This is a genomic window from Knoellia sinensis KCTC 19936 (assembly GCF_000768705.1).
Taxonomy (GTDB): domain Bacteria; phylum Actinomycetota; class Actinomycetes; order Actinomycetales; family Dermatophilaceae; genus Knoellia; species Knoellia sinensis.
In genome coordinates this window covers 1-57,671 of the sequence record NZ_AVPJ01000015.1, presented here as the reverse complement: position 1 = coordinate 57,671, position 57,671 = coordinate 1, and the positions used below count along the sequence as shown (strand labels likewise).

Genomic DNA, 57,671 nt, shown 5'->3' with positions numbered 1-57,671 from the left:
CGCGGACCTCGCCGACAGACTGGGCGATGAGCTGGGGGTCAGCCTCTGAGTCCAGGCGCGCGGCGGCCTTGAGGACGGCGAGGCGGAGTCCATCGAGCTCGATGGCGATGTCGGAGATCATGAAGGCGACTGCCTGGCGCTGGCCGATCGGCTCACCGAAGGCCTTGCGCTCCTGGGCGTAGGTGATGACCTGGTCAAGCACGGCCTGGCCGGTGCCGACGGCCGCTGCGGCCCACGCGAGGCGGCCGCGGCGGACGGCGTCACGGTGGTCGTCGGCGGTGCCGAGGAGGTTCGCCCTGGGGACGGCGACGTCGGTGAGGATGACGCGGCCGGTGTGGGCAGCGCGCACCCCCATGGCGGGGTCGTCCTCGAGGGTCACACCCTCGGTCGAGGCCTCGACGACGACGAGACGGGCCACACCCTCATGCATCGCGGACACGATGAAGATCTCGGCCCTGTCGGCGTTCGCGACGATGGCCTTGGTGCCGTTGAGGACGAGCGAATCGCCCTGTGCCACAGCGGTGGTCGTCAGTGCGAACGGGTCGAAGAGCGGCTGCGGCTCCTGGAGGGCGAGCGCTGCTGCGGCCACCGGCTCGTCGCCGGTGAAGTGCGGGAGATAGGTCGCCTGCTGGCCGGCATCGCCATAGAGCGCAAGTGCCGTCGCCACCGCTGCCGTGCCCATCTGCGAGACGGTGATACCCATGTCGCCGCGGGCGAGCTGCTCGAGGACGAGGACACCGGCGACGGCAGAGCGCTCCTCGGCGATGCCGCCGAGCTCCTCGGGAACCCCGACGAGCCCGAGGCCCATCTCCTGCATGGCGTCGCTGACGTCTGCGGGGACGGCGCGGTCGGCGTCGGCCTTGGCACCTGCTGGACGGATGACATCGTCGGCGAGCTCACGAGCGGCCGACTGCAGCATCTGCTGGTCCTCGGTCGGGGTCAGGTCGAAGATGCCGCGGCGCTTGGCGGGACCAGGGCGTGCGGCGGAACCGTTGCCTTTGGACTGCTTGAACGCCCGGCCGACGGCCACCTGCGCCTTGAAGCCGGAGTGCGCGCCGCGGCTGAGGATCTTCTCGACCCGGCCGCGGACCTTGGGGTCGGCCATGACGGGGAGCCCGCCGGCCTTGGAGATGAGTCGCAGACCGAGGCGCTGGCCGCGGTCGGCGAGGGTGGGCGTCGTCGCCATGGTGGAGCTTCCCTTCGGGAAAGGTCGTCGGTGGTTCGCAGGGCAAGAGGCCCCGAGGCATTATCCGATACTGCTAGTGCCTGATACTGAGGGTACCGCACACTTGTCGATGAGTAACCAGATGTGACGCACGTCAGGTCGCGGGCCGGACCTCGATCTCGGTGCCCAGGGCCCAGCCCGGCACGAGGGGGAGGTCGTCTCCGCTCCAGAAGCGCCCGGGGTCGTACCAGTTCATCGGCGCATCGGGCGTGAGCAGCCCCATCTCCTCGTACGTGAGCGCCACGACCTCGGCGCAATAGGCGACCTCCGGACGCACCGCCTTGAGGTCGAGGTCCTTGCGTGACGCATGGGCATCACGACCCGTGAGCCACCGCCAGGCCAGGCGGCCCGTGGACGGGAAGGAGACCCCGTCGAGCCGGGCGATGCAGCGCAGCACCGCATCCTCGTGCTCGTCGCCGACCTCGGGCGAGAGCTGACGCAGCCAGGCCCGCTGGTCGTACTCCTCCTGCCACCGCGACACCGCGGCACGGAGGTCGTGCAGCTGGACGCCGCGCTGGAACTCGCCGGTCCACATGTCCTGCAGCGACTTCCCGAGTTCGGCGTGCCACATGAGGGGCGGGAGGTCCTCGAGCACGACGGCCATGCCGACGTGGTTCACGGGCGCATTCGTCGCCGTCTGGATCGCACGGTCAGCGACCGACCGTCCGCGGAAGATCCACACGTCGCCAGTGCGGGTGAGTTCGACCGCCTCGTCCAGGCTCAGCCCATCGACCCCACGCTCAGAACCCATGACCGCAGCGTATGCCGGGTGCCCACCACCGCACCCAGCTCCCGTCCCGCTCTTGCGTCCGCGGATCTGGCTCCCCCGACGACCAGATCCCCGGACGCACGGGAGGTGAGGTGACGCTGCGGTCGGCCGGGACGCGGTCATGGGCGGACGGCATACGCTGCAGGAATGGAGTCGAACTGGTGGAAGGTGCTCGGTCTCGCCGGCGTCGCGTCGGTCGTCGCGACCGGCGCCGTCATCGCGCGCAACGAGCGCCAGCGCCGGGCCTATACGCCCGAAGAGATTCGCGAGCGCCTCCACGAACGCCACGCCCGAGCCCAGCAGAACCGTCCCTAACTCACCGAATTGGACGGCTGCGTACCGAACTCACCCAATTGGACGGTTCGGCACGCAACGCCTGCGTACCCAACCGTCCAATTGGGTGAGTTCGGTACGGGGAGGTGTGGGCGGAGAGCCGCTCAGATCCAGAGGCTGGTGCAGCGGATGTAGCCGCCACCCTTGGCGAGTTCGTCGACGTGCGGCCTGATGGTCTCCAGGCCCGCGCTCTCGATGTCAGCGCGCAACTGCGGGGCCGTGTCGCTCATGACAACGGTCGTGCCGGTCGACACGAGGTTGCAGGCGAAGGAGTTGCGCGCCTCCGACTCGGCGATCTCGATCTTGTCGACCGTGTCGAGCTTGGCGAGGAACTCGCGCGACTCGGGAGTGAACGCCTCGGGGCAGTAGGCGATGAGGCCCTTGCCGTTCGAGTCGGGCTCGCGCAGCACGGCGAGGGTGAGGTCGATGTCGTACCAGTAGCTGTCGGGCCACCCGCTCACGACGTTGACGTGCGGGGTCCCGTCCTCGTTGAGGAGCGGCAGGGTCTGGAGCTGGATGCGCGTCAGACCGAAGCGATCCGCGGCATAGGCGAGCGCCTCCTCGTCCGAGCGGTAGCCCGCGCCGCAGAACACGAGGTCGCCGCAGATGAGCGCGTCGCCCTGACCACTGAAGCGCCACGGCTGCGGAAGGTCCTCGACCGTGTAGCCGAGCTGGCTGAGCTGGGTGCGCGCCCACGCCTCCTCGGACTTCCGGCTGGGCGGGAGCACTGCCATGAGGGCGACGCGGTCGCGGACGAGGGCCCAGTTGGCGGTGTAGACGCCGTCCTGGCTCGTCGGGGGCGCGTCGACCGTGACGATCTCGGCGCCGGCGCGGTGGAGCGCGTCCTTGATGCCGTTGTGCTCGATCTCGGCCTTGGCCGTGTCGACGGTCTCGCCGTCCTCGTAGTAGGGGTTGAGCTTGTGGTCGTTGCCGAAGAAGTGGGCGGACGACATGAGTAGCGTCGAGTTCAACACCGTCGGACTCCCGTGCGGGTCAAAGGGCGCGCCTCACGGAAACGGAGACTCGAGGGAACGCTACTCCTTGCGCCGGCTCAGGATGTCACTGGTGCGGCGATCTGGGCCGCCATGTGACCGGCGCCGTAGCCGTTGTCGATGTTGACGACCGCGACCCCGGGAGCGCAGCTGTTGAGCATCGTGAGGAGAGGTGCGAGCCCTTGGAAGGCCGCGCCATAGCCGACCGACGTCGGCACCGCGATCACGGGCGCCGACACGAGACCCGCGACGACACCGGGCAAGGCGCCGTCCATTCCGGCCACCACGACGATGGCCCGAGCCGACCGCAACTCGTCGAGCCGCGACAGGATCCGGTGCAACCCGGCGACGCCGACGTCGACGATCAGGTCGGCGGACCGGCCCAAGTGCTGCGCGACGAGCAACGCCTCCCTCGCGACAGGCAGATCCGACGTCCCCGCCGCAACGACGAGCACCTGGCCCCCGCTCGGCTCCGGAGGCGACGGGGGCCAGGCCACCAGGCGCGCCGTCTGGTCGTGAGCGGCATCGGGCAAGGCGGCGAGGATGGCCTCGACGTGTGCCTTGTCGACCCGGGTGAACAGGGTCCGCGCCCCGCGCTCCCCCACCGCCGCGGCGATGACGCCGACCTGCTCGGCGGTCTTGCCCTCGCAGTAGACCGCTTCGGGGTAGCCGCGCCGGGCCGCGCGGTCGAGGTCGAGGTCGGCGATGTCGCGCAACGCCTCGCCCGGCTCCCACTCGTCAGCCATGACTTGCTGCAACCCCGGCAGACCCGGCAACCAAGGGCAGTGTGAACGCACCTGACTGGATCCCCGCCAGATCGATCGTCACAAAGCGGAAGCCGGCCGACCGCAGCGCCGCGTTGATGTCCTCGCGCAGACCCGGCGCAACCGCACGCGGAATGTCCTCCACGAGCAACTCCACGCGTGCCATCTCACCATGGTGCCGAACCCGGCAGTCGACGAATCCCAGTGCCCTCAGGGCCGATTCAGCTGCCTCGACCTGGGCAAGTTTCTCCGGGGACACCTCCTCGAAGTGCGGGATCCGCGAGGCCAAGCAGGGCGCGGCCGGCTTGTCGGCGCACGGCAACTCGAGCACGCGGGCGATCCGACGCACGGCCGCCTTGTCGAGTCCGGCATCGGCGAGCGGACGCAGCACGGCATGCTCCGAGGCCGCCCGCGAACCCGGCCGGTCGGGCCGCCGCGCGTCATCGGCGTTCTCGCCGTAGGCGATGACGTCGAGCCGGTGCACAGTCGCCACCGAGCCGTCGATGCGGGTGAACAGCTCGTCCTTGCAGTGGAAGCAGCGGTCCGGACCATTGCGTTGGTATGCCGGGTTGTCACCTTCGTGGGTCCGCACCTCGACGACCGGGACACCGATGAAGGCGGCGACGTCGTGGGCTCCGGCCCGTTCGGCAGCAGCGAGGCTGGGCGAGACGCCGAGAACGGCGACGACCCGATCCGGCCCGAGCGCTCGGGCGGCCAGCGCCAGCAGCGTCGCCGAGTCGACGCCCCCGGAATAGGCCACCCCGACCCGTTCGAACGGGCCGAACGCGCCAAGGACGTCCTCGACTCTCGTCTGGTCCTGGCCGAACGTCACGTCCTCCATGCCTTCCACCTTCTCACTGAACACTGAACGCCGGACACGAACCCGGGGCAGGCTCAGGCCCAGGGCGGTCGGGTCCTCGACGTGGGTTCCGAGTCGGTGGACTCCTTCGTCGGCCAGTCCTGGTCGACGTTCGTCGCGGTCACTTCTCCTCCTTCGTGGCGCCTGGTGCCTCAAGGTCGGTGACCTGCTGGACGACGACATCGCGCAACTGCCCGTCCTTGAGTCCGAGCCACTCGAGGACTCGATCGACGCCGTTGTCGACCGAGCCGGTCACGAGCCCCTGGAGCAGATCTGCCTGTGGGTCGGTCACCGGAGCCCCCGAGCCGCGCAGGTGCGCGATCCATGCCGACACCAGTCGTAACGCCCCTTCACTGACCCGCCCCGCGCCCAGCTCGGCCTTGATGACCGGCACCGCTCGAATCGGGATCTTCTGCGATCCGTCAGCCGCGATCTGGGCGAGGAGGTGGCGGATGTTGCCGTTGGAGTACCTCTCGATCAAGGCCTTCCTGTATGCCGTGACGTCCGTTTCCGGGAGCGGCACGTGTGGTGCGGCGGCGTCCCACCATTCCTCCACCCACTCGCGTACCTGCGAGTCGGCGATGGCGTCAGCGACGGTCTCGTGGCCCCGGATCGACGCTGCGTAGGCCATGAGCGAGTGCGATCCGTTGAGGAGCCACAGCTTGCGCTGCTCGAACGGGGCGACGTCGTCGACGACGGTGGCCCCGGCGTCATCCCACGCGGGCCGCCCACCGGGGAACTCGCCGGCGAGGACCCACTCGCTGAAGGGTTCGGTCGGCACGACCTCGGGGTCGTCCACCCCGCGGAGCGTCTTCACCTCGGAGCGGTCGGCGTCGGTGGTGCGAGGCGTGATCCGGTCGACCATCGTCGTGACGAAGGAGACGTAGGCGTCGACCCACTCCTGGAGACTGGGGTCCACCTCGGCGATGAGGTCGCCGACGACCCGCGCGACCATGGCCCCGTTGTCGGGGACGTTGTCGTTGGGAACGATCGCGATCCCGCCGGTATCCGCGTCCCGACGGGCCAGCAGCCCCGCCACCAGCCGACCCGGTGTCGTCGAGACGTCGTCACCCGCGGGGTCATCCCTGAGTGCCGCGATGTCAGCGGCGACCGCCTCGTCGTCGAGGTCGAGGGAACCGTCTGACGCTCGCCGGTAGCCCGCCTCGGTCACGGTGATCGTGACGACAGCGACCTCCGGCCGGGCGAAGTAGTCCCGCAGCGCGGCGAGATCGGCCCCGGGATGCACCGCCGAGAGGCTGGAGATGACCTCCGGCTCCGGACCATCCGCCGCCCGGACCAGCAGGGTGTAGAGACCGTCCTGGGCGCCCAGCGACTCAGCGGCGTCCGGCGACCGCCCCGTGAACGCGGCGATACCCCACTCGGCTGCGTCGGGCGCGTGCTCGGTGTACCAGGCGGCGTGGGCGCGGAAGAAGTTGCCGAGGCCGAGGTGGACGACGCGAACCGGTGAAGCAGCCCGCCCGTGCTCGGCCCGCGAGAGTCGCGGCACGTTCCCGGTCTCGGCACTCACAACTTGAACGCCTTGCTCGGGACCGTTGTCACGAGATCGATGGCCGTCTCGTGGGCCTCGTCCTCGTCGAGCCGGTGCTCGGCGACCAACTGCGCGAGGTATGCCGCGTCGAGACGACGCGACATGTCGTGCCGTGCCGGGATGGAGAGGAACGCTCGGGTGTCGTCGATGAAGCCCGAGGTGCGATGGAAACCAGCGGTCTCGGTCACGGCACCACGGTAGCGGCGGACCGCCTCGGGTGCGTCGAGGAACCACCAGGGCGCACCGGCATACACGCTGGGGTAGAAGCCGGCGAGCGGCGCGATCTCGCGCGAGAAGACCGTCTCGTCCAGCGTGAAGAGGATGAGCTGGAAGCCGTCGGAGGTCCCGAAGCGGCTGAGGAGGTGCTGCAACCCCCGCGTGAATTCGACGCCGACGGGGATGTCGTGGCCCGTGTCGGCTCCGAAGCGCTCGAACGTCGGGATGTGGTGGTTCCGGAGCGCGCCCGGATGGAGCGTCATGACGAGCCCGTCCTCGGTGGCCATGCGGGCCATCTCGACGAGCATGTGCCTGCGGAACGCCGTGGCCTCGTCCTCGCTGGCCTCACCGGCCAGGGCCGCGGCATAGATCCTGGATGCTTCGGCGGGCTCGAGGGTGAGCGTCACGACGTCCAGATGGCTGTGGTCGGTGGAGACGCCGCCGTTGTCCTTGAAGAAACGGCGCCGGTTCTCGAGGGCGGCGATGTAGCCGGCGTAGGTCGTGGTGTCGATGTCCGCGGCCGCACCCAGCGACTTGGCGAGTTCGGCGAAGTCCGGACGCACGGGCTCGAGGTAGCGGTCCGGGCGGAACGTCGGTGCCACTCGCGTCGCGAACGACGAGTCCGCGGCCAGGGTGCGGTGGTGCTCAAGGCTGTCCACCGGGTCGTCCGTCGTCGCGAGCACCGAGATGTTGAAGCGCTCCGCCAGGGCCCGGGGCCGGAATTCGGGTGTCGTCAGCGCCGCGGCGATGTGGTCGTAGATCGTGTCGGCCGTCTCTGCCGACGGCGACTCCGCAAGACCGAAGACGTCGGCGAGGACGCTCTCCATCCAGAACCTGCTCGCCGTCCCGCGGAAGGCCGACCAGTTCTCGCAGAACAACGTCCAGGCGCGTCGCGACCCGGCCTCGTCGAGTTGCGCGCCCCCGACGCCGAGGTCGGCGAGGTCCACGCCCTGCGCGTGGAGGAGCCGGAAGACGTAGTGATCGGGCGACAGCAGCAACGACGTCGGGTCAGTGAAGGGAGTGTCCTCGGCCAGCCACTCCGGAGGTACGTGACCGTGCGGCGAGATGATCGGCAGGTCTGCCATCGCGGCATACAGGCGGCGGGCGACGTCGCGGGTGCCGGGATCGGCTGGCAGGAGCCGGTCCGGGTGGAGTGAGGTCATGTTCACGATCGTGGCCTTGCGCAACCGCGTGGTCCATCAGTTGCCACGAGTTGCACCGCACCCTTGCCAGCCGTGGAGCCCGGGACGAGAGTGAGGTCATGACCAGCGATGCGACACTGACCGAGGAGTCCCCCGCCGAGGCCGCGAAGCGGGCCGCCCGCATCGGCGACGAGCACGGCGTCCTCACGAGTGAACAGGTCACGGAGTTCATCGTCGACCGGCTCGGGAGCGTCGACGTCGACGGCAAGAGCGTCTGCATCGTCGTGCCCGACGGCACCCGCACCTGCCCGATGCCGCTGCTGTTGCGGGCCGTCCACCGCGCCCTTCACGGGCGAGTCAGCCGCATGACGACCCTCATCGCGCTCGGGACACACCAGGCGATGAGCGAGGAAGCGCTGGCCGCGCACCTCGGCTACGAGGTCGGTGCGCTCGAGGACACCTATCCGGGGATGACCGTCGCCAACCACGAGTGGTGGGACCCGTCCACGTTCGCCGACCTCGGCACGATCCCTGCCTCGCGCCTCGCCGAACTGTCCGAGGGCCGGCTCACGATGGATGTCCCGGTCCACCTCAACAAGGCCGTCGTCGAGCACGACATCGCCCTGGTCGTCGGCCCGGTCCTCCCCCATGAGGTCGTCGGCATGTCCGGTGGCAACAAGTACTTCTTCCCAGGCGTCGCGGGCCAGGACATCATCGACGTCTCCCACTGGATCGGGGCGCTCATCACCTCGGTCGAGATCATCGGCACCACGGCCGTCACCCCCGTGCGCGCCCTCATCAACGAGGGCGCCGCGCTGGTGCCCGCCGAGAAGCTCGCGTTCTGCGTCGTCGGCGAGGCCGGAACCCTCGACCTGCACTCGATCTCGTTCGGCGACACGGTCGCCTCCTGGGCGAGCGCCTCCGAGGTGAGCGCCGCGACCCACGTCCACCACCTCGACGAGCCGGTCTCACGCGTCATCTCGGTCATCCCGGAGATGTACGACGACATCTGGACCGGGGCCAAGGGCTTCTACAAGCTCGAGCCGGTCGTGGCCGACGGGGGCGAAGTCATCCTCTATGCCCCGCACATCACCGAGATCTCGACGAGCCACCCGGAGATCCTCGAGATCGGATACCACTGCCGTGACTACTTCGTGAAGCAGTGGGACAAGTTCAAGCACATCCACTGGGGCACGCTCGCGCACTCGACGCACCTGCGGGGCGCCGGAACCTATGACGCCGAGACGGGCGAAGAGCGGTTGCGAGTCAAGGTGACCCTCGCGACCCGGATCCCCGAGGAGAAGTGCCACCAGGCGAATCTCGGCTACGTCGACCCCGATTCCATCGACCTCGCCGCCGAGGAGGCGGATGACGAGTCATTCGTGGTGCCCAACGCCGGCGAGGTCCTCTTCCGGCTGCGCTGAGCGGTCGAGCGCCGCACGACGAGGTGCACCGGCATGACGAGCGGCTCACGTGACGTCGTGTGGGCACCCTGGGTGAGCGCCACGAGGTTGCGAACGGCGGTCTCACCCTGTTGCCGCAGCGGCGCTGCCACTGTCGTGAGTTCGGGCTCGATCACCTCGGCGAGCAGGACGTTGTCGAAGCCGATGACGCTGATGTCGTCGGGCACCTTGACGCCCACGCGGTGCAGCCCCTTGATGACACCGATGGCGAGCACGTCGTTGTAGGCAATGACCGCTGTGGTCGGTTGCGCGAGGATCTCGCGAACCCGTGCGAACCCGGCGTCGATCGTGGGCTTCTGCGTGGGGCCGATCCGGCGGACCTTGATGTCGAGCTCGAAACCCGCCTCCCGCAACGCCTGCCAGCGGGTGCCGTCGGTCCAGCTCGACTCGGGTCCGCCGACATAGGTGACCGACGTGTGACCGAGCTCGCCGAGGTGCTCGAGTGCACGGCGAGTGCCCCGGGCGTTGTCGACGAGCAGGCAGGGAACTTCCGGCAACCGGCGGTTGAGGACGACGACGGGCTTCTGCTTGGCCAGGGTCCGGATCGTGCTGTCCGACATGCGCGAGCTCGCGAGCACCATGCCCTCGACCGACGAGAGTTCGTGCTCGATCCACGCGCGCTCGACCTCGGCGTCCTCCTGCGTGTGCGAGAGGCTCAGCGTGTAGCCGAGGTCGGCGGCAGCCTCGTGCGCACCCCGGATGATCTCGGCATAGAACGGGTTGGTGATGTCGGTGACGACGAGGGCGAGCGTCTTGGTGCGGGAGGTCGTGAGCCCGGGCAACGCCGACGCGCGATAGCCCAGGTCACGCGCCGCCTCGAAGATCCGCGCAGCCGTCTCGGCAATGACGCGACCCGGCCGCGCGAAGGCCCTGGACACCGTCGACGCCGCGACGCCGGCCGCCCTGGCCACGTCGTAGATCGTCGGTCGGCGCTCCACACAGGCAAACCTAGGGATCGTGGCAACTGGTGGCAATCGTTGTGCCACGGGGTGGTTGCCTGACTGAATGGGAGTCTGGTCCCCCGACGAAGGAGAGGCATCGACATGTTGCGTCCCCCGGACGTGGGCTGAGCCATGGCCCCCAACGCCCACCCACCGGCCGAGGCCGTCATCGGCCTCGACGTCGGGACGACCGGCACGAAGGCCGTCGCGTTCGGGCTCGGATCCGACTGGCGACACACGGTCGTCCGTGAGTACCCGCTCCTCGCCCCCCGCCCCGGCTGGCAGGTGCAGGACCCCAACACGGTCGTGGCAGCCGTCATGGGCGCACTGGCCGAGGTCATCACGGCCGCCAAGGGCGCTCGCGTCATCGGCATCTCGGTGAGCACGGCGATGCACGGCCTCATCGGGCTCGACGAACAGTTGCGGCCGCTCACGCCCCTCCTGACGTGGGCGGACTCCCGGGCCGTCGCCGAGGCTGCCGAACTGCGGGCGTCGTCCGACGCCGAGGCGATCCACCGCGCGTCCGGCACGCCGATCCACCCGATGAGCCCGTTGAGCAAACTCATCTGGTTCAACCGCAACGAACCCGAGCTCGCGGCGAAGGTGCGGGCCTGGGTCGGACTCAAGGACTACGTCCTCCAGGCGCTCACCGGCACGTCCGCGACCGACTCTCGACCGCCTCGGGGAGCGGACTCCTCGACGCCGCCGCCCGTGCGTGGAACCCACAAGCGATCGAGCTGGCCGGCATACGCGAGGACCAGTTGCCACCCATCCTCCCGACGACCGCGGTCCTCGGCCTCACGAAGACCGTTGCGTCGCGCCTCGGTCTCGCGACGGCGACCCCGGTCGTCGTCGGCGCGGGCGACGGACCCCTGGGCAACCTCGGCACCGGCGCCCTCGAGCCCGGCGTCGTTGGGCTCTCGGTCGGCACGAGTGGTGCCGCCCGCATGGTCGTCCAGGGACCTCGCACGGACCCGAGCGGGCGACTCTTCTGCTACGCACTCACCCACGACGAGTGGGTCGTTGGCGGCGCCATCAGCAATGGGGGAATCTCCATCCGATGGGCCCGTGACATCCTCGGCGACGCCGGCATGAGCGACGCGGCGCTGCTCGAGCTGGCCGCGACGGTTCCGCCGGGCAGCGACGGTCTGGTCATGCTCCCCTTCCTCCTTGCCGAGCGTGCTCCCCTGTGGGATCCGACCCTCACCGGCGCGGTCATCGGGATCCAGCACTCGCACACCCGAGGTCACTTCGTGCGAGCCGTCGTCGAGGGCGTGGCACTCCAGTTGTGGACGATCGTCGACGCGCTCGACGCCGTCACCCCGGTCACCTCGGCCCGGGCCACGGGCGGCGTCTTCCGATCACGGGTCTGGCGCGACGTGATGGCGGGTGTCCTCGGACGCCCACTCACTGTCACTGGTGGCGCCGAAGGTTCCGCCCTCGGCGCGGCCGCCCTCGGACTCGTCGCGGTCGGTCGCGCATCGTCCCCGCGTGACGGCCTCGACGCACTGGCACCCGGCCTCCGGGAGTCCGGGGAAGTGGTGGCGGTCTCGGAAGGCGACCGGACGGCATACGAGACGGCGCGGCGGCGCATCCCGACCCTTCTTGATTCGTATGCCGTGGTGCGAGATCTCTTCGACGTCCCGTCCCGGGACGCGGACTAGCGTGAGGCAATGACGTCCCACCTGTGGATCGACGCCGGCGCGGGCGTCGCCGGTGACATGCTGCTCGGCGCTCTCGTGGATGCCGGCGCACCGCTCGAGGACGTTCAGGCTGGCGTGGATGCGGTGCTGCCCGAGACCGTGCGACTCGTTGTCGGGGACGTGACCCGAGCGGGGCTGCGGGCCTCCAAGGTCGACGTAAAGGTGCTGGTCGAGGACCAGCCGCATCGCCGCTGGTCTGAGATTCGCTCGATGCTTGACGGGGCGGAGGTCTCGGATGTGTTGCGGGACAGGGCTGTTCGTGTATTCGCGGGTTTGGCCGAAGCTGAGGCCCGAGTCCACGGAGTCGCTGTGGGTGACGTGCATTTCCACGAAGTCGGTGCGTGGGACTCCATCGCCGATGTCGTCGGGGTGTGCGCCGCACTGGAACTGCTGGGGGTGACGTCGGTGTCCGCGAGCGCTGTCGCGTTGGGCTCGGGCACCGCCCGCACGGCCCACGGGACGGTCTCGATCCCGGCCCCCGCCACGCTCGAACTCGCACGTGGCTGGGAGGTGGCCGCGGTCGGCGAGGGGGAGCTGGCGACACCGACGGGCATGGCGCTCATTCGTGGATTGGCCGACGCGTGCGAGCCCCTGCCGCCGATGCGGGTGACTGCCAGCGGGTCTGGCGCGGGCACCAGGGACTTCGACGGGCGGGCCAACGTCGTGCGTGTCGTTCTGGGGGAGAATGCGGGCGCGGCAGGCGGAGCGAATACGGTTGCGACAGAGGTGATGTGGGCCCTGGAGGCCAACGTCGACGACCTCGACCCCCGGCTGTGGCCTGGCGTCCTCGAGTCCCTCATGGCGGGGGGCGCGGCGGACGCGTGGCTCACGCCGATCCTCATGAAGAAGGGCCGCCCGGCGCACACCCTCTCGGTTCTGTGCACCGCCGAGTTGCGAGTCGCCCTGCGTGACATCGTCCTGACCCACACGACGACGCTGGGTGTCCGCGAACACACCGTGGAGCGTCACTCGCTCGGACGGGCGTGGCACACGGCCATGGTCCGCGGTCACGAGGTCCGCATCAAGGTCTCGCTCGATGCCGAGGGCGCGGTCGTGCACGCGACCCCCGAGTTCGAGGACGTTCGAGCGGCAGCCGAGGCGGCCGGCATACCCGCTCGTGTCGTTCTCGCCGAGGCGACCGCCGCCGTGCAGGCCGCCGGTCTCACCAGTGGCGCCGGTGGCGCCGGCTGAGCCGGATGGGGAATCTGGGCGCGGGCGGCACGTTCTCGACGACAACGGTGTCGCGGCCGGACTCGATGGCACGGGCAGCGTCGTCGGGTTCGACCCCGACGACAGCAAGCAGGTCCCCGACGGTGATCCGGGCCGCCGCCAGTGCCGCGCCTCGCTCGTGCTCGCCGTCGTCGGCGTTGTCGACGACCTCATGAACCGCGGTCAGCGCTTCATCGGCTGCGCGTTGCCGCGCCTCATGATCCGCAGGGTCTGCTGCCAGCCGGCCGAGCGCCCCACCGAGTCGACCGATGAGGTGCGCGAACGGCTCCCGGTCGGGCGTGGGAAGTGCCACGGTCACCCGGCACAGCATGAGACTGCTGGCCGAGAGCAGGTCGATCGTCGCGGCGCGAAGCTGCTCGTGCTCGACCGCGCCCCGCTGCCGCTGCCACACCGCAGACCGCCGGACCGTCCGGTCAGTCGCCCGACGGACCTTGGCGAGGTCCACAACCGCAGCGGGTACCTCGATCGGTGACAGGCCAGCCACGTTCGCCTCATCGACCTCGCCGGACTCGACTCGATCGAGCAGATGGGCCGTGTGGTCGAGGGCGGATCCGATGCCCGCCAGCGCCTGACCCTGGGCCCGGCGCAGCATCCCGACCGGCTCCGGCGAGAACAGCACCTGGGTGAACACAAGGGCGACCACAGCGCCGACCAGTGCGTCGACAAGGCGCTGCGGGCCGGCCTGACCATCAGCGGCCACCACCGTGAGGATCGCCGCCACTGCCGCCTGGTTCAGCACCACGGTGGCGCTCGCAAGCAGGCGAGCCGCGGCCAGAGCAGCGAGAAGTGCCGCGACCAAGGAAGCGACCCCGCCCCCGAGCACGGCCACCGCAGCCTCCCCCGCGACGATGCCCACGAAGACGCCAAGCACCACGCGCACCGCGTTGAGACCGCGCTCCCCGCGGGAAGCATTGAGAGCCACCACCGCCGCAATCGGCGCGAAGAACGGGATGTGGTCATCGATCAGTTGGCGGGCGATCACCCATGCGGTGGTCGCCGCGACGGTCGCCTGCAACAGCGGCCACGCATGGCCGACTACCCGGCGCAAGCGAGGAGGCATGGCGTCAGCCGAGGAGCCTGGGCGGCCCGTCGGAGCCGGCGGGGTACTCGACCAACGGCACCCGGCCCTCACTCCAGGCTGCGAGCACGGGCTCCATCAGCCGCCAGGATTCCTCGGCACCCCCGCTACTCACCGCCAGTGCACTGCCGCCCTGGAGCAGGTCGAGAAGGACGTGTGCGTACGGCGGCAGCGACGCTGGCGGCGTCCCGGTCAGGATGATCGGCTCACTCCCCTGGAGCGTCAGGGTGATGTCCGTCGGCCCGTCGATGCCGATGTCGAGCCGCCCCGGAGGGCCATCCGGCCGGAGCGGACGAAGGTGGACGACCACCTCCTTGCGCCGTACGCGCAGCGCCTTCCCGGCCCGCAACACGAACGACGTTCCGCGCCAGCGGGGAGTGTCGATCTCGAGCACCACCTCGGCGAAGGTCTCGGTCTCGCGCGAGGGGTCGACTCCCTCCTCGTCGACATAGGCCGGCACGTCGGCGTCGCCGAGACGCCCAGCCGCCCAGCGCGCACGACGGGTGCGGCTGGCTGCGTCGTCGCCCTGAGGCGCGCGGGCCGCGCGCAGGGCGTCGACCTTGGCCTCCTTCACCTCCTGTTCGCCCGGCCCCGCCGGGGGTTCCATCGCCACCACTGCGAGAACCCGCAGCATGTGGTTCTGCACCACGTCCTTGAGGGCTCCCGCGCTGTCGTAGTAGCCGGCGCGACCCTCGAGCGGGTCGTCCTCCTCCCAGAGCACGTCGACCCGCTCGATGTGCTGTGCGTCCCAGATCGCGGCGAGGAACGGGTCGTTCAGCCGCAGGTCGAGCAGGTTGCGCACGGTCGACATGCCGAGGGCGTGGTCGATCCGGTAGGCCGCCTCGTCGTCGGCGCTACCGAGCAGACCAGCCAGCACGCGGTTGAGCTCCACAGCACTGTCGAGGTCCTCGCCGAAGGGCTTCTCGAGGGCGACCCGGCTCCCTGCGGAGAGATCAGCCGCGGCGAGGGCGGTGATGCACGGGATGAAAAGGGCGGGCGGCAGCGCAAGGTAGGCGACGAGCGGGCCGTCCCCGGCCTCCCGGACCAGTGCCGCGACGTCCTCAGCCTTCGTCGCGTCGCCCGCTTGATACCGCAACGACTGGGTCAGGGCCTCCCGGTGTTCGATCGGGATGTGGGAAGCGTTCTCCTCGAGGCTCTGTGCCGCGTGCTCGCGAAACGCCTTCGTGTCCATGTCGTCACGTGCAGTCCCGATCACGGTGAAGTCGTCACCGATCCGACCGGTCGCGCGCAGTGCGGCCAACGCGGGAAGCAAGAGGTCACTGGCAAGGTCGCCCGTAGCGCCGAACAGCAGGAGGTTGGTGATCATCCGGCGAACTCGCGGACGGGCAGTCCGCGCGCGCCCGGAACTGCCCGGAACAGTGCGCCCGTCAGCGGGTCCTCCCCCGGCTGGAGCCCTTCGCGGGAGGTCGTGATGAACAGTTCGTCGAGGTTCTCGCCGCCGAAGGTGCACGCTGTGACCTTGTGGGCAGGCACCTCGATGACGACGTCGAGGTCACCCTCGGGCGAGTAGCGACGGACGGCGCCACCGTCGGACAGTGCCGTCCAGACGCCGCCTTCGGCATCGACGGTCAGCCCGTCGGGCCTGTTCTCCATCTCCACGAAGACTCGCCGATTGGTGAGGCCCTCATCGCGGTCGTAGTCGTACACCGCGATGGTGCGGGTCGCGGTGTCGTTGTGGAAGGCGCGGCTCCCATCGGGGCTCCAGTCCAGACCGTTGCACACCGTGAGGCCATCGAGCACCGTGACAATGGTGCCGTCGGGGTCAAGGCGATAGAGGGAGGCCGCTCCTTCCTCCTGGTCATAGGCCATGGAGCCGCAATAGAAGCGGCCGTCGGGGTCGCAACCGCCCTCGTTCATGCGCACCGACGGGTCACCCCAGATCTCGTCGAGGGCACGCACGCTGCCGTCCGGGTCTTCGAGGGCGAACCCTCGCTCGATGCCGATCACCGCACCGCCACCGCGTCGCGGGCGAAGCGCGGCCGCGACCTCGCCCACGTGTCGCCGACCGACCGAACCGTCCGGCTGGAGCGAGAGGACGTCGCCGGCGAGCATGTCCACCCAGCGCAGCCCGCCCCAACTCGGCGACCACACCGGCCCCTCGCCGTGGTACGCGACCACGTCGGTCACTTGCTCAACCCGTTGATTCAACTGGCTGCCCTCCCGGTGGCCCGGTGACGAAGTGGTGATCAGCACGCTCGACGATCTCCCTGCTGATCCTGCGCAACATCGCTCCCCACGTCAATCATGGCCGCGGTCCACACTCAGTGACGACGGCGCCAGCCGCCTGCGACAACGCCGCGGCACGCCAGCAGCCAGGGCAACGCCGCGGCGCGCCAGCAGCCAGGGCAGGCCAGGTCGATGAAACCGTCTGGGGTCCGCGCGCTCCTAGACTTCGCAGATGAGCCTCACCCCAGGGGATGTCGAACGTGTCCTTGCTCTTGCTCTCGACCTGGCGCGCGCCGGTGAGACGGAGCAGTTGGCCGAGTTCCTCGACCACGGCCTGCCCGTTGACGCAACGTCCGAGTCTGGCGACTCGCTGCTGATGCTGGCGGCGTACCACGACCGTCCCGACACCGTGAGCATGCTGCTCAGTCGCGGCGCCGACCCCGACCTGCGCAATGCGCGCGACCAGTCGATCATCGCGGGGGCCCTGTTCAAGGGCGCCGACGAGGCCGTGCGCCTCCTGGTCGCAGCGGGCGCCGACCTGGACGCCGGGACGCCAACAGCCCGCCAGGCGGCCGAGATGTTCGGCCGTGGCGGGCTGCTGGAGGAGGACTGACCGATCAGGCGGGGTCGTTGTCCGAGCCGGGGTTGGTGTCGCTGATCTTGCTGGCCGCGAGGGCCTCGATCGCCTTGCGGACGCCTTCGCCGTAGGCCGGGTCGGCCTGCGTGCAGTTGGCGATGTGCTTCTCGACCGACGTCTCGGACGCGCCGTCGATGGCGCGCGCGGTGTTCTCGAACAGCCGCTGCTGCTCCTCGGGCGTCATCAGCCGGAAGAGGTCGCCGGGCTGCTCGAAGTAGTTGTCGTCGTCCTCGCGGAAGTTGAACCGATCGGCGACGTCACCGATGGCCTGGGCCGGGTCAGCGTAGGCGGGCTGCTCGGGCCAGCGGCCGAAGTTGTTCGGCTCGATCCCGGGCACGGAACCCTGGTTGCCGTCGACGCGCATCGCACCGTCGCGGTGGTAGGTGTTCGTGAGCTCCGCTGCCCGGGGCTGGTTGACCGGGATCTGGTGGTGGTTGACGCCGACGCGGTAGCGCGCCGCGTCGCCGTACGAGAAGAGGCGACCCTGCAGCATCCGGTCCGGGCTGAAGGAGATGCCCGGCACCAGGTTGGCCGGGGTGAACGCGGCCTGCTCGACATCGGCGAAGTAGTTGTCGGGGTTGCGGTTGAGCTCGAACTCGCCGACCTCGATCAGGGGGTAGTCCTTCTTCGACCAGACCTTGGTGAGGTCGAAGGGGTGGAAGCGGTAGTCATTGGCCTCCGCCTCGGGCATCACCTGGATGAAGAGCTTCCACTTCGGGAAGTCACCCTTCTCGATGGACTCGTAGAGGTCGCGCTGCGACGACTCCCGGTCGCCGGCCACGACCGCTGCGGCCTCCTCGTCGGTGAGGTTCTCGATGCCCTGTTGGGTGCGGAAGTGGAACTTCACCCAGAAGCGCTCGCCTGCCTCGTTGATGAAGGAGAACGTGTGCGAGCCGAAGCCGTGCATGTGGCGGTAGGACTTCGGGATGCCACGGTCACTCATCACGATGGTGACCTGGTGCAGGGCCTCGGGCAGGTTGGTCCAGAAGCCCCAGTTGTTCTCCGCGTCGCGCAGGTTGGTGCGCGGGTCGCGCTTCACGGCCCGGTTGAGGTCGGGGAACTTGAGCGGGTCGCGGAAGAAGAAGACGGGTGTGTTGTTGCCGACGACGTCCCAGTTGCCCTCCTTGGTGTAGAAGCGCAGTGCGAAGCCGCGGATGTCGCGCTCGGCGTCTGCGGCGCCGCGCTCACCAGCGACCGTGGAGAAGCGGGCGAACATCTCGCACTCATTGCCGACCTTGTTGAAGATCGCGGCCTTGGTGTACTTCGAGATGTCGTGCGTGACCCTGAACGTGCCGAAGGCGCCGGAACCCTTGGCGTGCATGCGCCGCTCGGGGATGACCTCGCGGTCGAAGTGGGCCAGCTTCTCGAGGAACCAGAGGTCCTGCAACAGCATCGGGCCGCGCGGCCCAGCGGTGAGGCTGTTCTGGTTCTCGGCCACCGGCGCGCCAGCCGCGGTGGTGATCGGGTTGGTGTTCTCTTCAAACGCCATCGTTCATCGCTCCTGAGTGAGTGGGTTCTTCGTGGTTTGGGTCAGAGGGTGTTGCCAGTGGAGGCAGAGCACGTGGGGCACAGACCCCAATACGTCACTTCGGCTTCCTCGATGGCGAAGCCGTGGGCCTGGGAGGCGTCGAGGCAGGGCTGCTGCCCGACGGCACAGTCGACGTCGGCGATCGCACCGCACGAGCGGCAGACGACGTGGTGGTGGTTGTCGCCGACTCGCAACTCGTAGCGCGCCGGCGAACCCGCCGGCTCGAACCGGCGCACCAGCCCGGCATCCGTGAGCGCCCGCAGCACGTCATAGACCGCCTGCGTCGACACGGCGCCCAGCACTTCGCGGGCCTGCGTGGCCAGAGCATCGGTGTCGGCGTGCGGGTGCGCTGCCAAGAGGTCGAGGACGGCCAGGCGCGGCCGGGTGACACGGAGCCCAGCAGCCCTCAGGCGCTCACGGGGGTCGGTCACACCCATCGTCGACATTCCTGCACTCAAACACAGTTTCTGGATCGGTTCAAGTAATCAGCGTCCAGGCGGATCAGCGGACGACGAGCCAAGCCCCTGGGAACGCGCGCGCCGAGGCGCGCCCACACGTGTGGCTCCACAGGATTTCTTTACCCAATCGGGGTAGTCACAGCCACGCCAGAACACTACATTCGGCAGATGTCAGATGTAAGACGTCCTATGTTTAAGGAACGCATGCCATGACCCGCGTCATCAGCCGAACTCCCACCGCCCTCGCCGTCACCCTCTCCGCCACACTCGCGCTCACGCTGGCCTCGGCCGGAGTTGCGCAGGCCACGCCGCACGCGGCCGACTTCGACGCCACTCCACCCTGGGCTGGCAAGCCGTTCTACGAGCAACAGGTCCTCGCCGTGGGCGGTGACGGCGTCTTCCCCAACTACCGGATCCCGGCGTTGACCGTGACCAACGACGGCGACCTGCTCGCGTCCTACGACGGTCGACCCACGGGCATCGACGCCCCCGGCCCGAACTCCATCCTCCAGCGCCGCTCCACCGACAACGGACGCACCTGGCAGCCCACCACCGTGGTCCGCGCCGGAGTCGCAGGTGCGCAGAAGCAGGGATACTCCGACCCGAGCTACATCGTCGATCGGACCACCGGCACGGTCTTCAACTTCCATGTCTTCTCCATGGACCAAGGCTTCACCGGCTCTCGGCCCGGCGTCGATCCCGCCAATCGCAACGTCCTTCACGCCAACGTCAGCTCGTCGACCGACGAAGGCCACACTTGGCAGCACCGCACCATCACCGCTGAGATCACCGCCGATCTGGGCTGGCGCTCACGTTTCGCGGCGTCGGGCCAAGGGATCCAACTCAAGTACGGCGAGCACGCCGGTCGACTTCTGCAGCAGTTCACGATCATCAACGGAGCCGGCGCGTTTCAGGCTGTCTCGGTCTACTCCGACGACCACGGCCAGAGCTGGCAGGTCGGCAAGCCGGTCGGTGTGGGCATGGACGAGAACAAGACGGTTGAGCTCTCGGACGGGCGGATCATGCTGAACTCTCGCGACTCGGCGCGCTCGGGATACCGCAAGGTCGCCTACTCCACCGATGGTGGCGTCACCTACGGCGAGGTGACCCTTGACCGGGAACTGCCCGACCCGACCAACAACGCCTCGATCGTGCGAGCCTTCCCGAACGCCCCGAAGGGTTCGAACGAGGCGCGTGTGCTGCTGTTCTCCAACGCGGCCACCCAGTCGTCCCGCACCAACGGCACGGTTCGGATGAGTTGCGACGATGGCCAGACCTGGCCTGCGGCACGGGTGTTCGCACCCGGCGAGATGGCGTACTCGACCCTCGCCACCCTGCCGGACGGCGGGGTGGGACTGCTCTACGAGCCGGGCCACAACGCCGTGACGTTCGCGCGCTTCAACCTGGCCTGGCTCCAAGGCCTGTGCGCGCCGCTCACCGCACCAGAGGTGACGGCCGAGCGAGGAACCAGCCTCACGACCGAGCTCACCGTCCACAACCAGCTCGGGCCGGTCATCCGCCCTGAGTCCCTCTCCTTTGACAGCCCCGAGGGATGGACCGTCGAGGCCAGCTCGCCGGGCGCGATCACGCCGGGTCGGACCGCGACGGTGCCGGTGACGATCACCGTGCCCGCAGCAGGTCCCGGCGGGACACACCGGATCCCGATGCGCCTCACGGACTCCACCGGCCGTAGTTCGGCCGGCACGATCACAGTGCGCGTCCCGAAGACGCCCGAGGAGGTCGACGGCCGCATCTCCGTCACGGGCGGCACTCTGACCAACCCCAAAACGACTCCGTATGCCGTCGGCGACCGGCTGCAGTTCACCTTCCGGGTGCGGAACCTCACCGACGCGGTCACCACCGTGGTCCCGACAGGCAACCTGCGCGACTTCGACCCGAACGTCGACGCGCGCAATTGCCGGTGGCGCAACCTGCCGGGCAACGACGCCTACAACTGCGGGTCCGGCTACCACCTCGTCACGCAGGCGGACCTCGATCGCGGTTCGTTCACGCCGGTCACGACGTGGACCTCGACCTCAGGTGAGGACGTCACCGTCGTGGAGCACCGCGGCCAGGAGGTGACCCTGCGATAGGCGCTCTTCCAAGCACGAGGGTGGTCGCGACTGCGGCTGGCCGGATCAGGGCTGGAGGCCGAAGAGGTCCTGAACCCAACGGATCTGACGCAGCTCCTGAGTGTCGCCGCCACCCTCGTGCTGGTTCCAGGGATAGACGACGAGTTCCTTGGGCCCTCGGTAGTGGTTGTGCGCCGCATAGACCGTCGAGGGCGGGCAGACGTCATCCATGAGGGCCACCGAGAACAGTGCTGGAGCCGTTGCGTGCGCGGCCATCGTCATGCCGTCGAAGTAGCGCAGAGTCGCGAAGGCACGTTCGACGTCGCCCTTGCGGGTGCGGACGTACTCGAGCAGTTCGGAGTAGGGCTTGGTGTCGGTGACGGTGATGGCCCGCTCGGGGTTGCACAGGAACGGGACGTTGACCACGGCCGCTGCGACCCGATCCCCCAGCGCCGCGGCAGCGAGGGCGATGGCGCCGCCCTGGCTCGTGCCCTGAACCGCGATCCGGGTTGGATCGACACCCGGGAGTTCTCGTGCCATGTCAACGGCCAATACGGCGTCGGTGAACACGCGTCGGTAGTAGTAGTCGTGCGGGTCGTCGATGCCCTTGGTGAGAAAGCCCTCGACGTGTGGCGTGGCCGAGCCGCCGATGTCACCGGTGCTGCCGGAGCGGCGAGCCCGAGCGCCCTGGCCGCGGGTGTCCATGACGAGGGTGGCGAACCCGGCTGTGGGCCAGGAGAGCCAGTCCAGCGGGGTGCCGCGGCCATCGCCGTAGCCGAGGAACTGGACGACCACCGGCCAACCTGCCCCGGGCTGAGGTCCGGCGGGATGGATCCACCAGCCGCGGACCTCCTGGCCCCCGAAGCCGGCGAAGGCGACGTCGTGGGCCTCGACCAGGGGAAGGTGAGCGTCGAAGGGCGTGAGACTGACCTCCCGCCGCACCGCCCGTGCCTCCGTCAGCGTGCCTGACCAGAAGTCGGCGAAGTCAGTGGGCTCGGCGCGCTCGGGGAGGTACGTCTCCAGGGCGTCACGCGGCAAGTCGAAGAGGGGCATGGCTATCGGTCGGCGTGGGCCGTCCGCCTCAGGCCGTCGAGGGTCGACGGACGGAGGCGATGAGCTCGCGGATGGGGTCGTAGTGCGCAGCGACGGCAGTGCGCAGGGCCGCGGCATCTCGCGCCTCTGCCGCCTCGACGATCGCCATGTGCAGGCTCGCCGTGAGCGTGAGCGCGCCTTGGTGCTCTGACCCCAGGGTCGGGGTGACGATGGACTGGACCTCCCAGAAGGCTCCAGTGAGCTGCTGGATGAGATCGTTGCCGAGCGGCTCCATGAGGAGCAGGTGGAACTGCTTGTCGAGCTCCAAGTAGTCGTCGCCACGCTCGGCCGCCTCGGCCATGCCTGCCGCCAGGGTGCGCAACCGGGCCAGTTGGTCGGTGTCGAGCCCCTGCGCGACCTGGGGTGCGAAGCCCTGCTCGATGTTCTGCCTGACGTCAACGACCTCGCCGAGGACGAGGTGGTCGTCCTCGCTGCTCAACAGCCCTCGGAACGCGAGGCTCTCGACGAGGGCCGCCAGGGACATACGACCGACGTAGGTGCCGTGGCCGTGCCGGACCTCGACGATGTCCAAGGCGCTCAGGGTCTTGACTGCCTCGCGCACGCTCGAGCGGCTCGCGCCGACGGCCTCGCACAACTCTGCCTCCGTCGGCAGGAGGTCCCCGGGCTTGAGGTGGTGTCTCAGGATGTAGTCCTTGATTCCCGCCGCAACCTCATTGCGCCGCAGCACGCCGCGACTGGCGCCAGGGGCCAGATGCGCATCAATTGTCGCCATTCGCTTGCCCTTCGGTCGGTTCTCTGTCAGTCTCACTCTATCGGTAATCAGACATCAGACGTCATAAGTCCAATCTTCCGACTCGTCTCATGTCTTCGACCCCTTCAGCGCTGCAGCGGTCATGGCGACAGCGCCTGGAATGCCAATGGAGGCACACAGATTGTCCACTCCCACCGAGACATTCGGCCCCACCCCGCACCGGCGCTGGCTCAGCGCCCGTGGAACGCGGGCCCTCTCCATCTCTGCCGTTGCCGCCCTCGCACTCACTGCGTGCAGTGGCGGACCGTCGTCGACGAACACCGTCGACAACGCTGACGGTGCGAAGACCTCGATCGAGGCCACCATGGCCTTCACCCTGTCGAGTGGCTTCGACCCCGCCAACGCCTCGAGCGCCGTCGCGACGGCCGCCAACCAGCACGTGTTCGAGGGCCTCATCGACCTCGACCCGTCGACTCGAGAGCCCTACCTCGCCCTCGCCAAGTCCCAGCCGACGGCCAGCGCGGACGGTCTCACGTGGACGGTCCAGCTTCGCGACGGGGCGAAGTTCTCCGATGGCTCCCCGGTGACGGCCGAGGATGTCGCCCACTCCTTCACCCGCGTGCTGCAGCCGGCTGACCCGGCCGCCCCGCCCCTGATGCAGGGCTTCATCTCCTTCATCGAGTCGGTCACGGCCAAGGACGACACGACCGCAGAGTTCAAGCTCAAGTCGCCGTTTGCCCTCTTCCCCGAGCGCATCGCCGTCATCAAGATCGTGCCCAAGGCCAAGACCGCCGATGCCGAGGCGTCCAAGGCCTTCGACACCGCCCCGATTGGATCGGGCCCCTTCAAGCTCGACAGTGCGTCGAAGGAGTCGGGTCTCAAGCTCTCCAAGAACCCGAACTACAACGGTTCGAAGGTCGCCAAGGTCGAAACCCTGACCCTCAACACGACGACCGAGGCCTCTGCCCGCGTCGCCGACCTCGAAGGCGGCCGCGTTCAGGCCATCGAGCAGGTCCCCTACCTCAATGTCGACTCGCTCAAGGGCAAGTACAACGTCGAGGAGAAGCAGGCCTTCAACCAGGTCTTCCTCATGTTCAACAACTCCGCGGCGCCCTTCAACGACAAGCGTGTCCGCCAGGCCCTGCACTACGCCATCGACAAGGACAGCGTCATCAAGACGGCGCTCAACGGCTTCGGCACTCCCGCCTCGAGCTACCTCGATGAGGGCAACGCGAACTACCAGAAGGCCGCGACGGTCTACAACTACGACGTCGCCAAGGCCAAGGCCCTCCTCGCCGAGGCCGGTGCCAGCAACCTGAAGTTCACGCTCGACACCACGGACAACGCGATCGTCAAGGACGTCGCACCGCTCCTCGTCGAGGCGTGGAAGGCCATCGGAGTCACTGCCACCCTCAACACGCAGCCCTCATCGGCCATCTATGGCGACGTCGTGCCCAAGGACACCTTCCGTGTCCTCGCTGCGTCGGGTGACCCGAGCGTGTTCGGCACCGACCCGGACCTGCTGATGCGCTGGTTCTACCACGGCGAGACCTGGCCGACGAAGCGCTACCGCTGGGACGAGGCGCACCGCACCCAGATCACCGGCCTGCTCGACAAGGCAGCCCAGTCGACCGACGAGACCGAGCGCAAGACCCTGTGGAAGCAGGCGCTCGACATCGTCGCCGAGGAGGCCCCGCTCTACCCCATCCTCCACACGAAGGTCGTCACGGCCTCCGACAAGACCAAGCTCGACGGATTCTCCTCCGCCGGGACGACGGGTCTGTACTTCCTCGAGAGCAGCCGCAAGGACTGATCTCTGCGTGGGAGCGACCGCGCCGCTTCCACGCAGGAGTCCTGCCCGGCCCTCGGGCCGGGCAGGACTCCTGAGCCGCTCACCCGGCATACCGCTTGCTGAATCGGCCCATGGCCGCATTGGGTCGCAACCGGCCCGACGTTCGGACGCACCACGGAAGGACCCCCATGCTCGCCGTCCTGAGCATGATCGCCAGACGACTCCTCACGCTGATCCCACTCGTCCTGGGCATCACCCTCTTCGTCTTCGTGGTCATGCAGTTCTCGCCGATCGACCCCGCCCTGTCGGTGCTGGGCGACCAGGCGTCCGCAGCGCAGATCGCCGCGTTCAAGGAGGCCAACGGGCTCAACGACCCACTGCCGTTGCGCTACGTCCACTTCCTGGGTGACCTCGTGCGCGGCGACCTCGGAATGACCTTCCCCCCGAGCGAACCGGTCGCCGACAAGATCGCCACCGCCCTCCCCCTGACGATCCAGCTCACAGCCCTGGGTGTCCTCGGAGCGCTCGTCATCGCTCTGGCCCTCGGCATCACGGCCGCCCTCTACCGGGACCGCTGGCCGGACCACATCATGCGGTTCGTGTCCATGGCCGGGATCGCGATGCCGTCGTTCTGGCTCGCGCTGCTCTTCATCCAGGAGTTCGCGGTCCGACGCAACCTCTTCCCGACCGGCGGTTACGTCAACCCCGCCGATTCCCCGTCCGAATGGCTGCGCTCGATGACGCTGCCCGCATTGGCCCTCGCGGTGCCGGTCGGCTGCTCGCTCGCTCGCATCGTGCGCACCTCGATGGTCGAGGAGCTCGACCGTGACTATGTCCGAACGGCCTATGGGGCAGGGCTTCCGCCCCGCGTCGTGATCGGCCGCAACGTCCTGCGCAACGCGCTCGTCAACCCCCTGACCGTCCTCGGGCTCCGGATCGGCTACCTCATCGGCGGCACGGTCATCATCGAGGCGATCTTCTCGCTGCCCGGCATGGGCACCCAGATCATGAGCGCGGTGCAGCAGAACGACACCGCTCTCGCTCAGGGCACCGTTCTCACGATCGCCCTCGGCTTCGTCGTCGTGAACCTCGTCGTCGACATCCTCTATCTGTTCGCCAACCCCCGCCTGCGGGGAGGTCACTGATGCGTCGCGCCCTCACCCACCAACTCTCCCGCCCCGGGGTCGGCTTCCGTCGGCTCGGTCTCGCGAGCCGGATCGCCCTCGGCTTCGTCGCCCTCGTCGTCCTCGTCGGACTGCTCGCTCCCCTGCTCCTGCGACACGATCCGACGCAGTCCGGCCTGGGACCGGCCCTCACCGGCCCGAACGGCGACTTCTGGTTCGGGCTCGATCGTCTCGGCCGTGACGTCTACTCGCGGCTCGTCGCCGGTACGCGCCGATCCCTCATCGTCGGCTTCGGGGCCGCCGCCATCGCCCTGGTTGCCGGTTCGATCCTCGGCGCGATCGCGGGCACGAGTCGCAACGCGGTCGACGAAGTGATCATGCGCTGCCTGGACGTCGTCATGGCCTTCCCTGCCATCGTCCTCTCGGCGCTTCTCATCATCTCGTTCGGCAAGAACAGCCTCCTCGTGCTCGTGATCGCGATCGGGTTCGTCTTCACCCCGTCCATCGCCCGGATCGTGCGCGCCAACGTCCTCAGCCAATACCGGGAGGACTACGTCGCGGCCGAGCGGATCATCGGTGCACGGCGACCGCACATCCTGATCAAGCACATCCTGCGCAACTGCGCTGCCCCGATCCTCGTGTTCGTCACCGTCATGGTGGCCGATGCCATCGTCTTCGAGGCGTCCCTGTCGTTCATCGGCGGTGGGCTCTCCCCCCAGGAGGCCCAGTCCTCATGGGGTTCGGTCATTGCCTTCGGCAAGGAGATGGTGCAGATCGGTGGCTGGTGGGCCACCTTCTTCCCGGGTCTCCTGATCCTCCTGACCGTCCTCGCCCTCAACGTGCTCTCCGAGGGGATCTCGGACGCCTGGGCCGCTCCGGCGGCCCGGCGCGCCAAGACCAAGGCGATCGCCGAGCAGGACGTCCTTGAGAAGGCCGAGCCCGGCACCGGCGAAGTTCTGCAACTTCCCGGCCTGGTCGAAGCGGCCGCCCGCATCCGTGAGCGCGCCCGTCCGCTGTCCGACGCGGCCCCGGTCCTCGACGTGCGCAACCTGTCCATCGGCTTCGCCGACCGTCACAACGGGGTGGACATCGTCGACGACATCAGCTTCGACGTGCGCCCGGGGGAAGTGGTCGGTCTCGTGGGCGAGTCCGGCTCGGGCAAGTCGTTGACGGCGCTCGCGATCATGGGACTCGAGCCCAGCGGTGCGCGCATCAAGGGCGAGATCCACTTCGACGGAACCGACCTCACCACTCTCAGCGCCACCAAGCGGCGCGCCCTCATGGGTCGCGAGATCGCGATGATCTACCAGGACGCCCTGTCGGCACTGAACCCCTCGCTCAAGATCGGGGCACAACTGGCGCAGCTCACGAGCCGCGGCGGCACCCGGACCGCTGAGGAGCTCATGCTCCTGGTGGGCCTCGATCCGCAACGGACGCTCGCAGCATTCCCCCACGAGCTGTCCGGAGGCCAGCGCCAGCGTGTCGTCATCGCGATGGCACTGTCGCGCGATCCTCGCCTGGTCATCGCCGACGAGCCGACGACGGCTCTGGACGTCACCGTCTAGGCGCAGGTCATGGAGCTGCTCCTTCGGCTGCGTGACGAGCTCGGCTTCGCCCTCATCCTCGTGAGCCACGACCTCGCCCTCGTCGCGGACGTGTCCGACCGCGTCGTCGTCATGTACGGCGGACAGATCGTGGAGACCGGCGTGACCGCGGATGTGATCGAGGCGCCGACGCACCACTATGCACGCGGCCTCCTCGGCTCGGTGCTGTCCCTGGAGACGGGTGCCGAACGCCTCACCCAGATCCGCGGGGTCGTGCCGTCGCCGGCTGACTTCCCCTCCGGCTGCCGGTTCGCGGACCGGTGCCCGATGGCAACCCAGGTATGCCGTGACACCGCACCCGAGCTCGTCGGTCCGGACAACCACACCTTCGCCTGCCACCACCCCGCGGTGGAACCGACCCTCGAGGAGGCAGTCCGATGAACGCGGCCCTGAAGTCCGACGCCACGTCCGGCGTGGCGTCCGATCCGACCATCGTGGAACTGAGCGACGTCCATGTCGTGCACCGCAGCCGCGGCGGGGGCATGTTCGACCGCGAGCGTGTCTTCGCCCTCACCGGCGCAGACTTCGGCATCCGTCGCGGCGAGACCGTCGGCGTCGTGGGTGAGTCCGGCTGTGGCAAGTCCACCCTCGCGAAGGTGCTCGTCGGATTGCAGCCGCCTACTGAGGGGGTCGTGCGCGTCAATGGTCTCGATGTGTGGTCGATGAGCGCGTCAGAGCGCCGGGAGCACATCGGAGCCGGGGTCGGCATGATCTTCCAGGATCCCTCGACCTCCCTGAATCGCCGCATGGCGGTGCGGGACATCCTCCGTGACCCACTCGACGTTCACCGCCGAGGCAGCAAGGCGGAGCGCGAGGCCAGGGTCGACGAGCTCATGGCCCTCGTGGGGCTGCCCCGCTCGGTCGCCGACGTCCTCCCGAGTCAGCTCTCCGGCGGCCAGCGACAGCGCGTGTCGATCGCTCGGGCGCTCGCCCTCGACCCTGCGCTCATCGTCGCCGACGAACCGACGAGTGCACTCGACGTGTCGGTCCGGGCCCAGATCCTCAACCTCCTCCTCGACCTCAAGGAGCGGCTCGGCCTCGCGATGGTCTTCGTGTCGCACGACATCCAGACGGTCAAGAGGGTGAGTGACCGGGTCGTGACGATGTATCTCGGTCGCATCGTCGAGGAGACGCCGGCGGGCGCGCTCCCCACCGGTGCCCAGCACCCCTACACGCGAGCACTCCTGTCGGCCACTCCCGGGCTGCTCTCGCCGATCGACCCCATACCCCTCGTCGGTCCGGTGCCGAGTGCCACCAGGCCCCCGAGTGGGTGCCCGTTCCGGACTCGCTGCTGGAAGGCGACAGACGTGTGCGCCGAGTCCATGCCGAGTCCTGAGACCGCCGAGACGAACGGCGCCATGGCACACGTGTTCCGGTGTCACCACCCCATTCCTGCTGGCACCGGCGATGCCGAACTCGTCGCGCTCGCGCGTGCCGCAACCCCCAAGGACCCCGGGCTCGAACGGCCCGCCACCGACGATGTCGAGGAGACAGCGTGAGCACCCCCAGCCCCCGATTCAGCGGCGTCATCCCCCCGACCGTCACGCCGCTCTCCGCCGACGGTGGCGTCGACGTCGCGTCCCTTGAGCGGCTCGTCGCACGCCAGCTCGAGGCCGGCGTCAACGGCATCTTCGCCCTCGGCAGCTCCGGCGAGACGGTCTTCCTCACCGACGCGGACAGGGACCGCGCGCTGGGGGTCATCGTCAAGACCGTCAGCGGGTCCGTGCCGGTCATCGCGGGTTCCATCGAGCCCACGACGCCGCGAGTGCTGGAGCGGGTCCGGGCGTCGGAGCGACTCGGCGCCGACGCGATCGTGGCGACGGCACCGTTCTACGCCATCGTCGGCCCGCATGAGATCGAGCGCCACTTCCGAGCGATCGCGGACGCGACCGACCTGCCCCTCCTCGCCTACGACATCCCGGTCTGCGTCCGGGTCAAGCTGTCCCTGGACCTGCTGACGCGCCTCGCCGCCGACCGCGTCATCGCGGGCATCAAGGATTCCAGCGGCGACGACGTGGCTTTCCGTCAGCTTGTCCTCACGGTCCGCGAGGAGCTCCCGGGAGCCGACTTCAGTGCCCTCACCGGTCACGAGGTCGTCGTTGACGGCATGATGCTCGCCGGCGCCTCCGGCTCGGTCCCGGGGCTGGGGAACGTCGACCCGGCTGGCTATGTGCGTCTCCACGACGCCTGCGTCTCGGGCAACTGGGACGTCGCCCGCGAGGAGCAGGACCGGCTCACGCGCCTCTTCCGCATCGTCGACGCTCCCGACCCCGCGACGACGGCCGGAGCCACGCGCGGCGTGGGCGCCTTCAAGACGGCGCTCGCCCTCCTCGGTGTCATCGAGAGCAACGCTGTGTCCCTGCCGATGCGTCGCCTGGACGACGCCGAGACCGGGCGCATCCGCGAGATCCTCGTCGAGGCCGGGCTGCTCTGACGATGCCGCACCCGGAGGCGCCCGTCGTGGCAGCGCTCGACATCGGCGGAACCAAGACGGCCGCAGCCCTCGTCACTGCGCGTGGCGAAATCGTCGGGCGCGCGACGGCACCGACGCCGGGGCAAGCGGGTGCGGAGGCGATCCTTGCGACCGCGGCCGAGTTGGTGACGCGGCTCGGCGCGGCTCCGGGCGCGCCGCCGGTTCGACACCTCGGCGTCGGCAGCGCCGGAGTCATCGATCCCCAACGCGGAGTCGTGGTCGGTGCGACGGACGTCCTCGTCGGCTGGGCTGGCACTCCTCTCGCCCAGAAGCTGGAGGCCCTGACGGGCATGACCACGTCCGTGGTCAACGACGTCCACGCACATGCGCTCGGCGACGTCGCCTTCGGCGCAGGAAAGGGTTGCGCCACAGCCCTTTTCGTCGGCGTGGGGACTGGCGTCGGGGGCTCCTTCATCGTCGATGGCGCCCCTCTCGCAGGGGCCCACAACGCCGCCGGTCACATCGGACACCAACCGAGTCCGTATGCCGGTGAGCTCCCCTGCTCGTGTGGCGCCGTCGGCCACCTCGAGGCCTTCGCCTCCGGCCCCGGGCTGCATGCCGAACACGCCCGCCGGGCGGGCGCGGCTGTCCAGGACCTACGCGCGGTCGCAGCCCTCGCGTCGGCCGGCGACGAGATCGCGGCGGAGGTGCTTCGCGATGGTGGTGCCGCGGTGGGATCCGCCATCGGGGGGCTGGTCAACGTCCTCGACCCGCACGTGGTCGTCGTCGGTGGCGGGGTGAGCGAGGCGGGCGAGCTGTGGTGGGAGGCGCTGCGCTCTGCAGTGGCCGGTGAGGTTCTGCCCTCCCTGGTCGACACACCGATCGCGGCCTCCGCCCTCGGCACCGATGCGGCTCTCGTCGGCGCCGCAGCCCTCGCATGGTCGACATTCGCAGACAAGGAGTCCTCGTGACCCGGATCAGTCCAGAACTCGTGGAAGCACTGCGGGATGGGCTCATCGTCTCCTGTCAGGCCTACCCGGGAGAGCCCATGCGATCGCCGGACACGATGACTCGGGTCGCTCTGGCGGCTGCTCGCGGTGGCGCCGTCGGCATCCGCGCCCAGGGTCTTGAGGACATCGCGTCCATCCGAGCAGCGGTCGATCTTCCCCTCATCGGGCTGTGGAAGGACGGCGAGGACGACGTCTTCATCACGCCGACCCTCGAGCACGCCGTCGCTGTGGCGGAGGCGGGCGCACACATCGTCGCCCTCGACGGCACCTCACGCCGCCGACCCGACGGGCGCTCCCTCGCCGAGACCATCGCGGCAGTGCACGGAACGACCGGCGCGCTGGTGATGGCCGACTGCTCAACCTTCGACGAGGGCATCGCTGCCGCGGCCGCGGGAGCGGATCTCGTCGGGACCACCCTCGCCGGCTACACGGCATACACGATCAAAACCGACGGACCCGACCTCACCCTCGTGGGTCAGCTCGCCACACGTCTCGACGTGCCGGTCGTCGCCGAGGGACGCGTTCACACTCCCGGGCAGGCCGCGGCAGCCATCCACGCCGGCGCCCACGCCGTGGTTGTCGGCACCGCCATCACTCACCCCACGACCATCACCGGCTGGTTCGCGGCTGCAGTCGCGCAGAACAACATCACGGAGGAGCGGTCGTGACCTCTGAAAACCCCTCTGTCGCAACGGTTCCCGGTGCACTGATGGCGATGGAGATCACCGAGCAGCCGGCCATCTTCGACCGCATCCTCGCCGAAAGCCCGGCCGACGTCGACACCGTGGCGGCGCGGATCCGTGCCGCATCTCCCCGCTTCGTCATGATCGCGGCCCGCGGGACCAGCGACCACGCGGCGCTCTACTTCAAGTACCTCGCAGAAATCGTGCTCGGCCTCCCATGCGGCCTTGCCTCACCGTCGACGACGACCGCCTATGCCGCCCAGCCGGACTTCCGCGACGTCCTGTGGGTCGCCGTGAGCCAGTCCGGCGGATCACCCGACCTGCTGGAGTCCACGCGCGCCGCCGGCCGGGCAGGTGCCCTCACCCTGGCCGTGACCAACAACGCGGAATCACCGCTGGCCGCTGCGGCCGAACTGCACCTCGATGTGCGCGCCGGAACAGAGCGCGCCGTTGCGGCGACGAAGACCTACACAGCGACGCTGCTCACTCTGTGGCTCCTCGTCGACGCATGGAGCGGCCGCGGCATGCTCGACGGCACCGGCCTGGTGTCCGCGGCCGAGCAAACCGTGGCCGCGCCCGGCGTGACGGAGGTTGCCGGCCACTACCGCTTCGTCGATCGGCTCGTCCTCACCGGTCGCGGCTACGCCTATCCCACGGCACGCGAGGCCGCGCTCAAACTGATGGAGACGTCGTATCTCGCGGCTCACGCCTTCTCCGGTGCCGACCTGCTCCATGGCCCGCTCGCCATGGTCGACTCCGAGCGGCCTGTGCTCGCGGTGGTCCCGCACGGAGTCGCCGGGACGGCCATGGCGGCCGTGCTCGAACGGCTGCGTGACCGTGGAGCCGACCTGACCGTCGTCGGTGACGCCGACACGGCAGGCCAGGAGCCGGCGATCGTGTTGCCGCGCGTGCCCGAGGAGCTCAGCCCGCTCCTCGAGATCATCCCGCTTCAGCGCCTGGCCCACGCGATGGCGATCGCCCGCCACCACGATCCCGACGCACCTCGCGGACTCTCCAAGGTCACCCGCACGACCTGAGACCCTTCTAGTCGCATCCAGTCGGCCATTGTCTGATCGTTGCCAACGCCGGTCGACGGTGAATTTGGGACATTCTCGGCGCGGAGCGGTATCGCGAAGTGAGTACGCCTCAGCATCCCCGGCGTCGGTGCTTTCCAGTTGACGTCGCCGCTCAGATGTTCAGCCCTGATTGAACTCGACCGCCAGGAGTTCGGCGTTCGACGAGACGAAGGCTGTGCCCGAGGAGCTGACCGCGAGGCGCAGCATGGGCCGCTCGAGGACCAGTCTGGCCTTGCCGGTCTGCGCGTCCACGGCATACAACTTCGACCCCTGAACAAGCGCCCACAGCACGTTCGCCTCAGGGTCGTACTCGAGTTCGCCGGCGAGTCGCCCAGAGTGCTGGTCTGCCGTCAGCCTGATCGTTCGCATGAGGTCACCGTTCCGAGAGTTGTGGCTCGTCAAGGCGCCGTTGGTCAATGCCCACACCCGGTCCTTGGAGTCCACCTCGACGCCACGGATGGCTGGGGCTCCCGGACTCGGTACGACAGACCACTTGAGCTCGCCCGTCGTGGGGTCCAGGGCGTAGAGGTGTGCGTCGGTTGTTGTGGGCGCTGGCTGGGCATAGGAGGCGATGATCGACGTCCCGCCAAAAAGCGTCCCACCCCGGGCGGCCAGGCCAACGGTGCTCTGGTCGGCGATCGGACCCTCCCACACCGTGGGGGTTCGCGTGGCCTTATCGACGACCACCACCGAGCCGGTCAGTGTGGCGTTTGGTTGGGTTCCGAATGCCACCCTGTTGCCCAGGTCGGCGACGGCTGAGATCCGGTTCTGGTCACCGGGGCCACCGTCATGCAGGAGGGTCGGGTTGTCGACGCTGCCGATCGGGCCCGGCGAATATGCCGGGTTGTGCCAGACCTTGGTCCTGTCCCACGCATACACCCGGGCGTCGGGATAGACCCCAAGCCACACCTGATCTCCGTCGGGGAGAATGGATTCACCTTGAGCGAACCTGTGGAAGGTTTTGGCGCCTGAGTCTGGGTCGACCGCTGCGATTCCCCCGTTGAGGTAGCCACCCACGTAGACCTCATCGTCGGCACCGATCACGTTGATCCGGATCGGCTCGCCGCTCAGCGGAGCATCGCGCACCTCCGAACGATCGGTTTGAGGGTTGTAGAGAACGACCTGACCGCGCCAGAGGACCTGAACGAGGGTCTGCCCGGGCCACCCGGGGTCCCCGAGGTCCATCCACCCAACACCACGGTTGTTGACCACCCGCCCGCTGACCACGGCCGAGGTCTTCTCGACCGCGAGGGTCTCCGGGTCGAAGCGGGATACCGTCCCGACAGCACCGTCTGTGTGCATGTAGTAGATCTTGCCGTCGGGGCCGACCTCGGACAGCGACAGGCCCGCCACGTTGGGGATGCTGCCGACCCATGTGCCCGAGGCCGGATCGTAGACGTGCTCTGTGGCGTTGATGATGCTCGAGCCGATCCTGGCGTAGAGCCTGCCGTCGATGGCGTTCATGTCGCTGACGTTGCCGCAATTGGGCGCAGGCTGAGGCAGCTCGGTCTTAACGCCCGTTGCAGGGTCGATCGCGAAGATGTGGCAGTCATAGGTGCCGGCGTAAACGATGCCGTCCAGGGACGTGATGCTCCGAACGTAGAGCTGCCCGTCCATCATGCGGCCGTAGTCGCGCACAGCGCCGGTCGCCAGGTCGTACGAGAAGACTGCCCCGCCCGGGTAGGTGCCGCCGTAGAGCTTGCCATCGATGATCGTCATGGCGAAGACGTATGTGTCTCCAGGACGGGGACGTCCCAGGTCTTCAATGGTCGAGTTGGAGCCGGCAGCACGGCGATAGAGATGGCCGTCCCCATAGGTGCCGACGTAGACGTCGCCATTGGGAGCGGTGACAATCCCGTAGCCGCCAGGCGCGCCTCCCCCACCGTCGGCGTGCATCAAGGGCTGATCCGAGAGAACCGATCCCGAAAGCGGTGATAGGGACTGCAGGCGAGCCGGACTGCCAGCCGTCACAACCCACATCGCCTCCTGCCCGTCAGGCCCCGGCCCAGGGGTGCCGCCCAGCACCAAGACGTCATAGAGGGGCGTCCCCAGCGAGCGGACGGTGACGTCGGAGTCAGAGGCTGTTGTCAGGCGCGCCTGCGCTGGCTGGCTTGCCACCAAGCCAGCCAGGACGACAGCGAATGCCAACAGGAATCCTGTAACTCTTCGGTGAATTCGACGCATTCGACACTCCTCGACTGTGGTTCAACCGGGCTGTCCTTCGCTGGCCATCTTGGGTGAGGCTAGCGGTCCAATACCCGTTTGGCAAACGTTTTCTGGGCTGGCCTTTACGTCTGAAGTCTCAGACTGACGCCGTGCCCATCGGCGGCAAATTCACGGCGACTCGTATGCCGTTCAGCAACACCAGCAGCGAGATCCTGCGCGCGTGTGCTGTCGGTCAGCCGGGCAGACTCAGCCCCGCGGGACAGCGGTGGAGCCGCGCACCAGTAGCCTGGTATGCAGGGTGCGCGAGCGTGGGGTCCGGCTGGACTCGAGGGCATACCGCGCCGCTTGGGCACCCATCTCACGAAGCGGCAGCTGCACTGTCGTCAGGTTCGGCGTGACGTCCAAGCCGGCAGGAATGTCGTTGAAGCCTGCAACCGAGATCTCATCGGGCACGGAGATGCCTTGCTCCGAGAGGGCATGCATCGCACCAACCGCCATCTGGTCAGCAGTTCCGACCACTGCCGTCACAGCGGGATTGGTGGCGAGTAGCTCGCGGACACCGCGCTCACCGCCCTCACGAGTCGCCGCGCCGTGCAGGACGACCACGGACCCTCCGGCGCCCTCCACTGCGGCGCGGATCCCGTCGATGCGCTGGATGGTCGAGGCCAACGTCCTAAGGCCCGCGAGAATCCCGACCCTGCGGTGGCCAAGGTCAACCAGGTGTCGCCCGAGTGCGGTCGCCCCCTTGGCGTTCGTCACGAGCACGCGGTCAACGCCGAGGTCGGGCTGCCCAATCGCGACCACTCGCCCACCCCCGGCGAGGTACGACGCGACGCGCTTGCGTAACCCCGCGGCGTACCTCTCCTCCGCGAGGGTCGAGCCCGCAATGATCACTGCGCCCACCCGGTGCGACTGCAACAGGCCGAAGTACTCGAGTTCTCGGTCGATGTCGCGGCCGGTCGTGCAGATCGTCACCAGGACGCGAGCCCCGGTTGCCACGTCTTGAACGCCGTCGATGATCAACGAGAAGTACGGGTCGCCGACATCGCCCGCCAGAACGCCCACTGTCGCTGAGGAGCCGACGAGAAGGGCGCGCGCCTGGGCGTTGGGCACGTAGTCGAGCTCCTCCGCTGCCTTGAGCACCCGGGCGCGAAGCTCGTCCGCGACGGGATAGGCACTGCCGGAAAGGACCCGCGAGGCGGTGGGAACGGACACGTCAGCCACTGCGGCGACGTCGCGCAGATTGGCAGGCACGTCGTCAGCGTATTACAACGCTGCTCCCGATTCCGGCCACCCAGGCTTGACGCAACCAAGGCCGTCCGCGTAGGTTCCCCAGCACGTCGAGAAAAGGATTTCTCCTGTGGAGTATGGACAACTCACGTCGACCGACATTCGCACCGAGGCCGACCTTGAGCTGGCGCTGTCGATGCCGAGCGAGCGTGTCGGCGCAGATCTCGCCGAGACTCGGGGACCCATCGTCATCCTCGGCGCCGGTGGCAAGATCGGACCGAGCCTCGCCACGATGGCTCGGCGCTCCCTGGACCTTGTCGGGGACCACGACCATGAGGTCTTGGCCGTAGCCCGCTTCACACAAGACGGCGTTCGAGACTCCCTCGAGGCGTCCGGGGTGAAGACGCTGAGCGCAGACCTGTCGGACGAGGCGGCCGTGCGCAACCTCCCGGATGCCGGCGCGATCTTCTATCTCGCAGCGATGAAGTTCGGCACGGCCGGTGCCGAGGCTCGCACCTGGTGGTTCAACACTGCCATCCCGGCGATGGTCGCAAATCGCTATCGCGGCGTTCCATCGGTCGTCTACTCCACAGGCAACGTCTACCCCCGGTCCATGTTGACGTCCGGCGGCGCCACGGAAACCACCCCGCCGGAACCGATCGGTGAGTACGCCCAGTCGTGTCTGGGGCGCGAACGCATCTTTTCGTATGCAGCGCAGTCATTCGAGACTCCCGTCTTGCTGTTTCGGCTGAACTACGCTTGCGAGTTGCGCTACGGCGTCGTGGCCGACGTCGCCGCCCGGGTCGCGGCAGGGAAACCGGTCGACGTCACCATGCCGATGGTCAACGTGCTTTGGCAGGGCGACGCCAACGCGTGGGCGCTGTCGAGTCTCGCGATGGCGAGCACCCCTGCGGCCGTGCTCAATGCAGCCGGCCCCGAGACGGTGTCGGTGCGCCACATCGCGGAGCTGGTCGGTGAAGTCGTCGGTGTCGCGCCCATCTTCACCGGCGTCGAGGCGCACGACGCGCTCTTGAGCAACGCCGGACTGGCCATCGAGCGGTTCGGATATCCCAGCATGGCCTGCCGCGAGCTCGTCGGACGCGTCGCCACATGGGTCGCCGGTGGTGGCCGGACGCTGGGCAAGGCCACGAAGTTCGAACAGCGCGAAGGGCGGTACTGATGAGCACGAGTGCGGCGCCGGGTTCGATCGATGTCGCGGCTCGGCTACGAGGTGGCGTTCTGATCCCGGCCCACCCCTTGGCGTTGACCTCCACACGCGAGGTCGACTGGGTTGCCCAGGATCGCCTGACCAGGTACTACGTCGGGGCAGGTGCGAACGGACTCGCGGTAGGCGTGCACACGACACAGTTCGAACTCCATCACGACGCCGGACTTCTGCGAGAGGTATGGCAGCGCGCAGCCGACGCAGCCCTTGACGAGGCAGAGCACCACGACCGAAGGCCCCTCCTCATTGCCGGCATCGTGGGTGACCCCGACCATGCCGTCCGCGAGGCCGAGATCGCCCTTGAGTGCGGCTACGAGGCCGCACTCCTGTGCCCTTGGGGCATGACCAACCGCAGCCCCGCTTCCCTGCTCGACCGAGCTGCGGTTGTGGGCCTGGTCATGCCGACGATCGGGTTCTACCTGCAGCGGGCCATCGGCGGCCTTCACCTCGATCGAAAGTTCTGGAGCGGGCTGTTCGACCTGGAATCCGTCGTCGGAGTCAAGGCGGCGCCCTTCGATCGCTATGCCACCAACGACGTGGCACAGGCCCTAATCGTGCACGACCGGTGGCAGGACGTTTCCCTCCTCACCGGCAACGACGATGCCATCGTGCACGACCTAATCACGCCCGTTATTGCCTCTGTGAACGGCAAACGTCGGACCCTGTGGTTCGAGGGCGGCCTACTCGGCCAGTGGGCAATCGGCGTAGCCGAGGCAAGGCGGCTCTTGGATATGGCCGTGAAAGCCCGACACGACGTCGGACTGGCGATCGAGGTTCTTGCAGAGGCTGCCGCCGTCATAGAGGTCAATGCTGCCGTGTTCGACGTCGACAACAATTTCGCGGGCTGTGTGGCCGGCGTTAACGAAGCACTGCGCCAGCAGGGGCGCGTTGCCACCAGCGTGTGCCTGACCGACAAGGAGCGGCTCTCCCCCGGTCAAGCCACCCTGATCGAACAGGCCCGGATGCGCTTCCCGCACATCTTTGATGAGTAGGTCCCCAAAGGTGGGCAAGGGGCCTTGCCGGTCGAGAAAACGTTCTCTAGAGTACAACTCACGCTCGCGAAGTCCGCGACCAATGGTACGTAGGAGGCTTGCAGATGAAGATGCCGCGCAATTTGGCTCTGACCGGTGTGCTCGCAACGAGCTTGGTCCTGACGGGCTGCGGAGGCTCCGGTGCAGAGAACGACGAAGCCGCTGGAGCGGATGGCGCCACCGGCGAGGTCACTATGTGGGTCTATCCGATCCTGACCGACGAAGCAGCCAACAAGAAGTTCTGGGCTGACACCGTGCAGAAGTTCAAGACCTCCAACCCCGGAATCGATGTCACCGTCGAGGTGTACCCGTGGGCCAAGCGCGACGAGGCCCTGGCAGCCGCCATTGCGAGCAACACCGCGCCAGATGTGGTCTACCTGGTCCCCGACCAGGTGCCTGTGTATGCCCGGAGCCTGGAAACGATCGACTCCATGGCAAGTGAAGATGCCCTCAACGACACCCAGGACAATGCGAAGGCGGCCGCCACTGTAGACGGCAAACTCGTCGGTATGCCGTTGCTCACCTCGGTGACCACGCTCGTCTGTGACAAGCGAGCCTTCAAGAAGGCGGGAGTGTCGACCTATCCCACGACCTGGGACGAATACCTTGCGCTGGGCCCCACGTTCAAGGCGCAGGGGATCGACCTGTCCCTCATCACCGCCGACGCGTCAGGAACCCTCAACGTCAGCTATTACCCCCTGCTCTGGCAGGCCGGCGGCGACGTGCTCAACGACGACAAGACAGCCGCTGCCTTCAACGAAGCTCCAGGAGTGGAGGCTCTCGACTACTTCAAGAAAATGTATGACGGCGGCTTCATCAACAAGGACTACGTCATCAAGGCTGCCCCCACCGAGCAGACGGGCGTTGCCAAGGGCACGGTCGCCTGCACGTGGGGCGTCCCCACCCAGGACCTCGTGAAACTGTGGGGGGCGGAAAACATGGAGGTGCTGCCTCCGTTGAACAAGGCAGAATCGGTCGGATACGGGACTGTGGGCTCGTTGTCCATGCTCAAGTCGACCGAGAACAAAGAGGCTGCGATGAAGTGGATTGAGTTCGCCACGACTCCTGAGAACAGCAAGCCTCTCCTGACCGCCGCGAGCTTCTACTCGCCTCGCGAATCGGCTGGCTCGTTGTATCCGGCAGGCTCCGTCGACGCCGCGCTCGAGAAACTGGTCCCCGAGATGACTGTTGGCGCGGTCAACGACAAGTCGCGTGCAGTGATGGGCGTGCTCACGCCAGAGATTCAGGCCGCGGTCATCGGTAAGAAGACTTCTCAGCAGGCGCTGGACGACGCTGCCAAGGCCGCCGATGCCTTAATGAAATGACCAGGCTGAACAGCGGCAGCGCCACCGAACTCTCAGGTGAAGAATCTGCGGGAGCGAGATGACGGAGTCCCGATGAGCGCACACCCAGCGCTGAGTGAGGCTCCACCTCGCGGCGAGCCGAGCGCAGTCCCCCGACCCGATGGCCCCTCGCCAGTGCGCCCCAGGCGCCTGCTGAGCCATCGGCGTCGGGAGGCCTACGCTGGCCTGCTGTTCGTCCTGCCGATGGCGTTGCTCTTCATCATCTTCCGGTTTGGTCCGTCGCTGGCGGGGCTGCTGCTCGGCTTTTTCGACTACTACCCGGGCGACACTCCGGAGTTCGTGGGAGTGGAGAACTTTAAGCGGTTGGCGGAGGATCCGAACTTCTGGACAGCGCTCAAGGTGACGCTGATCTTCGGATTCCTCTCCGTTCCGACGGGACTTGCCATCTCCACCGTGATGGCACTGCTCGTGCGTCGCGGCTCGCGCACGGTGAACTTCTTCCGCTCGGTCTACTTCCTCCCCGTCATCACGTCCCTGGTCGTGGCCGCGGCTGTCTTCGGCTGGTTCTTCTCGACTGGAGGGCCGGTGTCGAGTGTCCAGTCGGCACTCGGCCTGGGTGACGCATCGTGGCTGCGCAGCGAGACCTTGGTCATCTTGGCCCTCGTCGTCGTGAACGTCTGGACCCGCTACGGCTACGGCATGTTGATCCTGCTGGCCCGCCTGCAGGACCAGCCTCGTGAGCTCGAGGATGCCATGCGCACGGACGGCGCCAGCTCAATGCAACGCTTTCGCCACCTCACCCTTCCCCACCTGCGACCGGCGCTGTTCTTCCTCGCGGTCATCGAAACCACTGCGAGCTTCCAGATCTTCGACCTCGTCTACCTCATGACCGGGGGAGGGCCCGCGCGAGCTTCCCACACACTGGTCCTCGATCTATACGAACGAGGGTTCCGCAACCTGGAGTTCGGCATGGCCAGCGCGATCGGCGGCGTCCTGTTCGTGCTCACGCTTGTCGTCGCGGGCATCCAACACTTCATGCTCGGGAGGGATCGCACATGACGCATCCAGTTCACCAGCCCCCCCAACCTCGGGTCACGAGTCGTCGTCGGCTTCGCCTCGACACAGGCACACCGGATGCAGGCGGGTCCCGTCTCGGTCGAGCCGTTCGGCTCGGCACCTTGGCCCTCATGGCCGTCCTGACGTTCTTCCCCTTCTATGCGATGGTCCTCATCAGCTTCAAACCAGCTGGTGCCGTCGACTTTCCAGGGATCCTCGCCCCTTGGAACCTTGAGCTCTCGGCATATCAGCGAGTCCTGGGCGGCTCCGATCTCATCCGGTGGTTCATCAACAGCGTGATCTATTCACTGGTGAGCGTCGTACTGGTGCTCCTTCTGGCCACCCTCGCCGGCTATGCGTTCGCCAAGAAGCGATTCCCGGGGCGGAGCGGACTGTTCTGGTCGTTCCTGGCGATGGTGATGGTCCCGTATCACGTGACCCTCATCCCCACCTTCGCGATGTTGTCGCAACTGCACGGGGTTAGCACGTGGTGGGGTCTGATCCTGCCGACGATCGCGAACGCGCAGGCCGTCTTCCTCATGCGTCAGTTCATCCTCGGCATTCCGGACGACCTCTTCGAGGCGGCCCGCATCGACGGCGCCTCCGAACTGCGCACCTTCTTCACGTTGGTGGTGCCCCTCTGTCGTCCCATCCTGGCGACATTGGGCGTCTTCGTGTTCCTCTGGCATTGGAACGACTTCCTGTGGCCGCTCATCATGGCGCGCAAGACCGACATGTGGACCCTGACGGTCGGTGTTTCCTCCTTGCAGGAACAGGCCGCCCCCTTCAACGTCGTGTTCGCCGGCGCCACCCTGTCACTGGCTCCGGTGTTCATTGCCTACCTCTTTGCTCAGCGGCACTTCGTTGAAGGAGTCGCGTCGACAGGCATCAAGGGCTGATCACAGGGCAAGCCTCGCGTTCGCCGCCCGCACTCGCCACGCCGCCACCAGCGGAGGGAAGAGAGGGGCGTGCGTGCCAAACAGGATGCGAGCTGAGCCCCATTCAGCCACAAGGCGTGGGAGTGCATCTGGCGTGTCGAGGTGCGAGGTTTCGACGTAGACGTTGGGCTTCAGCAGTCGAAGAACCGCTCGGGATTCGGCCTCACGCAGGCCGGCGAACACCGTTGACCCTGACACCCTCTGCGCAAGATCGACGATGAGGCCCGGGTCGAGGTCGACTGGAGTGACGTCAGGCGACATGCACCGGGGATCGGACACTCGTGCCTGGACGATCAGCCCGAGACCGTGCCCGACGCACTCGTCGGCAAGCGCGAGAACACCATCGACCACGTCCGGCGACGGACCCGGCACTACGCGCACGGTGCTCACTCGCTGCACGAGCACATCATGCGACCACGCAGCGCCCAGGCTGTCCTGGAGGGGGACGCCCAGTCCGACTATCGGAACGGGCCGAGTCGAGACCCCTGGAACCCTGCCCCACTTGCGGAGTCGGGCATTGGCCCCCGGCAGGTCAGTTCCAGACCACAGTGCCTCCAGCGGAGACACCCATGCCCGTTCGACTTCGACGTCACGAAGGCCGGAGCCCAGGTCACTCCGGGCTGCACGCGACGCCTCGTAAGGGCTGCTCACGTCGGCGAATACGCAGGTGTCCTCACGAACGCTGACTCCGCGCACAGGCGGCTCATGGCGCTCGACCATTGGGCTCACCCTTCCGTCGAATGCAAGCGGGTGAAGACCCGAGCAGCGTTGTCGCGCAGGATCCTCTGCCGGGTCGCCGCGTCGAGCTTCGCCGAATGCACCTTGGCCAAAGCCGTGAGCGGATCGCGCACGGGCACATCACTTCCGAAAATCACGCGGCCTGGACCGAGCGCTGAAACCGCGTACTCGAGCAGGCCTGGGGCCGGATCCCCGCCACTCGTGTCAACGACGACGTTGTCGAGGCCTGCGACCTCGTCGACGCCGCGCTGGCCCGCACCTCCTAGGTGGGCCATGATGAAGGTCGTCTCCGGATGGCGAGCGGCGGCGGTCGCGACATCGGTGGGGGTGGACTCGTTCTGGAACTCCTGAACGCGCTTGTGCCACGCGTGTGCGAGGACGGGGACACCGAGCTCCGCGGCCCGTTCGGCGATGGCATCAACCCGCGGGTCACTCACCCTCGTGGCAATCCAGAGTTTGATTCCAACGAAGGGGCCGTCGGTGATGTACCTGTTCATCAAGTCCAACGACATGCGCGAATGCTCGCCGGAGCACAGCACCATGCCCGCCAACTCCGGATGCGCGATGACGGCTGCCCATGCAGCCTCGTTCGCCAGGACGAGTTCGTCAGCGGTCGGGTTCTCGAGCATTGCGTCGACTCCGAGTGACGACACGATGGAACGCCCGATGCCCAACTCGGCTGCGGTGCTCACAATGTCCGCTGGGACACTGCCCGAGCGCCACGGCGAGAATCCGCTGGCCACGTGTGCGTGACTGTCGATGATGCCGCTGGGGCCATCTCCAAGTCCCGCGACCATGTCCCTTGCCACGTGGAAGAGAGTATGCCAAGTTTGGGGAGAAATCGCTTTCTCAACCTCCGAAAAGACCCGCCATGACCGAAGCGCTTGCCATCGCAGGCGGCACACCGACCCTGTCGTCCCCACTGACGCCGCGCACCCCGTTCCCTCCGGAAGCCCTGGACCTCATCACCGAAGCCGTCGGTAGCGGAGTCCTGTTCGGCCCCACTGGACCGCTGACCCAGCGCTTCGAGGGTGAGTTCGCAGAGCTAACCAGAACGGCACACGCAGTAACGGTGTCCTCGGGGACCGCAGCCGTCCACACCGCCATCGCCGCCCTCGATCCGGCGCCAGGGTCCGAGGTCATCACGGCCCCGATCACCGACGCGGGGAGTGTCGCTCCACTGCTCTTCCAAGGCTGCGTCCCGCGCTTTGCTGACGTCGACGAGCACCTGAGCATGACCGTTGAGTCAGTGCGATCACTGATCAACGACCGCACAGCGGCTATCCTCGCGGTTCACCCGTTTGGCGGCGCCTGCGATGCCCCGGCACTGCGTGAACTCGCAGACGGCGCCGGCATCGCCTTGATCGAGGACTGCAGCCAGGCCTACGGGACGACGATCGACGGCCGACACGTGGGATCGTTTGGTTCGATCGGTGTGTTCTCACTGCAGCAGAGCAAGCACATCACCGCAGGCGAGGGCGGCGTGTGCGTCACGTCGGATCCGGGCCTCGACAACCGGATGCGACTATTCCGGGACAAGGGTTGGGACCGGTCGACGTCCGGTGCAAGGTCTTACCCCTCGCTGGGGCTCAACTACCGGGCGAGCGAACTGGTCGCGGCCTTGGCCATTCCACAGTTGCCCATATTGGGCGGCCGCATCACCGTCCGGCGGCGTCACGCAGCCACCCTCGACTCGGGTGTCACCCAGATCCGAGGGCTGAAGCCCTGGACTCCCGCCCCCAGGGTGCACGCGAGTTACTGGGCGTACCCCTTCATGGTCGAGGGGGGACGACGAGACGAGTGGGCGGCTGCACTGCTCGCCGAGGGCGTGCCGACCTCCCCTGGCTACACAGGGGCGGAGATCCACCAGTGCATGGCTGCACTCCACGAGGCAGGAACGTTCGGTGGCACGCGATACCCGCTGGACCTCGTCGAGCCCGCAGCGACATATTCATCCGATCTCACCCCGTCTGCACGCGCCATGCTGGAAAAGCTCCTCGTCTTCTGGCTCCACGAGGATTTGCCCGATGAGCAAGTAGCTCTGGTGGCGGCAGCCCTGCGCAAAGTTGGCGCGGCCCTGCTCCCCCCCTCAACCCACTAGCCCCTCTCGTTCGATCCGCCACACCCAGCCTCGGAGTCAGATGACACCCCCCGAAGGGCCAGCCACAGGGCATGTGATGCCGCGAATCGCCATGGCGCTGGCCCAGCCCATGCGGGACCAGGTCTTCCCAGATGATTCTTGGCAGGTCCTGAAGGACCTCGGGCGCCTCGATGTGCTGTCCGGGACAGACGCCATCGTCGATGCGCTGCCCGACGTCGAAGTGCTTGTCGCGGGGTGGGGGGTTCCCCCCTTGACTCCGGAACTCCTGGACACCGCTCCTCGCCTCCGCCTCATTGCCTATGTGGGTGCCGCCGTGAAGTCGTTCGCCACCCCGGCGATGTTCCAGCGAGGGGTGGTGCTTACGCAGGCGGGGATGGGTATGGCGCGACCCGTGGCAGAGGTGGCTTTGACGTTCTCCCTCAGTCTCCTGCATCAGATCCACGTCTTCGACCACGCGCTCAGGTCGGGCACCGACTTCGACGCGACCCTTGCCTTGGCCCGGCCCCGACACGAGATCGCAGGAGCAGCCTTTGGAGTGGTGGGCGCATCCCGGGTTGGCCGTGCCTACACGTCACTCGCCCAGAACCTTGGCGCCACGGTGGCAGTTCACGACCCGTACCTCGACGAGGCCGAGGCAGCTGCGCTTGGGGTGCGCCGGGTTGGCCTCGACGAACTCATGGCGCGTTCTCGCATCGTGGCTCTCCACGCACCCGTACTCCCCGAGACCAAAGAGATGATCGGAGCAGGGCAACTGGCGTCCATGCCCGATGGCTCAGGGCTCGTGAACACTGCGAGGGCGTGGCTTATCGATTCGGAGGCCTTGCTGGCTGAACTGCGGTCGGGGCGGATCGACGCCGCGCTGGACGTCTTCGATGACGAACCGCTGCGTGTCGACGACCCACTGCGCCGTCTGCCCAACGTCCTACTGACTCCCCACCAAGCCGCCGGGACGATCGAGGGCCGCGCCCGGCAGGGCACGGTGCTGCTCGAGGAGATCGGCAGATACTTCCGCGGCGAGCCCTTGGCACACTGCGTTACGCCTGAGCTTCTCGACCGAATCGCCTGACCTCCACCCCGATGCGGGCAGCGGCGCCCTTCGTGAGCTCCCGTTGGGTCGGGCAACGAGTAAGGCCCCGGATCGCTTGCGCGTCCGGGGCCCCAACGTCTGTCTCAACACAGAGTGCGCCCGAAGGGATTCGAACCCCTAACCTTCTGATCCGTAGCAAGTTCAAGTCTCCGACCCGAGCCGACCTCCCACGTCCGTTGCAACGCCCGAGGTTGACGTTTGCGCAGGTCAGCGCGGGTGGTGACGCCATGCGTCGCGATGAGTCGGCTGTTGTCAGATCGTTATCGAAGCCGCTCGCCGGAGATTTGTTGGGACCATTCTTGGACCGAAGCCTGCGCCATGCGTCCGGTTCACGTGGACCTCAACCCCACACATTCGGCTTTCACCTGGCAGCCAAGGAGGGTGCAGCACGAGGCCGAGGTGACCCCTCATCTCGACGAGCGGTTGACCGCATGAAAGCCTGCCTTCGTAGTCGTTTGTTATACACTCGATGAGTGGCTGAGTTCTTCGATCCCGACTGGCTCGACGAAGGCGAACCATTCGAGATCGACGCGCAGGCCGCGCACCTGTTCAAACACCCGCATCTTGGTGTCGATGACGTGCTCGACGTCTGGGCGAGTGATCCGCACTTCTACCCGCAAAGCCGCCGGCGCATTGGCTGATGGTGGCCGAGGTGGGAGGGAGGGTCTTGGTCGTTCCGATCGCACCTTCACGCTCTGGCGATCCCGCCAGGTGCCGACCTATCGGCTGCTACGAGGCATCTGCCGGCCTCGCCACCACCTACCGCAGGGACCGTGATGACTCCTGAATCCATGACTCCTGACGAGGAGTACGACTTCTACGCCCAGCCGGACAACCAGGAGCCGCAGGGCCAGCCGGTGCGGCGCACCAAGCGACTCACCGCACCGATCCCGGTCCGGTTCCCACCCGAGCTGCTCGCCGAGGTCAAACGCCGCGCAGACGCCGACGACCGATCAGTGTCGGCGTGGATCCGACGCGCCGTCGAGCATGAGCTGAGCCGACCCGCCTGACCTGCCACACCACGACAGGGGCCGACGATCGGCGCGGACTGACTGACTCACCTCTCGGCCCGGCGCCTCGCCTGCGGTTGCCCTCGGTCCTGGTGCTCGTCACAAAGGATGTGCGCGACGGGCGCCCTTATAGAAGTTCCTAACTCACTCTAACGATCTGTTATACATACGCCGCGGCTTGGGTAAATAGAAGCTGGCGGATCACCTCGGTGAGTCCCGGAAGAACAACCCCGTCCACCCGGGCGAGATCCTGCGCGAGGACGTGCTCGCCGAGATCGGCCTGAGCGTCGGCGAGACCGCCGCGCGGCTCGGCATCTCGCGCGTGACGTTGAGCCGCGTGCTGCACGGTCAAGCCCGGATCGCTCCAACCTCGCTGCCCGCCTCGAAGAGGCCGGCGTGGGCACCACACGCGCATGACTGGCCATGCAGGCGGCCAACGACCTCGCCACCGAGCGAACAGCTGGCACCCCGAAAGTCAGCCGCCTGCAACCAGTCCCCTCATCGACCGGCAACCGAGTTCGTCGCCGCCACGACCATAGTCAACTGGCCGCGGACCGGGCATGTCCGCCCGCCGCCGAGGGCGGAGTCCCAGCTATCGGCGCGCCTCGGTGCGCGGCCAAGACGGGCGCTGACACGGGTGTTCACTGGTTGTTGGTGACTCCGAGCAGTGTGGCTCGGGCCAACCGGGTGAGCAGGGCGGCGTCGACGGCCCGGTGTCCACCCGCCATTGACTCCAAGGCCCCGAGCGTCACCCGTGAGCCGCGGCGCGCATCGGAAGCGCTGACCCCCGAGCTGCCATGGGTGCGCCAGCCGCGCTCGGTCAGCATCTGCGCCACCCGTTCGTCGAGGGCCGCACCGCCATCTCCGGCTGCCAGCCCGAGCAGCAGCAACCACCCCGCGTCCGCCGCGAAGCCCTTGCCCAGTGGCAGCCGCTGCAGCACGGTGGCGACCAGCTCACGGGGGTGGCCTCTGACGGCCCGGGCGCGGGCGGTCGGGGCCAACGTGCCCTTGGCCTTGCGTAGCAGCCCGAGGTGTTGCGCGTTCTCACGAAGTGCAGCGACCGGCCACGTGAGGTCCTCCCGATTGGCCTTGCCGATCCACCAATCCGTCATCCCGGTGGATTGCGCGATCTGCGCGACCACACCCGGAGGCAGGTAGCCGGCTGTCGTCAGCTTCGTCCCCGCCCCGACGGCATCCAGCACCGCCAGCCACGGCCGTCCTGCGCGACGCACGTCTTCCTCGTCCAGCCCGACCGCCGCACGCGGACCCAAGGCCGTGAGCCACGCGGTCGCGTCCACCCACCCCTGGCCACGCAGACCCTGCACCAGGTTTGCCAGCGGCTCCGGAACGCCGTGCCAGGGCCGGTGCTCACCACGAACCCACAGCTGCATCGCCGCGGTCGCCTCGGCGGCGTCGAAGGCGTCGGCATCGTAATCGACGGGGAGCCAACCGTGGGCGTGGTCGGCGTCCTCGAACGGTTCGGGCACGTCGTTGGCTGGGGCCCCCGTTCGCAGCCACGCAGCGATCTCCTGGTACCCGTGGATCCCGCCGACGTCCTCGGGCGGGCACGCTCTTGCGCCACCCAGACACACCGGTTCACGGTTGCCCGGCGTCAACGGGACAACCGAGTCCAGGGTGACCCGATGCTCCCAGCCGTCGCCGAAGTCGTACAGGTAGGTCAGCCGGTCCCCCGGCGTGCGGAGAACCTGATCCAGGCGGACGCCGTCCTCGCGAGTGCCCTCGTCGCCCTCGTCCTCGTCGAACTCCGTGACGAAGTACGGCTGGTTGTAGCTCTGCCCGTCGCCGGGTTGAAAGCGGTGCAGATGCGAATCGGTCCAGCCCATCACGGCCTGGAACAGCGTGTGCACCACGTCCAGCGTAAGATCGCCCGGCAGGTCCAGGCGCCGCCAGATCCTGGGCGTGGAGCCCCGCAGCTCGAGGGTGAGCGTGAACAGGCTCGGCTCGTCCGGTGGCGTCGCGAGGTCGAACTCCCGGTTGCCCGGAGCAAGATCCCCGAGCAGCCCCAGGCCGCCGGTCAATGCGCCGCTGGACACCTGCTGCGTCAGCACCTTGAGTTCGTCCCTGCTCAAGTTCGCGACCCAGGTCTTGAGTGCGGCGGGGTCCGTGGGCACAGGTCGCATCTCGGTCACCGAACCAGTCAACCAGCCGAGCCGGCCCGCCCACCAACGGATGCTGGTCGGTTGGCACAACCACCCTCACCGAACACCGCACGAGCGACTGTCCAAACGAATCCACCGGATCAAGCATGGCTCGCGGCGGAGTGACGCACGTCGAAAAACTCTTGCCGGACGAGCCCGATCGCGCCATGAGCGGAAAACCCTGGGAGTCAGGGAAGCGCGTTCGCGTGTGAGGTTGACCTGGCAGTCGCCCAGCATGTTGAGTCCTACGGGTGACTGCTACGTCAAGCTCCTTCAACGGAGAACCGACCAACGACCTGGAGAAGATCCTCTTCGTGGTCCGTGATGACGCCACTCCAGCGAACAGCTACACATGGCGCATCTGGCCGGCAGCGACTTCGTTCTACCTCAAGTCCACAGCGCCGGGCTTCACGGATATGAAGCTCAGCTTGCACGGTCCTCGATCCGAGAACCCAGGGCCAGGGCCGTGGCTGAAGATCGGCCGAGACTCCAGCGTGGATGGCAACACTGGGCTGGCCGTCGGTCGATGGAACCTTCCGATTTGGTTTGCCGGCCACGAGGTCCAGCCAAACGTGCGGCACTGCGTTCGTTTCAGATTCGATTGGACGATGTTCAGGTCCGGCGTGCCATCTGGCCCGAACCCAGGCGACGTCAAACGGCCCAATCGGGCGCAAGCCGGGGTGGTACGACACGCCCCGGGTCCGGGGCGCGCCTTGGACGTGGATCTGTTCATCAGTACGAATCGTCCGCGCTGGCCGGAAGAATCACGAGTGAAGGCGGCCAACGCCATGCTGGGTCCACTCCGCAACAAATCGGGGCAGTGGCTCACTGGCGAGATCCACGAGCGCGACATGTCCCGGACCCCTACATGGCATCAGGTGGTGGCGCCAAACCTTGCCCACACAGCAACCGTGACTCGGGGGCTCGGGATGGGTGTTGACAGCGAGCAAGTGCTTTGGGTCAACGAGGTCGCGCTGGACCAAGTCAATCTAGAGGTGCTCGACCGAATGGATGAGGAGTCTGCCCGGGCCGCAAGTACATCTATACCCGCCCCGTTCCAACGTCGGGGTGTCCAACAGGACATGACGGCGGCCGACACACGATTCGGATTCACGATAGGCAACGTCGTGCGTGATCTGAACGAGGCGGCCGCGGGCGAGCGGTAGTCGCTTTTGAGCGGATCACAGAGGCTGACTTCCTAGGGGCAGTCAAGCCACTTGGCGGCTCGTAGGCTTGTTGTTGGCGGGCCCGGATGTTGGAGCGCTTTGCGACTTCTGTGACTCCGGGCTCGCTGCCTGCTTGCGTCGTTGATGCATGCGTCGACCTGCCGCGGCCACGCGCTGGTTACGGTCGATTTGGTAACGGGCTTTGACGATGGCTCGTCCCTCGGCTTCGGTGATGGGTGTGCCGTCGACATCGCGCAGGGCGTAGGGCTGATGGTCGCGCATGCAGGTCGCGATCCGGGTGACGAGTTGGGTGGCCAGATGGCAGATCGCGGAGTCGTGGTGCCGGTCGCCGACCATGAGCCGCTGGTACTTCGCCGCGATCTGCGGGTCAACCTTGCGGGCCTGATCGGCGGCGGTGCACAACATTTCGCGCAGCAGCGGGTCGCCGGCTTTCGTGATCGAGGACTCGACCTTGCCCACTCCGGACTGGCTGATCTTGGGCACCAGCCCGGTGTACGCCCGGATCGCCGCCAGCGAGGTGAACCGGTGCGGGTCACCGATCCGGCCGGCGATCACGGCACTGATCACTGGCCCCACCCCAGGTGCGGAGGCCACGATGCCGTCAGGGTCGGCCTCGGCGTACAGGTTCGCCACGCGCTCGTCGATCTGTTTGATCTGACGGGTCGGGAACAGGGCTTGCTCGGCCTCGTGGCCGATGTCCTCGCAAGCCCGGCGAAGTTCATCCCGGCCGGTCCCCACAGGGCGAGGGTGTCTCTGGCCGCCGCGACCAGCCCGACCGCGTGGTCCTGACGCCACGCCCGGCGGGATCGGGCGATCAGGAACCGGGCCAGTCGTGCCTGGCCGAGCCGGATCACGGTGTTCGGGTCGGCGTAGCGGGCCAGGAACTCGAGCGCAGCGATGCCGTAATTCGACCCGAGCACGTCGTACCACGCCGGACCCAACAGCTCGACCAAGGCGTCGAGCCGGGAGTAGACCGCGGTGCGGCGCTTGACCATCGTGGAGCGCTGCTTGACCAGCCGACGCAGCGGGTCGGCCGGTCCCTGACCCGAGTACTCCCGCAGCCCCTCGGGATGCAGCAGCGGCAACCGGGCGAGCAGCTCGGAATCGATCCGGTCGTTCTTGGTGTGCTTGGAGTAGTACTCCCTCAGATCCGCCGACTGCGTCGTCGGGACCATCACCACACGCGCGCCACGGCGCCGGAACCACTCCGCGACCACGATCCACGCGTTGCGCGTCGGCTCAAGCGCGACCGTCAGATCGCCCGGGTCATCCAGGCCCAGATCCATCCACAACCGCTCCAGATCAGCTGGCCGGGTCCCGAACTTCCGGCCCCGCCACACGGTCGCGCCATCGCGCGCAAGGGTCGCTTGATGCGCAGCCCTGCAGGCCACGTCGATACCCAAGGTCAAAGCCATCGTCACCGCTCCCATCAGTCGGAATCCTGTCCACCAGGTGACTGACCATCGCGGCCACCTCCCAGACATTCTCTAAGTAGGAGTCCACCCATACCGGCTGGCTCCAAGTTCCCGAACAGGGACACCGCATCGACCAGACACCGGTCCGCGGACGACCACTCAGCGCTCAGGGATCACCACGTGTCCCGGTCAGTGGCTCGACCGCCCGCGAACCTAACCCCACGCTAAATGTCAGAGGCGTCCACTACGGTCACGGCGTGAGTAGCCGTTCGCGCAGCAAGCGCCATCACACGGTCCCGAGGTTTCACCTGCGTGGCTTCGCTTCGCCCGACGGCATGCTTCGCCAGGTCGATCTGCGCACGGGGTCTCGTCGCCTGGTATCTGTCTCAGACGCGAGCGTGGTGCGGGACTTCTACACGGTCGAGCTCGAAGATGGCACTCGGTCGGATCGCTGGGAGAAGCGGTTCGCTGAGGCAGAGTCTCGAGTGGCGCCCATGGTGCGGGCTGCCACCCGAGAGGTTTTTTGGTCTCCTTCGCCGATCGAGCTGGCGCACCTAACGACTTGGATAGCCCTGCAGTTTCTCCGCGGACCCGACCACCGAAGGTTGCTGACTCAGATCCGCGCCCAAACGCTGGTCATGACGGTCGGCATGGGCGGACTCGCCTACTTACGCCACGCAATGTCCGAGGGCTTACAACGGGCGGTGTCGGCGGAAGAGGCGGAAGCGGTGTGGGACGACATTCATAGTCCTGGTGGTCCCGCCGTCCGCGTCACCGGATCAGAGCACATCCATTCGATACGCGGCTCACTGGGTCAGGCCGCCAACTTCATCGGCCACAGGAGTTGGCACCGTATCCGATTCGACCGTCGCTCACTTGCGATCAACGACAGCCCTGTGGGGCTCATCCCCGCAGAAGACCACCATCCGGCCCGCGGCGTCGGTTTGGCGAACGCCGGTGCCGTGACTATCGCCCTTGACCGTCGCACCCTGCTTTGGCTCGACCACCCCACGGTCGGTAACGGCGACTACCCGCCCTCAACCTTGGCCGCCCGGCTCCATAACCAGTCGGTCGTCTTCGGTGCGGAGCGATTCGTGTACATGCATCCGGACGACGCAGACCCAACAGAGGGGTTAGCTCTGCCTCGCGAGGAGAGGAGTCTGTTTGCGCCAGCCGGCGTCTACGACTTCGCTAATCGGGATCGCCCTCTGGCCGACGTCCTCGAGCAGATTGGCGAGCACGACTTTGACGCAGAACCCGACGCGATCATCGCCGACTACACCTGGCCGATTCCAGGTTACGAGCCGCACTCCACCGGTCCCTGGAGTTCAAGCACTCACTGAGTGCGGCAAATCAGGATGTTTGCCAGTAGGCGCCGGGTAGCGTCTGCCCATCCCGACAACAGGTGCGGCAGGGTGCCCGAGGCTTCGGCCGAACGGGTGTTCGCGACCACTGCCGTCAGGCTGAGCGGCGCGCTGCCGCAAGGGATCTCAGGTCGGGCCAGCGGGTCAGGACAGCGACCGCGGTCGGCATCGACCCGGCGAACCCACCCCACACGTCGGGGAAGGCCCAGCGGGCCAGGGAGATCAGTCGTCGCCGGGCCCGGTTCCCGTCGATGACGACCTTGCCGCGTCTGGTGCAGGCCCGCCGCAGAGCCAGCTGGGCCGGGGGCGGCGGCCGCAACGGCGTGAGCGTGAACACCTCGCCCGCGGTCGCCAGCACGTCGGCGTCGATCACATCCGACTTGTGCTTGGCGCTGATCGCGCCCCGCAACCGTGCCGAATCCCGGGTGCCGACCAGCGCCAAGTCCGCGCCAGCATCCCGCAACGCCACCGACAACCCCAGCCAGGTCATCGAAGTCGGCTCGGCCACCGCCACCCCCCCCGGATACGGGGCCAATCTGTCCCCGAGCCGCCGCAACCCGGCAATCGTGGGCGGAACATGAAAGCGGGTCAACCTCGGCTGCCCGTCGGCGTCGTGCTCGCGCACGCACACGTGATGGTTCGCGACCACCGCCGCGTCAATGCCAACCTGCACCCGCACCGGGGACAGGTCGCTACTGTGAATGGACACGAGGGTTCCTCCGTTCGCTGGACACGAACCCCCACCGCGTCAACCACCGGCCAGTGACCACGCGGGCGGGGGCACAACGGCAAGCGGGAGAACCCTCGCCCCTTTTGCCCGCCGAACCAAACCCGGGCCCGACGAACCTCGGCACGAGAACGGGGCAACTCCCGAACCTCACCACCCAGCCACACCAACAGTGGACGCCACGGCAGACAGTCCCTCGCTTGTGCGTGATCCGGTGCCTACCCGAGCCGGGCACCCCGCGTGGCGGGACCCGCCCCGGCCACCAATTCCCTAAACCGGGCCAGCCTCGGCCGGGAGAGCCGACCCCGAGCCTGTCGATCTCTTTCACGAGCCCGAACGCTCAGCCGGAAAACGGCACGACCCGAAGCCTTCTCCCACAGCCACCGTAGCGACCACCACCTGTCACCAGGAGGCCCTTCAAGTTATACAAGCCCGATAAGGCCGGTAGTGCGGAGATGACGGCGTTCAAGCGTGAAGCGCGATGGCGCCAGCACCGAGACTCGTTTTGGTCATCCTTCCCCAGATCCGAAATAGCTCTGATCGCCGCGGTCCGTCGAACCGAGAAGCCATTGCGCGTCGAGAGGCCCTGGAGTTCGCCAGAGAGAGTCGTCCGCTAGGTCCAATACCGTTCAGTTAGTGTTACATCGGTGTAGTTTGGGGTCATGCCTCGTGCTGGATGGGTGAAGCCGGAGACGGATCGTCGTTTGTCTGACCTGGTGTCGGTCGGGGTGCTCACGCGGGTGTTCCCGCCGGAGTTGGTCGATGAGGTGATCGCGCAGGCTGGTCGGACGGAGCAGCGTCACCGGTCGCTGCCGGCCCGGGTGATGGCCTATTTCTCGATCGGGATGGCGCTGTACTCCCAGGGGTCGTACCAGGACGTGCTGGCTCAGTTGACCGACGGGTTGTCGTGGGCCTCGGGCTGGCAGGAGAGCTACTCACCGCCGAGCAAGTCGGCGATCTTCCAGGCCCGGGCCCGGTTGGGGTCTGGGCCGCTGGCCGCCCTGTTCGAGCGGGTCGCGGAGCCGATCGGCGGTGACGACACCCCCGGGGTGTGGTTGGCCGGGCGGCGTCTGGTCGCGATCGACGGAACCTGCCTCGATGTCGCCGACACGCCCGCGAACACCGCGCACTTCGCACGTCCCGGGGTCACCAAGGGCGAGCAGGCAGCGTTCCCGCAGGCCCGGGTCGTGGCCTTGGCCGAGTGCGGCACGCATGCGATCTTTGCTGCTGCGGTCGGCAGGTACTCCCAGTCCGAGGCGACGTTGACCGAGTCGCTGCTGGACCGGCTGGAGCCAGGCATGCTGCTCACCGCCGATCGCGGATTCTTCTCCTACGCCTTGTGGCGCAAGGCGATCGGGACCGGAGCCGACCTGTTGTGGCGAGTCCGCACCGACAAGGCCGGACCCAAACCCACCCATGTCGAAGACCTTCCTGACGGGTCCTGGCTGGCCCACCTCCACCAGACACACTCGGCTGCGGCGCGGCGCGAGGAGCCGATACCGGTCCGGGTCCTCGATTACACCATCGAGGACGGACGAGACAACCCCACCACCTACCGGCTCTTCACCACCATCCTGGACCCCGACCAGGCCACCGCGACCGACCTCGCCGCCGCCTACACCCAACGCTGGGAGATCGAGCTGACCTTCGACGAACTCAAAACCCATCAACGCGGGCCACGCACCGTGCTCCGCAGCAAGTCCCCGGACCTGGTCCTCCAAGAGATCTGGGGACACCTGTGCTGCCACTACGCCATCCGCTCGCTGATGACCCAGGCCGCGCTCCACGCCGGACACGACCCGGACCGGGTCAGCTTCGTCGCCGCGCTGCGGATCACCAGAGCCACCATCGCCCAACCGGGCGCTTTCCCCCCCTGACGCCCGCGACCGCGACAACCCCGGCTGGCTGGGCTTCCTCCGCCGACTCCTGGGCCGGCTCAACCCCGCCCGGCGCACACGCGCCAACCCCAGGGTCATCAAACGCAAATACGTCAAATGGCACGTCAAACGCGCCCACCACGCAGCCTGGCCCCAACCCCAGCACCCACCCAACTACCTCATTCACCCCACCTAACTGAACGGTATTGCCGCTAGGTCGGGTCGCCTGGGCGTGAGGTTACCCTCTGGCACAGCCTGAGCAGTGTCCGACGTGCGGTAGTACCACTCGACCAATCCCGATCCCACCAGCCCCTCGATCGCTTGGGCAAGGCGATCCCGTGCAACGGGAATTTGAACGGTCAACTCCCAAAGACCGTAGTAATCCTCGGTCGCAAGGCTTAGTACCTCAATCTCGACGTCGTCCATCACCAGTCCGCCAAGGGGAAGGGACCAGACTTCTGCCCATTGATGCTGAAACGAATGTATGGCCCCTGCTTAATTGGGTTCGGGTCAGTCGCCTTTCCGGGCATCAAGCGCACCTGTTCGGAGAAGTTGTCGGATAGACGCCAACGAAAGCCGCCCGCGCGCGTCGGCCCTCGCTCATCGGTATGCGCGGATGAACCGCCCCGGGTCCTGGCGCTGGCCCTCGGCTACGGGGCCGAACCTCCCTCAGCCCATCTGATTCGGCCATATCAACATTCCGGCCACATCCGGGGTGCCATCTGTGAAAGGGACAAGGTGGGCGACCTCCGGTCCAGCGCTGGGTGACTGCTTCGGAACGAAGACCCTTGCTTGCCCAGCAAACTCGAGACATAGCCTCGTCGACTCGTCTACAGCCCCCGAGACCACGTCCCCAACTAGCGCGCAAAGCGCGTCTCGCGAGCCGACGTTCGGGTGCTCGAACCGCCCGGACGGTCCGACAACGATTGGATCAGCGAGACATCGGAGAATCGGGCCATCGAAGTGGAGTTCAACGTAGTCGCGCACGTAGCATGCGGCACTGAGTTCCAGGCCGATCAAATCCTTCAACTGGAATCGGTTCACCATGGCACATGCGCCCAGGGATTGGACCTGCTGATGGTTTGACCGGAGACGGGGTTCACTGTCTGGCCTGTCCTGTTCATGAACACAATTCTGCGGGCGTGGTGGGCAGTGGCGTCCATGACGCGGACTCCTGCAACTCTCGCGTCGAGCCCATGCCCGCCCGAGCCACCTAAGAACTGGAATCCCGGGCCATCGGTTGCCAGCGGTCCTTTCGCACCAGCCGGGACGGCCACGGGGGGGTCATCGGCAAAGCCAATGAATGAAGGACCATCTCCAACAGGGCAAGTATTATGCACCAACACGCCGATCCGCCCGACGTGGAAGGTATGAATGCCCTCAACGGAAAGGTTGTACGCGGCCGCGGTCCGGGACGTGCCAGTCTTCAGGCGAGCAACCGTTGCCGATCGTCCGCTAGCCCTTAGGACCTGCTCACCTGTTGCTAGTTCGTCGGCGCGTTCGAAGCGTTGGTCGGTGATGGACCAGAAGGGGTGGTCCTCGGTGGTGCTGATGACTTCACCGTCGATGACGAGGTCGGCGACGGTGTCGTCGTGGACGAAGACGTGAGTGACGTTCTTCGCCTGCTGCTCGCCCGTTTCGGGGTCGGAGGCGAGGACCTTTTCGCCGACCTTGACGTCCTCAATGGGCTTCCGTGACCCGTCGGCCATGAGTACAAGGGTGGGGCCGGTGAAGCTGCACGACTTCGCGCCGGACCCCAGGGCCCGCCAAACGCCCTTTATCGCCTTACTGGCAAGTCTGCCGACTCCAGGTGCGGCGATCCCAGCCGCCAGCATTCCGCATTCGGCTTTACCTCCCAGTAGGCACCCTTCGGTGTCATCTAGGCTCCCCAGCATGAGGTCATAGCCATTTTCGAATGTGCTTTGCAGTGACGCGGGCGTACTGGATCGCATCGTTTGACGGTCCTTGAGCAGGAACGCTCTTGTGGCAGATACAGCGGCCAAGGCCTTCTTCGTGTTGGCGCTCTGAAGCGCCTTCATCGTGCGCCGCCCGCGTTCGTCGTTCTTGTTCCTACCCCACCCGTTCTTTTTGAAGTTGGAGCCGCCCTTGTATTTGTAGCTGCTGGATTTCTTCCCGTAGACGCTCTTGGAGCCGTGTCGTTCGTTGCCGTACTTCCAGTAGGACTTCTGCTTGTTCTTCTTGGCTTTGGGTGCGGTGTAGACGGGGCGGCAGTTGGTGCAACCGGTGTCGCCGGCGCCGAGGGGCCGCAGTCCGTCGGGGTCGCTGTAGGCGAGGGGGTTGTTGTACCCGTACTGGTAGGCGTTGAGTTGGCGCGGGTCGCCGTCGTCGAGGAGGGGGTCGACGCTGATGAAGCGGCCCAGGGTGGGGTCGTATTCGCGCGCCC

General features: G+C 67.5%; 53 protein-coding genes and 1 pseudogene (1 of these 54 running past the window's edge). 29 read left to right on the top strand and 25 right to left on the bottom strand.

Going from position 1 to position 57,671, the window contains the following annotated elements; all coding sequences use genetic code 11:
* Together N802_RS15750 and N802_RS15745 are read right to left on the bottom strand one after the other, a co-directional pair.
* A protein-coding gene (locus N802_RS15750; protein WP_035918052.1) for an acyl-CoA dehydrogenase family protein crosses the window boundary here: on the bottom strand, positions 1–1,186 show its 5' portion. It extends 146 nt beyond the left edge of the window; only the first 1,186 of its 1,332 coding nucleotides appear in the window; the start codon lies at positions 1,184–1,186; the stop codon falls past the left edge of the window.
* Positions 1,187–1,319: 133 nt separating this feature from the next.
* A complete protein-coding gene (locus N802_RS15745; protein ID WP_035918050.1) occupies positions 1,320–1,976 on the bottom strand; it encodes a hypothetical protein in 657 nt (218 codons plus the stop codon).
* Positions 1,977–2,141: 165 nt separating this feature from the next.
* Between N802_RS15745 and N802_RS20510 the strand changes: the two genes are divergently transcribed.
* Positions 2,142–2,309 (top strand): hypothetical protein, encoded by a 168-nt coding sequence (locus N802_RS20510; RefSeq protein WP_169743449.1) that lies wholly within the window; start codon positions 2,142–2,144, stop codon positions 2,307–2,309.
* Between the two features lie 122 nt (positions 2,310–2,431).
* Here the strand turns inward: N802_RS20510 and N802_RS15740 are convergent, their stop codons facing one another.
* The 5 genes from N802_RS15740 to uxaC all read right to left on the bottom strand — a co-directional run bounded on the left by N802_RS15740 (position 2,432) and on the right by uxaC (position 7,870).
* The gene (locus tag N802_RS15740; protein WP_035918048.1) at positions 2,432–3,280 is read right to left on the bottom strand and encodes a dimethylarginine dimethylaminohydrolase family protein; all 849 of its coding nucleotides are present in this window, start codon (positions 3,278–3,280) and stop codon (positions 2,432–2,434) included.
* 98 nt (positions 3,281–3,378) lie between these two features.
* Positions 3,379–4,065 carry a nickel pincer cofactor biosynthesis protein LarB gene (gene larB / locus N802_RS15735; protein ID WP_035918047.1) on the bottom strand — a complete coding sequence of 229 codons (687 nt, stop codon included), beginning with the start codon at positions 4,063–4,065 and terminating at the stop codon, positions 3,379–3,381.
* Positions 4,058–4,924 carry an ATP-dependent sacrificial sulfur transferase LarE gene (gene larE / locus N802_RS15730; RefSeq protein WP_052110046.1) on the bottom strand — a complete coding sequence of 289 codons (867 nt, stop codon included), beginning with the start codon at positions 4,922–4,924 and terminating at the stop codon, positions 4,058–4,060. Before larE ends, larB begins: the two co-directional genes overlap by 8 nt.
* A 139-nt stretch (positions 4,925–5,063) precedes the next feature.
* Positions 5,064–6,470, bottom strand: a complete 1,407-nt coding sequence (locus tag N802_RS15725; protein ID WP_035918046.1) for a mannitol dehydrogenase family protein — start codon at positions 6,468–6,470, stop codon at positions 5,064–5,066.
* The gene (uxaC, locus tag N802_RS15720) at positions 6,467–7,870 is read right to left on the bottom strand and encodes a glucuronate isomerase (protein WP_035918116.1); all 1,404 of its coding nucleotides are present in this window, start codon (positions 7,868–7,870) and stop codon (positions 6,467–6,469) included. The genes N802_RS15725 and uxaC overlap by 4 nt, the downstream gene beginning before the upstream one ends.
* 98 nt (positions 7,871–7,968) lie before the next feature.
* On the opposite strand from uxaC, the gene N802_RS15715 reads away from it, so the two are divergent.
* Positions 7,969–9,273: a lactate racemase domain-containing protein gene (locus tag N802_RS15715; RefSeq protein ID WP_035918045.1), complete on the top strand. Its 1,305-nt coding sequence runs from the start codon at positions 7,969–7,971 to the stop codon at positions 9,271–9,273.
* Here N802_RS15715 and N802_RS15710 read toward each other — a convergent pair.
* Positions 9,174–10,250 carry a LacI family DNA-binding transcriptional regulator gene (locus N802_RS15710; protein WP_035918044.1) on the bottom strand — a complete coding sequence of 359 codons (1,077 nt, stop codon included), beginning with the start codon at positions 10,248–10,250 and terminating at the stop codon, positions 9,174–9,176. The two genes, N802_RS15715 and N802_RS15710, sit on opposite strands and share 100 nt — an antisense overlap.
* 135 nt (positions 10,251–10,385) lie before the next feature.
* Between N802_RS15710 and N802_RS20925 the strand changes: the two are divergent.
* The 3 genes and pseudogenes from N802_RS20925 to larC form a co-directional block, all read left to right on the top strand.
* Positions 10,386–11,080 (top strand): annotated as a pseudogene (locus N802_RS20925) (FGGY family carbohydrate kinase); the annotation flags it as partial.
* 120 nt (positions 11,081–11,200) lie between these two features.
* Positions 11,201–11,917 carry an FGGY-family carbohydrate kinase gene (locus N802_RS20920; protein ID WP_245613978.1) on the top strand — a complete coding sequence of 239 codons (717 nt, stop codon included), beginning with the start codon at positions 11,201–11,203 and terminating at the stop codon, positions 11,915–11,917.
* Positions 11,918–11,926: 9 nt separating this feature from the next.
* Positions 11,927–13,147 carry a nickel pincer cofactor biosynthesis protein LarC gene (gene larC / locus N802_RS15700; protein WP_035918043.1) on the top strand — a complete coding sequence of 407 codons (1,221 nt, stop codon included), beginning with the start codon at positions 11,927–11,929 and terminating at the stop codon, positions 13,145–13,147.
* Here larC and N802_RS15695 read toward each other — a convergent pair.
* From N802_RS15695 to N802_RS15685, 3 genes are read right to left on the bottom strand one after another with little or no spacing between them, the layout of a single operon-like run.
* Entirely contained in the window at positions 13,119–14,246 is a 1,128-nt protein-coding gene (locus tag N802_RS15695; RefSeq protein WP_084072277.1) for an FUSC family protein, read from the bottom strand. The genes larC and N802_RS15695 overlap by 29 nt on opposite strands.
* Positions 14,247–14,250: 4 nt before the next feature.
* On the bottom strand, positions 14,251–15,591 hold the full coding sequence (locus N802_RS15690) for a hypothetical protein (RefSeq protein WP_035918042.1): 1,341 nt from the start codon (positions 15,589–15,591) through the stop codon (positions 14,251–14,253).
* Positions 15,588–16,412: an SMP-30/gluconolactonase/LRE family protein gene (locus tag N802_RS15685; RefSeq protein WP_245613974.1), complete on the bottom strand. Its 825-nt coding sequence runs from the start codon at positions 16,410–16,412 to the stop codon at positions 15,588–15,590. The genes N802_RS15690 and N802_RS15685 overlap by 4 nt, the downstream gene beginning before the upstream one ends.
* A gap of 271 nt (positions 16,413–16,683) precedes the next feature.
* Here N802_RS15685 and N802_RS15680 point away from each other — a divergent pair, with 271 nt between their 5' ends.
* Positions 16,684–17,064 (top strand): ankyrin repeat domain-containing protein, encoded by a 381-nt coding sequence (locus tag N802_RS15680; RefSeq protein ID WP_035918041.1) that lies wholly within the window; start codon positions 16,684–16,686, stop codon positions 17,062–17,064.
* 4 nt (positions 17,065–17,068) lie between these two features.
* On the opposite strand, the gene N802_RS15675 is transcribed toward N802_RS15680, so the two are convergent.
* Entirely contained in the window at positions 17,069–18,577 is a 1,509-nt protein-coding gene (locus tag N802_RS15675) for a catalase (RefSeq protein ID WP_035918038.1), read from the bottom strand.
* 41 nt (positions 18,578–18,618) lie between these two features.
* Complete coding sequence (locus N802_RS15670; RefSeq protein ID WP_035918109.1) at positions 18,619–19,053, bottom strand: Fur family transcriptional regulator; 435 nt, start codon at positions 19,051–19,053, stop codon at positions 18,619–18,621.
* A 230-nt stretch (positions 19,054–19,283) separates the two neighbouring features.
* On the opposite strand from N802_RS15670, the gene N802_RS15665 reads away from it, so the two are divergent.
* On the top strand, positions 19,284–21,167 hold the full coding sequence (locus N802_RS15665) for an exo-alpha-sialidase (protein ID WP_052110042.1): 1,884 nt from the start codon (positions 19,284–19,286) through the stop codon (positions 21,165–21,167).
* Between the two features lie 45 nt (positions 21,168–21,212).
* Here the strand turns inward: N802_RS15665 and N802_RS15660 are convergent, their stop codons facing one another.
* Entirely contained in the window at positions 21,213–22,199 is a 987-nt protein-coding gene (locus N802_RS15660; protein WP_035918036.1) for an acetylxylan esterase, read from the bottom strand.
* Between the two features lie 28 nt (positions 22,200–22,227).
* On the bottom strand, positions 22,228–22,971 hold the full coding sequence (locus tag N802_RS15655; protein ID WP_035918034.1) for a FadR/GntR family transcriptional regulator: 744 nt from the start codon (positions 22,969–22,971) through the stop codon (positions 22,228–22,230).
* A 160-nt stretch (positions 22,972–23,131) separates the two neighbouring features.
* Between N802_RS15655 and N802_RS15650 the strand changes: the two genes are divergently transcribed.
* The 9 genes from N802_RS15650 (at position 23,132) to N802_RS15615 (ending at position 32,613) form a co-directional block, all read left to right on the top strand.
* Positions 23,132–24,763, top strand: a complete 1,632-nt coding sequence (locus tag N802_RS15650) for an ABC transporter substrate-binding protein (protein ID WP_245613973.1) — start codon at positions 23,132–23,134, stop codon at positions 24,761–24,763.
* A gap of 167 nt (positions 24,764–24,930) precedes the next feature.
* Positions 24,931–25,887: an ABC transporter permease gene (locus N802_RS15645; RefSeq protein ID WP_035918032.1), complete on the top strand. Its 957-nt coding sequence runs from the start codon at positions 24,931–24,933 to the stop codon at positions 25,885–25,887.
* Positions 25,887–27,431 (top strand): ATP-binding cassette domain-containing protein, encoded by a 1,545-nt coding sequence (locus N802_RS15640; protein ID WP_245613972.1) that lies wholly within the window; start codon positions 25,887–25,889, stop codon positions 27,429–27,431. Before N802_RS15645 ends, N802_RS15640 begins: the two co-directional genes overlap by 1 nt.
* A gap of 9 nt (positions 27,432–27,440) precedes the next feature.
* Positions 27,441–27,851, top strand: coding sequence for an oligopeptide/dipeptide ABC transporter ATP-binding protein (locus tag N802_RS20915; protein WP_245613971.1), 411 nt, complete (start codon positions 27,441–27,443; stop codon positions 27,849–27,851).
* A complete protein-coding gene (locus N802_RS15635; RefSeq protein WP_052110041.1) occupies positions 27,848–28,969 on the top strand; it encodes an oligopeptide/dipeptide ABC transporter ATP-binding protein in 1,122 nt (373 codons plus the stop codon). Before N802_RS20915 ends, N802_RS15635 begins: the two co-directional genes overlap by 4 nt.
* Positions 28,966–29,904 (top strand): dihydrodipicolinate synthase family protein, encoded by a 939-nt coding sequence (locus N802_RS15630; RefSeq protein ID WP_035918030.1) that lies wholly within the window; start codon positions 28,966–28,968, stop codon positions 29,902–29,904. Before N802_RS15635 ends, N802_RS15630 begins: the two co-directional genes overlap by 4 nt.
* A 26-nt stretch (positions 29,905–29,930) precedes the next feature.
* A complete protein-coding gene (locus N802_RS15625; protein ID WP_245613970.1) occupies positions 29,931–30,854 on the top strand; it encodes an ROK family protein in 924 nt (307 codons plus the stop codon).
* Positions 30,851–31,561, top strand: a complete 711-nt coding sequence (locus N802_RS15620) for an N-acetylmannosamine-6-phosphate 2-epimerase (protein WP_425402489.1) — start codon at positions 30,851–30,853, stop codon at positions 31,559–31,561. Before N802_RS15625 ends, N802_RS15620 begins: the two co-directional genes overlap by 4 nt.
* Positions 31,558–32,613 (top strand): SIS domain-containing protein, encoded by a 1,056-nt coding sequence (locus tag N802_RS15615; protein ID WP_035918027.1) that lies wholly within the window; start codon positions 31,558–31,560, stop codon positions 32,611–32,613. Before N802_RS15620 ends, N802_RS15615 begins: the two co-directional genes overlap by 4 nt.
* Before the next feature lie 159 nt (positions 32,614–32,772).
* Here N802_RS15615 and N802_RS15610 read toward each other — a convergent pair whose 3' ends face one another.
* Positions 32,773–34,548, bottom strand: coding sequence for an outer membrane protein assembly factor BamB family protein (locus N802_RS15610; protein ID WP_052110039.1), 1,776 nt, complete (start codon positions 34,546–34,548; stop codon positions 32,773–32,775).
* Positions 34,549–35,064: 516 nt separating this feature from the next.
* Entirely contained in the window at positions 35,065–36,072 is a 1,008-nt protein-coding gene (locus N802_RS15605) for a LacI family DNA-binding transcriptional regulator (protein ID WP_035918025.1), read from the bottom strand.
* A gap of 106 nt (positions 36,073–36,178) precedes the next feature.
* Here N802_RS15605 and N802_RS15600 point away from each other — a divergent pair, with 106 nt between their 5' ends.
* The 5 genes from N802_RS15600 (at position 36,179) to N802_RS15580 (ending at position 41,563) form a co-directional block, all read left to right on the top strand.
* Positions 36,179–37,228, top strand: a complete 1,050-nt coding sequence (locus N802_RS15600; RefSeq protein ID WP_211254438.1) for an NAD-dependent epimerase/dehydratase family protein — start codon at positions 36,179–36,181, stop codon at positions 37,226–37,228.
* Between the two features lie 302 nt (positions 37,229–37,530).
* Positions 37,531–38,265, top strand: coding sequence for a hypothetical protein (locus N802_RS15595; protein ID WP_211254437.1), 735 nt, complete (start codon positions 37,531–37,533; stop codon positions 38,263–38,265).
* A gap of 104 nt (positions 38,266–38,369) precedes the next feature.
* A complete protein-coding gene (locus tag N802_RS15590; RefSeq protein ID WP_035918020.1) occupies positions 38,370–39,629 on the top strand; it encodes an ABC transporter substrate-binding protein in 1,260 nt (419 codons plus the stop codon).
* A gap of 72 nt (positions 39,630–39,701) precedes the next feature.
* Positions 39,702–40,667, top strand: a complete 966-nt coding sequence (locus N802_RS15585; RefSeq protein WP_084072274.1) for a carbohydrate ABC transporter permease — start codon at positions 39,702–39,704, stop codon at positions 40,665–40,667.
* A 128-nt stretch (positions 40,668–40,795) separates the two neighbouring features.
* A complete protein-coding gene (locus N802_RS15580) occupies positions 40,796–41,563 on the top strand; it encodes a carbohydrate ABC transporter permease (RefSeq protein WP_245613969.1) in 768 nt (255 codons plus the stop codon).
* On the opposite strand, the gene N802_RS20320 is transcribed toward N802_RS15580, so the two are convergent.
* Entirely contained in the window at positions 41,564–42,001 is a 438-nt protein-coding gene (locus N802_RS20320; protein WP_156971452.1) for an amidohydrolase family protein, read from the bottom strand. It lies immediately after the preceding gene.
* A gap of 326 nt (positions 42,002–42,327) precedes the next feature.
* The gene (locus N802_RS19650; protein WP_156971451.1) at positions 42,328–43,149 is read right to left on the bottom strand and encodes an amidohydrolase family protein; all 822 of its coding nucleotides are present in this window, start codon (positions 43,147–43,149) and stop codon (positions 42,328–42,330) included.
* 62 nt (positions 43,150–43,211) lie between these two features.
* Between N802_RS19650 and N802_RS15565 the strand changes: the two genes are divergently transcribed.
* The 4 genes from N802_RS15565 (at position 43,212) to N802_RS15550 (ending at position 46,538) form a co-directional block, all read left to right on the top strand.
* Positions 43,212–44,441: a DegT/DnrJ/EryC1/StrS family aminotransferase gene (locus tag N802_RS15565; RefSeq protein ID WP_035918013.1), complete on the top strand. Its 1,230-nt coding sequence runs from the start codon at positions 43,212–43,214 to the stop codon at positions 44,439–44,441.
* 76 nt (positions 44,442–44,517) lie between these two features.
* Positions 44,518–45,507: a hydroxyacid dehydrogenase gene (locus N802_RS15560; RefSeq protein WP_245613968.1), complete on the top strand. Its 990-nt coding sequence runs from the start codon at positions 44,518–44,520 to the stop codon at positions 45,505–45,507.
* Positions 45,508–46,001: 494 nt separating this feature from the next.
* Positions 46,002–46,169 carry a hypothetical protein gene (locus tag N802_RS20650; protein WP_211254436.1) on the top strand — a complete coding sequence of 56 codons (168 nt, stop codon included), beginning with the start codon at positions 46,002–46,004 and terminating at the stop codon, positions 46,167–46,169.
* A gap of 150 nt (positions 46,170–46,319) precedes the next feature.
* Positions 46,320–46,538 carry a YlcI/YnfO family protein gene (locus N802_RS15550; protein WP_211254435.1) on the top strand — a complete coding sequence of 73 codons (219 nt, stop codon included), beginning with the start codon at positions 46,320–46,322 and terminating at the stop codon, positions 46,536–46,538.
* A gap of 160 nt (positions 46,539–46,698) precedes the next feature.
* Here N802_RS15550 and N802_RS20645 read toward each other — a convergent pair whose 3' ends face one another.
* Positions 46,699–46,890, bottom strand: coding sequence for a hypothetical protein (locus tag N802_RS20645; RefSeq protein WP_211254443.1), 192 nt, complete (start codon positions 46,888–46,890; stop codon positions 46,699–46,701).
* On the opposite strand from N802_RS20645, the gene N802_RS21070 reads away from it, so the two are divergent.
* Positions 46,801–47,196 (top strand): hypothetical protein, encoded by a 396-nt coding sequence (locus tag N802_RS21070; RefSeq protein WP_211254434.1) that lies wholly within the window; start codon positions 46,801–46,803, stop codon positions 47,194–47,196. The two genes, N802_RS20645 and N802_RS21070, sit on opposite strands and share 90 nt — an antisense overlap.
* Here N802_RS21070 and N802_RS15540 read toward each other — a convergent pair.
* Entirely contained in the window at positions 47,180–48,679 is a 1,500-nt protein-coding gene (locus tag N802_RS15540) for a plasmid pRiA4b ORF-3 family protein (RefSeq protein ID WP_245613977.1), read from the bottom strand. The genes N802_RS21070 and N802_RS15540 overlap by 17 nt on opposite strands.
* A 737-nt stretch (positions 48,680–49,416) precedes the next feature.
* On the opposite strand from N802_RS15540, the gene N802_RS15535 reads away from it, so the two are divergent.
* The gene (locus N802_RS15535) at positions 49,417–49,863 is read left to right on the top strand and encodes a hypothetical protein (protein WP_156971450.1); all 447 of its coding nucleotides are present in this window, start codon (positions 49,417–49,419) and stop codon (positions 49,861–49,863) included.
* 42 nt (positions 49,864–49,905) lie between these two features.
* Here the strand turns inward: N802_RS15535 and N802_RS20910 are convergent, their stop codons facing one another.
* Both N802_RS20910 and N802_RS20905 read right to left on the bottom strand, forming a co-directional pair.
* A complete protein-coding gene (locus N802_RS20910; RefSeq protein ID WP_245613967.1) occupies positions 49,906–50,451 on the bottom strand; it encodes an IS110 family transposase in 546 nt (181 codons plus the stop codon).
* Positions 50,448–51,314: an IS110 family transposase gene (locus N802_RS20905; protein ID WP_245613966.1), complete on the bottom strand. Its 867-nt coding sequence runs from the start codon at positions 51,312–51,314 to the stop codon at positions 50,448–50,450. Before N802_RS20905 ends, N802_RS20910 begins: the two co-directional genes overlap by 4 nt.
* Before the next feature lie 242 nt (positions 51,315–51,556).
* On the opposite strand from N802_RS20905, the gene N802_RS15525 reads away from it, so the two are divergent.
* Positions 51,557–52,642: a DUF4238 domain-containing protein gene (locus N802_RS15525; protein ID WP_169743447.1), complete on the top strand. Its 1,086-nt coding sequence runs from the start codon at positions 51,557–51,559 to the stop codon at positions 52,640–52,642.
* Positions 52,643–52,757: 115 nt separating this feature from the next.
* Here N802_RS15525 and N802_RS15520 read toward each other — a convergent pair whose 3' ends face one another.
* Positions 52,758–53,336 (bottom strand): IS110 family transposase, encoded by a 579-nt coding sequence (locus N802_RS15520; protein WP_281175149.1) that lies wholly within the window; start codon positions 53,334–53,336, stop codon positions 52,758–52,760.
* A 716-nt stretch (positions 53,337–54,052) separates the two neighbouring features.
* Between N802_RS15520 and N802_RS15515 the strand changes: the two genes are divergently transcribed.
* Positions 54,053–55,267: an IS4 family transposase gene (locus N802_RS15515; RefSeq protein ID WP_035918004.1), complete on the top strand. Its 1,215-nt coding sequence runs from the start codon at positions 54,053–54,055 to the stop codon at positions 55,265–55,267.
* A gap of 1,040 nt (positions 55,268–56,307) precedes the next feature.
* On the opposite strand, the gene N802_RS15500 is transcribed toward N802_RS15515, so the two are convergent.
* Positions 56,308–57,671, bottom strand: a 1,364-nt coding sequence (locus N802_RS15500; RefSeq protein WP_035918000.1) for a polymorphic toxin-type HINT domain-containing protein, incomplete at its 5' end; no start/stop codon positions are given.

What these genes read in the sequence shown, in the direction of transcription:
- N802_RS15745 (WP_035918050.1), bottom strand. Translation starts at nt 1,976, where the DNA reads ATGGGTTCTGAGCGTGGGGTCGATGGGCTGAGCCTGGACGAGGCGGTC.
- N802_RS20510 (WP_169743449.1), top strand. Translation starts at nt 2,142, where the DNA reads ATGGAGTCGAACTGGTGGAAGGTGCTCGGTCTCGCCGGCGTCGCGTCG.
- N802_RS15740 (WP_035918048.1), bottom strand. Translation starts at nt 3,280, where the DNA reads ATGTCGTCCGCCCACTTCTTCGGCAACGACCACAAGCTCAACCCCTAC.
- larB (WP_035918047.1), bottom strand. Translation starts at nt 4,065, where the DNA reads ATGGCTGACGAGTGGGAGCCGGGCGAGGCGTTGCGCGACATCGCCGAC.
- larE (WP_052110046.1), bottom strand. Translation starts at nt 4,924, where the DNA reads ATGGAGGACGTGACGTTCGGCCAGGACCAGACGAGAGTCGAGGACGTC.
- uxaC (WP_035918116.1), bottom strand. Translation starts at nt 7,870, where the DNA reads ATGACCTCACTCCACCCGGACCGGCTCCTGCCAGCCGATCCCGGCACC.
- N802_RS15715 (WP_035918045.1), top strand. Translation starts at nt 7,969, where the DNA reads ATGACCAGCGATGCGACACTGACCGAGGAGTCCCCCGCCGAGGCCGCG.
- N802_RS20920 (WP_245613978.1), top strand. Translation starts at nt 11,201, where the DNA reads ATGGTCGTCCAGGGACCTCGCACGGACCCGAGCGGGCGACTCTTCTGC.
- larC (WP_035918043.1), top strand. Translation starts at nt 11,927, where the DNA reads ATGACGTCCCACCTGTGGATCGACGCCGGCGCGGGCGTCGCCGGTGAC.
- N802_RS15695 (WP_084072277.1), bottom strand. Translation starts at nt 14,246, where the DNA reads ATGCCTCCTCGCTTGCGCCGGGTAGTCGGCCATGCGTGGCCGCTGTTG.
- N802_RS15690 (WP_035918042.1), bottom strand. Translation starts at nt 15,591, where the DNA reads ATGATCACCAACCTCCTGCTGTTCGGCGCTACGGGCGACCTTGCCAGT.
- N802_RS15680 (WP_035918041.1), top strand. Translation starts at nt 16,684, where the DNA reads ATGAGCCTCACCCCAGGGGATGTCGAACGTGTCCTTGCTCTTGCTCTC.
- N802_RS15675 (WP_035918038.1), bottom strand. Translation starts at nt 18,577, where the DNA reads ATGGCGTTTGAAGAGAACACCAACCCGATCACCACCGCGGCTGGCGCG.
- N802_RS15670 (WP_035918109.1), bottom strand. Translation starts at nt 19,053, where the DNA reads ATGGGTGTGACCGACCCCCGTGAGCGCCTGAGGGCTGCTGGGCTCCGT.
- N802_RS15665 (WP_052110042.1), top strand. Translation starts at nt 19,284, where the DNA reads ATGACCCGCGTCATCAGCCGAACTCCCACCGCCCTCGCCGTCACCCTC.
- N802_RS15660 (WP_035918036.1), bottom strand. Translation starts at nt 22,199, where the DNA reads ATGCCCCTCTTCGACTTGCCGCGTGACGCCCTGGAGACGTACCTCCCC.
- N802_RS15655 (WP_035918034.1), bottom strand. Translation starts at nt 22,971, where the DNA reads ATGGCGACAATTGATGCGCATCTGGCCCCTGGCGCCAGTCGCGGCGTG.
- N802_RS15645 (WP_035918032.1), top strand. Translation starts at nt 24,931, where the DNA reads ATGCTCGCCGTCCTGAGCATGATCGCCAGACGACTCCTCACGCTGATC.
- N802_RS15640 (WP_245613972.1), top strand. Translation starts at nt 25,887, where the DNA reads ATGCGTCGCGCCCTCACCCACCAACTCTCCCGCCCCGGGGTCGGCTTC.
- N802_RS20915 (WP_245613971.1), top strand. Translation starts at nt 27,441, where the DNA reads ATGGAGCTGCTCCTTCGGCTGCGTGACGAGCTCGGCTTCGCCCTCATC.
- N802_RS15635 (WP_052110041.1), top strand. Translation starts at nt 27,848, where the DNA reads ATGAACGCGGCCCTGAAGTCCGACGCCACGTCCGGCGTGGCGTCCGAT.
- N802_RS15610 (WP_052110039.1), bottom strand. Translation starts at nt 34,548, where the DNA reads ATGCACGCCGACGGTGGGGGAGGCGCGCCTGGCGGCTACGGGATTGTC.
- N802_RS15590 (WP_035918020.1), top strand. Translation starts at nt 38,370, where the DNA reads ATGAAGATGCCGCGCAATTTGGCTCTGACCGGTGTGCTCGCAACGAGC.
- N802_RS15585 (WP_084072274.1), top strand. Translation starts at nt 39,702, where the DNA reads ATGAGCGCACACCCAGCGCTGAGTGAGGCTCCACCTCGCGGCGAGCCG.
- N802_RS15580 (WP_245613969.1), top strand. Translation starts at nt 40,796, where the DNA reads ATGGCCGTCCTGACGTTCTTCCCCTTCTATGCGATGGTCCTCATCAGC.
- N802_RS15565 (WP_035918013.1), top strand. Translation starts at nt 43,212, where the DNA reads ATGACCGAAGCGCTTGCCATCGCAGGCGGCACACCGACCCTGTCGTCC.
- N802_RS15560 (WP_245613968.1), top strand. Translation starts at nt 44,518, where the DNA reads ATGCCGCGAATCGCCATGGCGCTGGCCCAGCCCATGCGGGACCAGGTC.
- N802_RS15550 (WP_211254435.1), top strand. Translation starts at nt 46,320, where the DNA reads ATGACTCCTGACGAGGAGTACGACTTCTACGCCCAGCCGGACAACCAG.
- N802_RS15540 (WP_245613977.1), bottom strand. Translation starts at nt 48,679, where the DNA reads ATGCGACCTGTGCCCACGGACCCCGCCGCACTCAAGACCTGGGTCGCG.
- N802_RS20905 (WP_245613966.1), bottom strand. Translation starts at nt 51,314, where the DNA reads ATGGGAGCGGTGACGATGGCTTTGACCTTGGGTATCGACGTGGCCTGC.
- N802_RS15515 (WP_035918004.1), top strand. Translation starts at nt 54,053, where the DNA reads ATGCCTCGTGCTGGATGGGTGAAGCCGGAGACGGATCGTCGTTTGTCT.